Origin of the sequence: Chitinophaga sp. YR573, from assembly GCF_900110995.1 — a bacterium.
Classification (GTDB): Bacteria; Bacteroidota; Bacteroidia; order Chitinophagales; family Chitinophagaceae; genus Chitinophaga.
This window is the reverse complement of record NZ_FOJF01000001.1, coordinates 4,702,588-4,760,258: the sequence shown is the minus strand read 5'-3', so window position 1 is coordinate 4,760,258 and position 57,671 is coordinate 4,702,588. Positions and strand designations below refer to the sequence as shown.

At 41.4% G+C, this 57,671-nt stretch carries 55 protein-coding genes and 1 pseudogene (2 of these 56 only partly in view); 31 read left to right on the top strand and 25 right to left on the bottom strand.

Annotated features, from left to right (window positions below; all coding sequences use genetic code 11):
* Positions 1–3,716, bottom strand: partial view of a hypothetical protein gene (locus tag BMW86_RS19850; protein ID WP_089783448.1) — the 5' portion only. Its footprint begins 961 nt before the window's first position; only the first 3,716 of its 4,677 coding nucleotides appear in the window; it begins with the start codon at positions 3,714–3,716; the stop codon falls past the left edge of the window.
* Between the two features lie 280 nt (positions 3,717–3,996).
* Between BMW86_RS19850 and BMW86_RS19845 the strand changes: the two genes are divergently transcribed.
* The 6 genes from BMW86_RS19845 to BMW86_RS19820 all read left to right on the top strand — a co-directional run bounded on the left by BMW86_RS19845 (position 3,997) and on the right by BMW86_RS19820 (position 8,526).
* Positions 3,997–4,875 carry a helix-turn-helix domain-containing protein gene (locus BMW86_RS19845; RefSeq protein ID WP_089783447.1) on the top strand — a complete coding sequence of 293 codons (879 nt, stop codon included), beginning with the start codon at positions 3,997–3,999 and terminating at the stop codon, positions 4,873–4,875.
* Positions 4,876–4,973: 98 nt separating this feature from the next.
* Positions 4,974–5,681, top strand: coding sequence for a pirin family protein (locus BMW86_RS19840; RefSeq protein ID WP_089783446.1), 708 nt, complete (start codon positions 4,974–4,976; stop codon positions 5,679–5,681).
* Between the two features lie 7 nt (positions 5,682–5,688).
* Complete coding sequence (locus tag BMW86_RS19835) at positions 5,689–6,426, top strand: pirin family protein (protein ID WP_089783445.1); 738 nt, start codon at positions 5,689–5,691, stop codon at positions 6,424–6,426.
* Between the two features lie 11 nt (positions 6,427–6,437).
* A complete protein-coding gene (locus tag BMW86_RS19830; RefSeq protein ID WP_089783444.1) occupies positions 6,438–7,370 on the top strand; it encodes an alpha/beta fold hydrolase in 933 nt (310 codons plus the stop codon).
* A gap of 3 nt (positions 7,371–7,373) precedes the next feature.
* On the top strand, positions 7,374–7,826 hold the full coding sequence (locus BMW86_RS19825) for a cupin domain-containing protein (protein ID WP_089783443.1): 453 nt from the start codon (positions 7,374–7,376) through the stop codon (positions 7,824–7,826).
* Between the two features lie 106 nt (positions 7,827–7,932).
* Positions 7,933–8,526 (top strand): isochorismatase family protein, encoded by a 594-nt coding sequence (locus BMW86_RS19820; protein ID WP_089783442.1) that lies wholly within the window; start codon positions 7,933–7,935, stop codon positions 8,524–8,526.
* A 279-nt stretch (positions 8,527–8,805) separates the two neighbouring features.
* Here the strand turns inward: BMW86_RS19820 and BMW86_RS19815 are convergent, their stop codons facing one another.
* Together BMW86_RS19815 and BMW86_RS19810 are read right to left on the bottom strand one after the other, a co-directional pair.
* Positions 8,806–11,043 carry a toxin-antitoxin system YwqK family antitoxin gene (locus BMW86_RS19815; protein ID WP_089783441.1) on the bottom strand — a complete coding sequence of 746 codons (2,238 nt, stop codon included), beginning with the start codon at positions 11,041–11,043 and terminating at the stop codon, positions 8,806–8,808.
* A gap of 86 nt (positions 11,044–11,129) precedes the next feature.
* On the bottom strand, positions 11,130–12,014 hold the full coding sequence (locus tag BMW86_RS19810; protein ID WP_089783440.1) for a PhzF family phenazine biosynthesis protein: 885 nt from the start codon (positions 12,012–12,014) through the stop codon (positions 11,130–11,132).
* A gap of 112 nt (positions 12,015–12,126) precedes the next feature.
* Here BMW86_RS19810 and BMW86_RS19805 point away from each other — a divergent pair, with 112 nt between their 5' ends.
* Positions 12,127–12,489: a winged helix-turn-helix transcriptional regulator gene (locus BMW86_RS19805; RefSeq protein WP_089783439.1), complete on the top strand. Its 363-nt coding sequence runs from the start codon at positions 12,127–12,129 to the stop codon at positions 12,487–12,489.
* Positions 12,490–12,675: 186 nt separating this feature from the next.
* Complete coding sequence (locus BMW86_RS19800; RefSeq protein ID WP_089783438.1) at positions 12,676–13,494, top strand: helix-turn-helix transcriptional regulator; 819 nt, start codon at positions 12,676–12,678, stop codon at positions 13,492–13,494.
* 5 nt (positions 13,495–13,499) lie between these two features.
* Here the strand turns inward: BMW86_RS19800 and BMW86_RS19795 are convergent, their stop codons facing one another.
* Positions 13,500–13,952: a YybH family protein gene (locus tag BMW86_RS19795; protein WP_218149169.1), complete on the bottom strand. Its 453-nt coding sequence runs from the start codon at positions 13,950–13,952 to the stop codon at positions 13,500–13,502.
* A gap of 84 nt (positions 13,953–14,036) precedes the next feature.
* Between BMW86_RS19795 and mug the strand changes: the two genes are divergently transcribed.
* The 4 genes from mug (at position 14,037) to BMW86_RS19775 (ending at position 20,195) form a co-directional block, all read left to right on the top strand.
* Entirely contained in the window at positions 14,037–14,579 is a 543-nt protein-coding gene (gene mug, locus BMW86_RS19790; RefSeq protein WP_255372958.1) for a G/U mismatch-specific DNA glycosylase, read from the top strand.
* 140 nt (positions 14,580–14,719) lie between these two features.
* Positions 14,720–18,133, top strand: a complete 3,414-nt coding sequence (locus tag BMW86_RS19785) for a HEAT repeat domain-containing protein (protein ID WP_089783436.1) — start codon at positions 14,720–14,722, stop codon at positions 18,131–18,133.
* Between the two features lie 145 nt (positions 18,134–18,278).
* The gene (locus tag BMW86_RS19780; RefSeq protein ID WP_089783435.1) at positions 18,279–19,139 is read left to right on the top strand and encodes an AraC family transcriptional regulator; all 861 of its coding nucleotides are present in this window, start codon (positions 18,279–18,281) and stop codon (positions 19,137–19,139) included.
* A 66-nt stretch (positions 19,140–19,205) separates the two neighbouring features.
* Positions 19,206–20,195 carry an aldo/keto reductase gene (locus tag BMW86_RS19775; RefSeq protein ID WP_255372957.1) on the top strand — a complete coding sequence of 330 codons (990 nt, stop codon included), beginning with the start codon at positions 19,206–19,208 and terminating at the stop codon, positions 20,193–20,195.
* Positions 20,196–20,295: 100 nt separating this feature from the next.
* Here BMW86_RS19775 and BMW86_RS19770 read toward each other — a convergent pair whose 3' ends face one another.
* Positions 20,296–21,837 (bottom strand): S41 family peptidase, encoded by a 1,542-nt coding sequence (locus BMW86_RS19770; RefSeq protein WP_089783433.1) that lies wholly within the window; start codon positions 21,835–21,837, stop codon positions 20,296–20,298.
* A 126-nt stretch (positions 21,838–21,963) separates the two neighbouring features.
* Here BMW86_RS19770 and BMW86_RS19765 point away from each other — a divergent pair, with 126 nt between their 5' ends.
* Positions 21,964–22,497: a VOC family protein gene (locus BMW86_RS19765; RefSeq protein ID WP_089783432.1), complete on the top strand. Its 534-nt coding sequence runs from the start codon at positions 21,964–21,966 to the stop codon at positions 22,495–22,497.
* Between the two features lie 70 nt (positions 22,498–22,567).
* Here the strand turns inward: BMW86_RS19765 and BMW86_RS19760 are convergent, their stop codons facing one another.
* Genes BMW86_RS19760 through BMW86_RS32865 form a run of 3 tightly spaced genes read right to left on the bottom strand, consistent with a single transcriptional unit; the run spans position 22,568 to position 23,571 of the window.
* Positions 22,568–22,966: a cupin domain-containing protein gene (locus tag BMW86_RS19760; RefSeq protein WP_089783431.1), complete on the bottom strand. Its 399-nt coding sequence runs from the start codon at positions 22,964–22,966 to the stop codon at positions 22,568–22,570.
* Positions 22,967–22,981: 15 nt separating this feature from the next.
* A complete protein-coding gene (locus tag BMW86_RS19755; protein ID WP_089783430.1) occupies positions 22,982–23,386 on the bottom strand; it encodes a putative quinol monooxygenase in 405 nt (134 codons plus the stop codon).
* A gap of 29 nt (positions 23,387–23,415) precedes the next feature.
* Positions 23,416–23,571, bottom strand: coding sequence for a hypothetical protein (locus tag BMW86_RS32865; protein WP_177189314.1), 156 nt, complete (start codon positions 23,569–23,571; stop codon positions 23,416–23,418).
* Between the two features lie 127 nt (positions 23,572–23,698).
* Between BMW86_RS32865 and BMW86_RS19750 the strand changes: the two genes are divergently transcribed.
* From BMW86_RS19750 to BMW86_RS19740, 3 genes are all read left to right on the top strand, one after another.
* Positions 23,699–24,841 (top strand): hypothetical protein, encoded by a 1,143-nt coding sequence (locus tag BMW86_RS19750; protein ID WP_089783429.1) that lies wholly within the window; start codon positions 23,699–23,701, stop codon positions 24,839–24,841.
* Between the two features lie 493 nt (positions 24,842–25,334).
* Positions 25,335–25,763, top strand: coding sequence for a MarR family winged helix-turn-helix transcriptional regulator (locus tag BMW86_RS19745; RefSeq protein ID WP_089783428.1), 429 nt, complete (start codon positions 25,335–25,337; stop codon positions 25,761–25,763).
* A 48-nt stretch (positions 25,764–25,811) separates the two neighbouring features.
* Positions 25,812–26,699 (top strand): SDR family oxidoreductase, encoded by an 888-nt coding sequence (locus BMW86_RS19740; protein WP_089783427.1) that lies wholly within the window; start codon positions 25,812–25,814, stop codon positions 26,697–26,699.
* Here BMW86_RS19740 and BMW86_RS19735 read toward each other — a convergent pair.
* Both BMW86_RS19735 and BMW86_RS19730 read right to left on the bottom strand, forming a co-directional pair.
* Positions 26,677–27,741, bottom strand: a complete 1,065-nt coding sequence (locus BMW86_RS19735) for a metallophosphoesterase family protein (RefSeq protein ID WP_089783426.1) — start codon at positions 27,739–27,741, stop codon at positions 26,677–26,679. The two genes, BMW86_RS19740 and BMW86_RS19735, sit on opposite strands and share 23 nt — an antisense overlap.
* A 160-nt stretch (positions 27,742–27,901) precedes the next feature.
* Positions 27,902–28,834 carry a hypothetical protein gene (locus BMW86_RS19730; protein ID WP_089783425.1) on the bottom strand — a complete coding sequence of 311 codons (933 nt, stop codon included), beginning with the start codon at positions 28,832–28,834 and terminating at the stop codon, positions 27,902–27,904.
* Positions 28,835–29,155: 321 nt separating this feature from the next.
* On the opposite strand from BMW86_RS19730, the gene BMW86_RS19725 reads away from it, so the two are divergent.
* The 4 genes from BMW86_RS19725 to BMW86_RS19710 all read left to right on the top strand — a co-directional run bounded on the left by BMW86_RS19725 (position 29,156) and on the right by BMW86_RS19710 (position 32,497).
* Complete coding sequence (locus BMW86_RS19725) at positions 29,156–29,893, top strand: glucose 1-dehydrogenase (RefSeq protein ID WP_089783424.1); 738 nt, start codon at positions 29,156–29,158, stop codon at positions 29,891–29,893.
* Between the two features lie 32 nt (positions 29,894–29,925).
* A complete protein-coding gene (locus BMW86_RS19720; protein WP_255372956.1) occupies positions 29,926–30,351 on the top strand; it encodes a helix-turn-helix domain-containing protein in 426 nt (141 codons plus the stop codon).
* A gap of 121 nt (positions 30,352–30,472) precedes the next feature.
* The gene (locus BMW86_RS19715; RefSeq protein ID WP_089783739.1) at positions 30,473–30,868 is read left to right on the top strand and encodes a DoxX family protein; all 396 of its coding nucleotides are present in this window, start codon (positions 30,473–30,475) and stop codon (positions 30,866–30,868) included.
* 147 nt (positions 30,869–31,015) lie between these two features.
* A complete protein-coding gene (locus tag BMW86_RS19710) occupies positions 31,016–32,497 on the top strand; it encodes a nitrilase-related carbon-nitrogen hydrolase (protein WP_089783423.1) in 1,482 nt (493 codons plus the stop codon).
* On the opposite strand, the gene BMW86_RS19705 is transcribed toward BMW86_RS19710, so the two are convergent.
* The 4 genes from BMW86_RS19705 to BMW86_RS19690 form a co-directional block, all read right to left on the bottom strand.
* On the bottom strand, positions 32,446–33,015 hold the full coding sequence (locus BMW86_RS19705; RefSeq protein WP_089783422.1) for a Crp/Fnr family transcriptional regulator: 570 nt from the start codon (positions 33,013–33,015) through the stop codon (positions 32,446–32,448). The two genes, BMW86_RS19710 and BMW86_RS19705, sit on opposite strands and share 52 nt — an antisense overlap.
* Positions 33,016–33,034: 19 nt before the next feature.
* Positions 33,035–33,445, bottom strand: coding sequence for a DUF1801 domain-containing protein (locus BMW86_RS19700; RefSeq protein ID WP_089783421.1), 411 nt, complete (start codon positions 33,443–33,445; stop codon positions 33,035–33,037).
* 46 nt (positions 33,446–33,491) lie between these two features.
* On the bottom strand, positions 33,492–36,110 hold the full coding sequence (gene ppsA / locus BMW86_RS19695; RefSeq protein WP_089783420.1) for a phosphoenolpyruvate synthase: 2,619 nt from the start codon (positions 36,108–36,110) through the stop codon (positions 33,492–33,494).
* Between the two features lie 250 nt (positions 36,111–36,360).
* A complete protein-coding gene (locus BMW86_RS19690) occupies positions 36,361–37,242 on the bottom strand; it encodes an MBL fold metallo-hydrolase (RefSeq protein WP_143056625.1) in 882 nt (293 codons plus the stop codon).
* Between the two features lie 196 nt (positions 37,243–37,438).
* On the opposite strand from BMW86_RS19690, the gene BMW86_RS19685 reads away from it, so the two are divergent.
* Both BMW86_RS19685 and BMW86_RS19680 read left to right on the top strand, forming a co-directional pair.
* Positions 37,439–38,308, top strand: coding sequence for a helix-turn-helix domain-containing protein (locus tag BMW86_RS19685; RefSeq protein WP_089783418.1), 870 nt, complete (start codon positions 37,439–37,441; stop codon positions 38,306–38,308).
* Between the two features lie 101 nt (positions 38,309–38,409).
* A complete protein-coding gene (locus BMW86_RS19680) occupies positions 38,410–39,306 on the top strand; it encodes an NAD(P)-dependent oxidoreductase (protein WP_089783417.1) in 897 nt (298 codons plus the stop codon).
* Between the two features lie 85 nt (positions 39,307–39,391).
* On the opposite strand, the gene BMW86_RS19675 is transcribed toward BMW86_RS19680, so the two are convergent.
* The gene (locus tag BMW86_RS19675; protein ID WP_089783416.1) at positions 39,392–39,739 is read right to left on the bottom strand and encodes a winged helix-turn-helix transcriptional regulator; all 348 of its coding nucleotides are present in this window, start codon (positions 39,737–39,739) and stop codon (positions 39,392–39,394) included.
* A 159-nt stretch (positions 39,740–39,898) separates the two neighbouring features.
* On the opposite strand from BMW86_RS19675, the pseudogene BMW86_RS33365 reads away from it, so the two are divergent.
* Positions 39,899–40,102: pseudogene (locus BMW86_RS33365) on the top strand (alpha-L-fucosidase C-terminal domain-containing protein); the annotation flags it as partial.
* Positions 40,103–40,134: 32 nt separating this feature from the next.
* On the opposite strand, the gene BMW86_RS19665 reads toward BMW86_RS33365, so the two are convergent.
* A complete protein-coding gene (locus BMW86_RS19665) occupies positions 40,135–41,523 on the bottom strand; it encodes a glycine-rich domain-containing protein (RefSeq protein ID WP_089783414.1) in 1,389 nt (462 codons plus the stop codon).
* A 94-nt stretch (positions 41,524–41,617) separates the two neighbouring features.
* On the opposite strand from BMW86_RS19665, the gene BMW86_RS19660 reads away from it, so the two are divergent.
* The 4 genes from BMW86_RS19660 (at position 41,618) to BMW86_RS19645 (ending at position 45,666) form a co-directional block, all read left to right on the top strand.
* Positions 41,618–42,520, top strand: a complete 903-nt coding sequence (locus BMW86_RS19660; protein ID WP_089783413.1) for a hypothetical protein — start codon at positions 41,618–41,620, stop codon at positions 42,518–42,520.
* Positions 42,521–42,627: 107 nt separating this feature from the next.
* Positions 42,628–43,638 (top strand): SDR family NAD(P)-dependent oxidoreductase, encoded by a 1,011-nt coding sequence (locus BMW86_RS19655; protein WP_089783412.1) that lies wholly within the window; start codon positions 42,628–42,630, stop codon positions 43,636–43,638.
* A 53-nt stretch (positions 43,639–43,691) separates the two neighbouring features.
* Positions 43,692–44,498, top strand: coding sequence for a helix-turn-helix domain-containing protein (locus BMW86_RS19650; protein ID WP_089783411.1), 807 nt, complete (start codon positions 43,692–43,694; stop codon positions 44,496–44,498).
* Between the two features lie 40 nt (positions 44,499–44,538).
* Positions 44,539–45,666 (top strand): acyltransferase family protein, encoded by a 1,128-nt coding sequence (locus BMW86_RS19645; RefSeq protein WP_089783410.1) that lies wholly within the window; start codon positions 44,539–44,541, stop codon positions 45,664–45,666.
* Positions 45,667–45,729: 63 nt separating this feature from the next.
* Here BMW86_RS19645 and BMW86_RS19640 read toward each other — a convergent pair whose 3' ends face one another.
* The 4 genes from BMW86_RS19640 to BMW86_RS19625 form a co-directional block, all read right to left on the bottom strand.
* Positions 45,730–46,044 (bottom strand): hypothetical protein, encoded by a 315-nt coding sequence (locus BMW86_RS19640; RefSeq protein WP_177189313.1) that lies wholly within the window; start codon positions 46,042–46,044, stop codon positions 45,730–45,732.
* Positions 46,044–46,607, bottom strand: a complete 564-nt coding sequence (locus BMW86_RS19635) for an NAD(P)H-binding protein (protein WP_089783409.1) — start codon at positions 46,605–46,607, stop codon at positions 46,044–46,046. Before BMW86_RS19635 ends, BMW86_RS19640 begins: the two co-directional genes overlap by 1 nt.
* Before the next feature lie 87 nt (positions 46,608–46,694).
* The gene (locus BMW86_RS19630) at positions 46,695–47,594 is read right to left on the bottom strand and encodes a helix-turn-helix domain-containing protein (protein ID WP_089783408.1); all 900 of its coding nucleotides are present in this window, start codon (positions 47,592–47,594) and stop codon (positions 46,695–46,697) included.
* Positions 47,595–47,696: 102 nt separating this feature from the next.
* Positions 47,697–48,491, bottom strand: coding sequence for a hypothetical protein (locus BMW86_RS19625; RefSeq protein WP_089783407.1), 795 nt, complete (start codon positions 48,489–48,491; stop codon positions 47,697–47,699).
* A gap of 379 nt (positions 48,492–48,870) precedes the next feature.
* Between BMW86_RS19625 and BMW86_RS19620 the strand changes: the two genes are divergently transcribed.
* A complete protein-coding gene (locus BMW86_RS19620) occupies positions 48,871–50,532 on the top strand; it encodes a flavin monoamine oxidase family protein (RefSeq protein WP_089783406.1) in 1,662 nt (553 codons plus the stop codon).
* A gap of 61 nt (positions 50,533–50,593) precedes the next feature.
* Here BMW86_RS19620 and BMW86_RS19615 read toward each other — a convergent pair whose 3' ends face one another.
* The gene (locus BMW86_RS19615) at positions 50,594–51,121 is read right to left on the bottom strand and encodes a hypothetical protein (protein WP_089783405.1); all 528 of its coding nucleotides are present in this window, start codon (positions 51,119–51,121) and stop codon (positions 50,594–50,596) included.
* 89 nt (positions 51,122–51,210) lie between these two features.
* Between BMW86_RS19615 and BMW86_RS19610 the strand changes: the two genes are divergently transcribed.
* From BMW86_RS19610 to BMW86_RS19600, 3 genes are read left to right on the top strand one after another with little or no spacing between them, the layout of a single operon-like run.
* Positions 51,211–51,900, top strand: a complete 690-nt coding sequence (locus tag BMW86_RS19610) for a response regulator transcription factor (RefSeq protein WP_089783404.1) — start codon at positions 51,211–51,213, stop codon at positions 51,898–51,900.
* The gene (locus tag BMW86_RS19605; RefSeq protein ID WP_089783403.1) at positions 51,897–53,138 is read left to right on the top strand and encodes a sensor histidine kinase; all 1,242 of its coding nucleotides are present in this window, start codon (positions 51,897–51,899) and stop codon (positions 53,136–53,138) included. Before BMW86_RS19610 ends, BMW86_RS19605 begins: the two co-directional genes overlap by 4 nt.
* 22 nt (positions 53,139–53,160) lie before the next feature.
* Positions 53,161–53,799 (top strand): START domain-containing protein, encoded by a 639-nt coding sequence (locus BMW86_RS19600; RefSeq protein WP_089783402.1) that lies wholly within the window; start codon positions 53,161–53,163, stop codon positions 53,797–53,799.
* Here BMW86_RS19600 and BMW86_RS19595 read toward each other — a convergent pair.
* From BMW86_RS19595 to BMW86_RS19580, 4 genes are all read right to left on the bottom strand, one after another.
* On the bottom strand, positions 53,796–54,554 hold the full coding sequence (locus BMW86_RS19595) for a phosphatase PAP2 family protein (RefSeq protein ID WP_255372968.1): 759 nt from the start codon (positions 54,552–54,554) through the stop codon (positions 53,796–53,798). The genes BMW86_RS19600 and BMW86_RS19595 overlap by 4 nt on opposite strands.
* A gap of 78 nt (positions 54,555–54,632) precedes the next feature.
* Positions 54,633–55,229 (bottom strand): HD domain-containing protein, encoded by a 597-nt coding sequence (locus BMW86_RS19590; protein WP_089783400.1) that lies wholly within the window; start codon positions 55,227–55,229, stop codon positions 54,633–54,635.
* A 116-nt stretch (positions 55,230–55,345) separates the two neighbouring features.
* A complete protein-coding gene (locus BMW86_RS19585; RefSeq protein ID WP_089783399.1) occupies positions 55,346–56,953 on the bottom strand; it encodes a SusD/RagB family nutrient-binding outer membrane lipoprotein in 1,608 nt (535 codons plus the stop codon).
* 26 nt (positions 56,954–56,979) lie between these two features.
* Positions 56,980–57,671, bottom strand: partial view of a SusC/RagA family TonB-linked outer membrane protein gene (locus BMW86_RS19580; protein ID WP_089783398.1) — the 3' end only. 2,758 nt of this gene lie beyond the right edge of the window; the window shows 692 of its 3,450 coding nt (coding positions 2,759–3,450); its start codon lies off the right edge, out of view — the gene reads right to left on this strand; the stop codon is at positions 56,980–56,982.

Below are 57,671 nucleotides of genomic sequence, written 5' to 3'. Positions count from 1 at the left end.
ATAACGCCTTTATCAGATTCATCCTTATAGAAGTACTGCTGGTTCACTACCGGGTACGCATATGCGATATTCTGCAGTGGTATATAATCCGGCGCGGTACCGGTAGTAAAGTTCACTGTATCGACTTCCTCACCCGGTTTACCATCTACATAGGCCGTTTGCCAGTTACCGTTGTCCAGCTGCTCTTCAAAGGCCACTTTCACAATGGCGGTCAGCGGTTTTTGAGAAGGCAGTATCTCTTTGGAGAAGAAGGAAACACCGTCATTATTGCTGTTCCATTCCAGGCGGCCGGCTATTGGCTGACCGGCATCTGTAACTGTAAAGGATGTTAGTCTGGCGCGGTAGTTCTTTGTGCCATTGTCATCCTCTACCTCAAAAGGCTGACCTATACGCATATTAAAGGCGGCCTGTGGTGCGGTGAATACGTCTACCCCGGTGGAGTTGGCAGATGGCTTGATGTCGGATATGATCTTCACATCTACCGGACTGTTGTTGCCCGTAACGATCTCGCACTCATGGCCAATGACCACCTTCATCCGCATATTACCTTTTACCAGGCCGTTCAGCACGCTGAATTTAACAGCCATGTATCCTCTTAACCAGGTGGGGTTGGGTAGTTTAGCCTGCATTAGCATGGCTGCTGCCCCGGATATCAGTGGTACCCTGGCCTTGATGAATTTCAGGTTTACTTTCACACCTAACTCACCCTGCAGGTACACATAGGCCTGACCGTTAGCATACCAGCCGTCTATGCCTATCTTATCGGTGCTGCCCACGCAATGCGCATCCCCATAATCTTTCAGCATGATATCAAAGCCTACGCCCGCTTTAAAGTTGGCGTACAGTATCAGGAAATTGATATCGCCCGTTTCTACGCTAAGGCTGGCGCCAAATGCAAAACCCCGGCCTTCGCCCAGCGCATTGGCATCGCGCATATAATCCAGTTCCTCCATGTCTACGCCCAGGATATCCGCTACTTCCTGCGGTGGCGGCGGAGAGGCGGGTATCTTGTCTCCTACCATCAGGTAATTACCTGATTTAATGACGAGACCACCTATGGACAACTTAGTACCTAAACGATTGGTGGGTGTCCCCATATGCAGGTACCACTCGCTGGGCGAAATATGGATCACGGCCCAGCCTGCGCGGTTGTCGCTGGAGTTACCCGTCATCATACCATTGGCTACGTTCATGAACATATCAAAGTTGCCGTGCAGTGTAGAAGTAGTGAAATCATATTGTATGCCTACATAGGCAGTGATGCCAACTTCGGCGGACAGATTGGCGTCGCCCGCCATAGCGGCGGCGGCCCCTGAAGGATTAGATACTTTTAATTCCTCCAGCTTTTTGCCAGCGGACCCTAGTTGGGCAATAGCATTCTGCTCCTGTTCCTGCAGTTTGGCAAACTGTTTAGTCACTTTACTTGTGATGTTGCCCATCGGTAATGTGGCAAGTATTTTAGCATAACCATACAGCCCCATGAAGTTGATACCACCACTACGGTTAAACGCCACTTCAAATGATACTTCCCCATGTACTACCTGGTCCTTCACCATATCAAACAGCACGGCGGCTTTAATGCCCAATCCTGCAGTGGAATCCGGCACATACTTTACACCTGTGGGTGAAGCAATGGTATCAATACCTTCTTTTTTCATCCGGTAATAGGCGCCGCCACCAAAGCCTGATATTTCCAGGGGCGGGGCTACTGCGATGCCGGGCTTAAATTCAGCCTTGCCATCTACATACCAGTAACGGAAACCCTTGGAACCAAACATGGCGCGGGTCTTTACCTTTATTTTCCCCTGCATAAAATCCGCATTTACCTCCCCGCTGATCGCATCGCCATACACGGCGTCGTCGTCATATACTCTCAGTAAACCGGATATCTTCAGTGCACTGCTCAAATCAGCATGCAGCGAAATAGAATCCAACTTTATTTTCTCAAATTTCCAGGTCTGCAGCCCTTTACTGTTGTCAAACTTTCCCACCAGGGCCAACCGGGTATCACCCCCAAATTTCCCTTCCATCAGGTTAAAGCGTACCTCAATATTGAGGTTGGCTGTAGTACTGTCCTTGGTTTCCAGGGAGATTTCCTTAATGGCCACCGGAAAATTGGAAATTGTATTCTCATCCTTGTACCCAAAATACTTGGCGGTGAGATAGGGTGCTTTGGCCTGCAAATGCAATTCCTGGAACACTATGCCTTTAAATTTGGCAACAGGTTTGCCGTTGTCATCTACCTTCAGGGACGATGCCAGAATCAGGTAGCCATTCAACATAGCTTCCGGCTCAAAATGTCCGTCAGATAATTTTAACTGTACCCAGGAGTTAGGGTTTAACTGAGCTTTTGCCCGCCACACCATAAAATCCAGCGTATCAATGGTGGTCAGCTTCAGTATATATTCATTATCAGCAGTAATAACAGCAGAATAAGCCAGCGGGGCTTTGGCCATTGGCAGGCCCAGCATACCGTTGAACGCCGCGCCCGTGAGGTGGTTGGCCACCAGGTCTATGTCCAGATGGTCCACAGAGAACCTCCAGCCGGCAGCGCTGCCATCCGGCAATATGTTATTGGCAAAGAAGTTACCGGAGATACCATTGTTATCGATAATCATGTTCTTGCCGCCAAACGAAACACGTTTGCCGGGCTGGTTACTCCACATAAATTGTTTGGGCAACGTTACTTCCAGGTCCGACACATATACTCCCCGCCATAAATTAGGGTCATCGGCAGGCATGTATCGCTCCTGGTATTTTGCGGGGTATACAACGTCCGGAGAGTTACGCAGGTCGCTACCGTCATATACAGCTTTGCCTATACGGAACCCTACGCCCTTGAGGGGAGTTATTTCAAATGCAGGCAGTTCTACGCTCACGAGTATATCATTCCAGTCGCGCACTACAGTATTGAATGAGGCCTTTACCTGTGCAGTAGTGTCTGCATTCCGTTCTCCATCTGCTTTTAAAGGCACCAGCATGCTACGCGGGAACATCAGGTCCCCGCTAACCCCCAGTTCCTTAAAGCCGTTACAATCTATTGTTACATAGGTAAGATCAAGGCCCTGGCCGGTATTCATATCCATGCCGCCTTTCAGTATCAGGGCTGCCGTACCACCGCCCAGCTTTATAGGTACATCACCCAGCAGCACCAGTTTGGCATCACCCAGTATGCCACCTTTGTACGACAGTTTAAGGCCTTTTATACCAAAAAAGATCTCATGTGGCTCCTGCGGTATCTGCACTTTGGCATAAACCGTAAGTTCCGCATAGGTGGAATAGAACATAGCATTGCTCACCCCAATCGTCACGGTGGTATTACCAACGTTCCTAAAAAGCCCTATAGGCAGCTCATTCAGGTCGTCTGGCGAGAGGGAGGAGACATAGCGGTTATTCTTGTCTATTTTCTCGAATTCTGCCTTAGCTATGTCGCGGTATACGTGAGCATTACTGTCGGTGTCGTATATACTTTGCAGGTTGGCATCGGAGAACAAACCGCTTTCGGGTGCTATCAGCGTTTCCTGCACCAGCTGTTTATCTATATCCGGAAAGCTGCGGCTTTCCATCGTACTGGTGGTCATGACATTGGTGGCCGGTAAACGGGTCTTAACGTAATCACTGTCCGCCGCATGCACGGCAACAGCCTGACCAATAATTAATAACGTTAACAGGTTAATGTAACGGCAAAAGAGTGTTCGCAGGTAAAGTTTTACCATAGGTTGAATAATATAGGTATAGGGTTGGGTTGCCGGGAACAGCTCAGTTAACAACGATCAATTACTACAGAGAACAACAGTTATTTCCCCCCTCACAAACTTTCCCGGATACAAATCCAGCTCAATATTAATATTTTTTTATATTTTCAAAAAGATTTATTTGTTACTGCAATGAGATTGCGACTGAGGCATTGATACAGAAGAACATTCCAAAGAAACACTCACTATTAACCAGCAAGCTGAAACATATATACAATTCCCGAAAATAGTATATTTGAGAATGCAGGGGATTTCATTATATGACCATAATTCACTTTCAAAAGAGCTAAGACTTCAATTAGCAACCCTCGACTATTTTTTATACGAATTCTCCCAATATGAACGCATAAATTTTGAACCACATCGTACCAGGGCTTACGCTATATGCCTTCTAAGCAAGGGTGAACTGAAAGTCGAAACAGATCTTTTTTACAATCATATTGTAGCTCCTGCCATCTTTATCATCGCCCCCAGCGTTATCAGACATTTTTTACATACAACAGGGGAGTTTGAAGCACAAACTATTTTCTTTGATAAAAACTTCTTCCTGGAAAATCAAGCCAATATTGCTTATCTGGATCAATATGAGTTTCTTTATTCCAAAGACAAACATGTGGTTGGTCTGAACAACACAGAACATCAAAAATTAAGCACTTATTTTCAACTTTTCAAGCAAACAACCCAGGAATCATTTGCGAAAACACCAGCTATTGCCCGTAGTCTTATTTATATTATTTTAGACGTAATAGCATCTGTACAGGAAGCACAGGATTTACAGCCTTCTATATCACTTACCCGAAATCAACAGCTTCTTTTTGAATTTAAGAAACAATTGGCCAGCGACTTTATGAGACACCGTAATGTCAGCTATTATGCACAAAAACTATTTGTTTCGCCAAAATATCTTAGCACTGTAATAAAAGAAGAGAGTGGAAAAACTGCCGGTGAGTGGCTTGATGAAATGGTACTATTGGAAGCAAAGATACTATTGCAAAATAAAGACTTAACTATTGCCCAGGTGGCCGATCAACTGAACTTTAATGACCAGTCTACTTTTGGGAAGTTCTTTAAGAACTTAACCAGCCACTCCCCTCTTGATTATCGAAAACAACTATCCTGATTGATCTACAGGACATTTTGGCCAATTCCACCTACTTTTTGCCCTTTCCTGCCCTTTATTCCTGAGCGACCTTTGTCTCATAAAAATTACATTATGATATGCATCTCATTTATCACCCGGAGACGACCAGAAGTTTCAGGGACTTAGGTGGCGTAAAATTATATCAGAGCTTCCATTCCTATTATCCACCTGCGCCGAACCGGAGACCGTTAGGCGCTATGATAGCGCTGGATAATCTTAGCTATATGCCTGGCAATTCAGAAACATGCACTTTCCCTCTCCAGCATATCGAAGTGTTCAGTCTTGTACTTGCAGGAACAGTTATCTCAAAAGATAATACCGGCTCCAGACACGTTTTAACACAGGATACTGTACAGCTGCTAAGTTCAGGTTCGGGGACAGAAATAACCAAATTCAATGGTTCACTTACAGAGGAAGCTGATCTGCTACAAATATGGTTTACACCTGAGACGCAAGATGGAGAAACTAACTATCAGGAAATAAAAAGTTGTGCAGAAAATCAATTCCAGCTATTGGTTTCTCCTGATGGTGAAAGAAACAGTATGAAGATTAAACAACAGGTATGGATCAGCAGAGGAACATTTGAGGCAGAAGCACAACATACTTATCATAAAAACAATGAAGAGAATGATGTATATCTTTTTGTGTTGCAGGGACAGGCAACAGCAGGCGGTCAGATTCTCAACTACCGCGATGGCTTAGCTATATCAGGAAAAGAGCCGGTTGTTGTTTTATTCAAACAATCGACTGATTTATTAGTTATTGAGTTATCACACTATAAATGAATTAATAATGTTACAGAAAATAAGTAAAACAAATTTTGTTGGTCACGGTCCGATTTCTATCCTCTATCCAGGTACCGTTGTTTCAAAAGCAGATACAGGAATAGGTAGCATTGGACGGATCGACCATGCTTTTATCAAGGGGAATACTCTTATTGCCATGCATCCACATGTCAATGATGAAATACTTTCTTATTTCCGTACAGGAAAAGCTGAGCACAAGGATTCAGAAGGGTTTGTAAAAATTATTGGTGGAAACACGATCATGTTGATGAAGGCCGGTCGTTCATTCTATCATGAAGAAAAAATAATAGGCGAAGGTGAGCCTTTGGAAGGATTACAGATCTTTATCCGTCCGCAAAAGAAAGACTTACAACCAGAAGTAATATTTCTTGAGCTGGAAAACCTGCACAGCGAGAACAAGTGGCGGCTTCTCGCTTCTCCAACCAACGCTACAACATTTCAGTTTAGCAGCCAGACATGGTTGTTCGATATGAAAATCTCAAAAAAATCACAGGCTATTTTGCCCGAACTACCAAAGAGTAACCTAACAGCTTTGTTGTATGTATTCAATGGAAAAGTAAAGGTAAATGGAAATATCAGCTTAGAAAAAAGAGAAGGGCTTATCATTAAAAACGAACCTGTAACTATTCATGCAGGTGAAGAAGATGCTGAATTGGTTTTGTTTGTTACGGATGAAGAAGCTGAAATATACAAGGAAGGAATGTACAGTGGCAATAAAATATAAATACATACAATATGAATTCCAGAAATAAGAATATAACAAGTAATGATCCATCCTATCTCCGTAGTTTACCAAATCTTAGTGATGAGTTTTGCGCAATGTTCGAAAGCATTTTTGTACAAACCGATGATGTAAAGTTACACGCGGTCATCGGAGGCAGTGGCCCGGTAGTACTGCTTATTGGGGGCTGGCCACAAACCTGGTATCAATGGCGGTTTATAATGCCTGAACTGGCTAAACAATACACTGTTGTAGCAGTTGACGCAAGAGGTTTTAACTTATCTGATACAACACCATCGGGGTATGATTCTGCCACAATTGCCAATGATCTGGCAAAGTTTATGACCATTCTGGGATATGAAAAATTTAGTGTGGTAGGTCATGACTTAGGTATGTGGGCCGGGTATGCCCTGGCTGCGGACCATCCGGACAGATTGACTCGTTTAGCGGTTGTAGATGCCGTTATACCGGGTGTTGAGGATTGGTTTACTATGCTATCCGTTAAACCACTAAATGATTTCTTATGGCATTTTGCTTTCAATAGAGTAGATGATATTAATGAACAATTAGTGAGAGGGCGGGAAGATATTTATTTTAAGTACCAGTTCGCCACAAAAGCAGCTAGTCCTGATGCAATTCCTGCCTATGCTGTATCCTATTATGTTGATATCCTGAAATCCAGTCCGGAAAGGCTTCGTTCCAGTTTTGAATACTACCGGGTTATTGATACGGATATGGCTCAGAACAGGCAGCGGAAAACAAAGAAAATAGCCATTCCCGTTTTAGCTGTAGCAGGAGAAGTAGCGTGCAATAGCTTTACTGCAAATGACATGAGATTGCTTGCAGATGATGTTTCCGAAGTAATCATTCCGGCCTGCGGTCATTTCGTTCCGGAAGAAGCACCTGATGCATTATTTACTGCATTACAACCTTTTTTAAACTCATAAAGAATGAAAAACTCTAATGCTATTACCACCGTTGGTAACAATGAGGAAAATTTCCTTTTGGTAGCAGGTAGTAAATACCGGATACTTATTAGCGGGGAGCAAACAAATGGTAATTATGCTGTAATTGAAATGCGGGTACCTTCTGGTAGCGGCCCCATCCCTCATGCGCATAAAGATGTTCAGGAAACTTTTTATGTGGCAGAAGGTGAAATGGAATTTCGTACTGAAGATGGTAAGTACTATGCAAAAAAGGGAGCTTTTATAAACATTCCACTCGGAGGTGCAATTCATGCATTCAAAAACACTTCTGAGATAGAAGCAACACTGATATGTACAGTTATTCCTGCGGGATTTGACAGTATGTTCAAGGAATTAAGTGTCGCCAGTCCTGAGGAAGTAGAAGCTATCGGAGAAACGTATGGGAACCAATTTTATCCTCTTAATTATTTCGAATAATCAGTTATTCTGATCTACAGGATATTTTAACCAATTTCACCTACTTTTTACCCTTTGTATCCTTTCATTCCTGAGCGAACTTTGTTCTATCATAAAAACAAAAACAATGAGCAACACAAAATTTACAGCAGAAAATACAGCATTATTACTCATCGATCACCAGGTGGGTACAATGAAGCTGATTAAAAACATTCCTTTAGAAGAAGTCAAAAAGAAAACATTGGCTTTGGCTAAAATGGCAAAAGTTCTGAATATCCCTGTTGTATTTACAAGCAGTCAGGAATATGCAGCACAAGGTCCATTGATGCCTGAACTCGCAGAAATTTTACCTGATGCTTTTGAAAAGAGAGTCAAAAGAGAAGGCATTGTTAATTGCTGGGAACACAAAGGCTTTTATGATGCCGTAATTGCCACCGGAAAGAAAAACTTAATTATGGCAGGAGTAACCACTGATGTGTGCCTGGTTTTCCCATCCATCAGTGCAGCTGAAGAAGGCTTTAATGTACAGGCAGTAATGGATGCATCAGGCTCACCGTTTAATTTGAGTGAGGATTTAAGTCAACAAAGAATGGCAAAGGCTGGTGTAGTTTTAACGGCTACCAATACTTTAATGGCGGAAATCGCACAGGATTGGGCAAGACCTGAAGGTGGTGAATTATTAGGTATTTTATTTACAGATGTTTTACCATCAATGGCGTAAAATTTAATTCTTCAAATTTCCGTATAAAGGACAGTAACATTTTTAAAAATGATTACTGTCCTTTATAATTTAAACCTCCCGGGTTATCCTGAATCTTTGAACTTTTTACGAAACGTAAGTGCAGTCATCCCTGTTTCTTTGGAAAAGAACCGGGAAAAATTGCAGCAGCTGATGGCTGTTTTTTGACCAACATATCGGCAGAAAGAACAGTAAACATGGATAATCAATGATCAACCAATGGTGATTATAGCACAATTCGTGGTAAATTATATCCCTGTATTAGCAATCGCTGTTTGCCAGTTGCCTGAGTTGTTCTGCATCATCAGGCAGACCATATTGCAATAACATATTGCTGTGATGTTTCAGGAAATCAGGATCTTTTTCACCCAGATCAGCCAACGTCAGCAATGCATTTTTTCTTAACGGCGTTATCTTTTTTTGTGCAGTAGCATATTCGTCTCCGAACAATACACAACAAATGGCAAGGAGCAGTGTATTCTGATAGTACAGTTCAAATGAAGGCAGTGCCATTATTATTGATCCAATATTCTTTGTCAGTGCAGCCGGATTGGTATAATCAAGCATCTTTAACAGGTATTCCGGTGTATCATCTTCTCCTGTGAAAGGCTGCATGCTATCAAAACGACCATCCATTACTACATCCGGGTTCACCAGTGTGTTTATTATTTCAGCCACCCAGTTGTCCTGGGCATCATCATCGGAAGCTTTTACCAGGAATATGGCCAGTATTATGCGGAGGAAAGGATCTGTTTCTGTAAGGAATGCAGGTGAAAAATGAGCTTCCATTTTTTCATTCTCATCGGCAAGTTCATAAAACCTGCCCAAACAAAACAATGTGTACCCTCTTCTTATCTGTGAATACTCTGTATGCTGCCATTCCTGTTGCAGGAATACTTCGGTTTCCGGAGAATCTTTACCGACATGTATCAGTATATGTTGTGCCTGACGGGCAGTTACCGGGTCTGCATCCCTGGCCCATAGCAATAGTTCTGGAATTAAAAATTCAAGAGAAGAAAGCATTTCATAATACCCGGGTCTGCGAAGGCTCGGCAATGTCATCACCTTGTATAAAAAAGCCAATAAACGTTGTTCTACAACCGGCTCCTGTTTATAAAAGGGCAGCATGCGCCCTATAATGGTGGCCGTTGCATAGGTAGCTGCATACACCTCTCCCTGGCATTCTATTGACCACCAGATGTGCTCCGTAGATGCAGCGATAACATCCTCATCAGCCGATAACAATCCATTGATACCTGCCGGCAATTCTTTGTTCTTTCCCCATGCCTTTTCTATGTTTTCCCAATCTACTTTGTTCAGCTCCTCCTGCAGAAAATCTGGTACTGGCAGCGCATTTTTTTTCTCCTCTATAAAGTACCTTCTATGTTCTTCCCTGAAGTTTTGGGCTATGGCATCCCAGCAAGTTGCGACGGTTGTTTGTTCCGATTTGGGCAGATAATAACCCCATCTGTTTAGCTCATTAACGAGTGCTTCATCGGCTCTCGGCATATTCAACAATTCCCTTCCGGCTTCATCGTACAATCGCCAGGTACCGGAGCCGTCACCGTTGGAGATATAATCTATCAGTGTAGCCCCACCGGGATAAAAATACCTTACACTGACCGGGGGCTTTGTACGATCAGCGGTTTGAATAGCTTCATACACCAGTATATCATTGTAATACCATCGCTTGTGATGGGATGTTATACTTTCATTACGTATGGAACAAAGCAGCTTGCCACTCTCGTCAAAAAAGATTTCTTTACGGACATTGCCATTATAACTATAATGTCTGCTGCAACGGATCACCGGAGGCTCAATGTGTGGATAGTAGTAGTTTATTACCTGTTCAGGAACAACATCCGCAATATCTTCTTCTACAAGTATGCCGGTATTTCTGTTGAATACCCTTTTCAAAAGCAGGTTGCCATTCAGGTCCCACTCCGCATAGTCGCCTACGCATATATCCTTCCAGGGGTCTATCTCGCTCATTGCCCAATGCGCAAGTATGTGCAGCGAATCATGCTTATCTACAAAATACGCCCGTTCAGGAACAGATGCAGGGCGTTCGGGTAATGGAGTTCCTCTTACGCTTACCGGGTTGTTTTGCCTGTCGAAGTAACGCCGGGCATTGTATGTTATTCCTTCTTCCGTGTAATCAAATTCTGCGATCCATACGTTGGGGCTTTCTTTAGCATAACCGCCCGGGAATAGCTCAGTCGTAGGGTTTTCACTTTTTATCCAGCGATAAGTACCCTCCCATTTCTGCCCGCCGCACCATTTACCTTCCTGTGCCAGGGAACCATCAGGATGAAATCGTTTGTTTGGAAAAGGCGGTTGACCATTACCATAATCAACCATACCGCAAAGGTGTCCATCTATATGCCACTCTTCCCATATGCCTGTCTTTTCCCCTGCTTCATTCTGTTCACCCAGCATCCATTCCTTATATTCCGGATACCATATAGCCCCTGCGGGAATATTTTTATGTTTTTCCATTGTTCACGCTTATCATTCAAAAATAGGTGCTGAAAACCACTTTTTTGAATAATTGCCTACTACAAATGCACTACAAATGAGCATACTTATAAATAAATCTGTCCTTCCATTACAATTGTAGAGGAACCGCTCACCCAGATCCCATCTTCGACTACCTGAACACGAATGGTGGATGGGTGTTCCACATATTTCCCCTGCAGGATCAGATAATTCTGATTTTTTTTGATATAACCAAGCATTTCAAGATATCCGGCCAATGGCCCCGCAGCAGTTCCTGTAGCCGGATCTTCATCAATACCCATTCCGGGATTAAAGAATCTTGTTTCGGCCAGGTATTTTTCACCTGAACTATTTGTCGTAAATAAATAGCAGCCTTCAAAACCAAATTTTTCTGATATTCCTTTCAATAATGATTTATGTGAAATGGCTTTTTCAAGAGATACTACATCTTTTACAGGGACCATTAAATGTGGAACTTCTGTTTGTACAATATTGATCGACCAATCATTTAGAGCAAGATCATCGATGCTTAACCCAACTGCCTCAGCAATCAGATCGATCGGAACAGTGCTGATTACTTCAGCCGGTCTTTGCTTCATGGCAACGTAAGGCAATCCATTCTCTTCGGTAATGTTCAGTGGTATCTTTGTGTCCTTTATGAATACCCAGGGCTGTTCCCCCTGATTTTTGAAAATATCCCATTTTTTTAATAACGCAAGACAAACCGCACCAAGCAGGTTATGCCCGGCACCGGCAACTTCAAATTTTGCAGGAGTGAATGATCTCACTTTGAAAGCGTTTTGTTCCGTTGAATAATTCACGAAAGAAGTTTCCGAGTAGCCAAATTCACGGGAAATATTATGGTATTGTTCTATAGTAAGCTCATTTTCAATATACACTACAGAGAGCTGATTACCCTTATATCGCTGGTCTGTAAATACGTCTAACACGTAGTAATCAAGTTTTATCATTTGTTTTTTGATTTACTGATTAGTAATTGCTCAAAATTAGATCCAAATAGTTTATTTTAGTTACCGGTTACCATTGGTTTACCGGTAACCTTTTGTTAACTAGCCAGTAAAAATGAAAGATCACAAAAGACAAGAAGTAACCTGCGAACAAGAGTTAAATGCCATTCGCGACAGCCTGGAGGTATTGGGTGGAAAATGGAAATTAAGGATTATGCGTCATCTGAATAATCACATTAATGAAACCAATACATTCAAAAAGATCCAGCGTGGTGTTGAGGGCATATCTGCAAAAATGCTATCGAAGGAATTACAGGACCTGGAAATCAACCTGCTTGTTTCCCGTACAATGATGGATACAAAACCAATTACCGTACAGTATGCTATAACAGAATACGGGCAGAGCGTTTTCCCGGTTACGGAAAGCCTGGTTAGCTGGGGATTAAATCATCTTCAAAAGATAAAGCAAAAGGTATAGACTTCTAATGGAAAAGGAATACAACAGCTGGTCATTAATGAATGACCAGCTGTTGTCTTTTTAGAACTTACCGCCCATCCCTGAACCTTTCCGGCAAAGCTGGAAAGACTTTTTTAGAATAAAAGGATGTTGTAATTTCCAACCTGTATAATTGAATACTGTTTTTGCCTTTTAAAAATCATTGCGTTGCAATATCTTCCCTGCGACATATTGAGCCCTTTTATAAAAAATTATGTTGTAGTTACCATTGATAAGGATATCAATAATGAAATATTTTATCCCAGTGGATACATAGATTTTGTTGTTAACTTTTCGAATGGCAATGCTGCTACTATTATCAGCGGTAAACATCAGGATACTCCTGAATTTGAGCTATTAGGCCATCTTACGGTACCGGCAAGATTGAATGCAACTAAAGGTACTACTGTATTGATTGCCCGTATGTATCCTTATGCCTGTTCTATATTTTTCCCAAATCCCATTTCTGATTTTACCAATTCAGCAACAAATGTCTCTGATGTATATTCGAAAGAGATGCGGGATCTCTATGAACTAACAATGTATGCAGACTCAATTGATCAAAAAATAAATTTGCTTGAATCATTTTTTATTCAAAAATTGAAAAAACAGGAAAAGCAGTATAGGAAAATTCAACAGCTATCACTAATCTGTCAGCATATTTTAACCACAGGTGAAGGCTTTAACCTTAAGCAATTATCATCCTCCACCGGCCTTTCAAAAAGGTATATTCAAAAACAGTTTTTTGAAATGGTGGGCTTAACACCGGGTACATTTTATGCCTCTTACCGTTTCAATAAAAGTTTACAGCAGGTGCTCTCTACAAACTCATCACTTACCTCAATCGCTTATGAATGCGGGTACTATGATCAGGCCCACTTTATAAAAGAGTTTAATAAATTTACCGGTATTTCACCATCTCAGGCCAGGGGCACACTAATCAAAAACGGAGATGACTTTCAAAAGGCTGTAAATATTGGCTTGTAGCAATTTTATTTTGATACAGGTCTGTTACTGCTGAACATATCCCTGTACATTTTCCAACCCTCACTGGTTTTTTTCCAAATAACAACAACCTTGCCTTCATCCAATTTATTGCCGTTAATATCTGTCATTTCATAATGGCTTTCTTCAGTTACAAACTCTTTTGCATCACCATAAAGATGTTGTACGATAAATCTGCTATGAACTTTGGGTCCATCTTTAAAAAAAACGGCTATATTTTCTTTGCCACAAACAGGAGCTGCATTGGGTGGCAAAAGACAGGCATCTTCTGTATATCTTGTCAAAATTGAACCATCGTTTTTATTTGCCAAATCAGAATAAATAGCATTACTGGCTTCAATTGCTGCCCGGGCTTCTTCCAATAAAGGATTCTTTTTTATTTGTCCGTTAGAGATGAGCGTTATAGCCATAAGCATAGCAAAAGCGATCATTGTTTTCATAATCTGTTTTTTAACAAAATAAGGGCGTTAACAGGAAGAGAAATTGTAAAATAGCGCACAAATTGAAATTGAAGTATTATTTTCGTGAGTGCAGTGAAAAGCCGCCGCCCTCTTTCTTATATGCTTACTGATATTATTAACAAAGATCTGACTGTCATTTTTTGCGGGATTAATCCTGGCTTAAAATCTGCGTCGGACGGTCATCACTTTTCCGGACGAAGCAATCGTTTTTGGAAGGTTTTGCATCAGGCTGGTTTTACACCCTACGAAATTCAACCTGTAAATGACACAACTATACTTGATTTCGGCTACGGTCTGACCACCGCTGTGGAAAGGGCAACAGCGCGTGCGGACGAGCTTTCCAGGGAGGAGTTTGACAATTCCATCGAAGCCTTCAAAACGAAAATGACGCATTTCCAACCGAAATATATCGCATTCCTGGGTAAACCGGCCTTTATGGCCTTTTCCGGGGAAAAGCAAATTTCATGGGGACATCAACCTAAAGATTTCTGTGGAGCGAAGGTTTGGGTACTACCTAACCCGAGTGGTTTAAATCGGGGATTTACACTTAATGACCTTGTCGTTTATTACCGGCAACTGTTTTGTGCAATAGAAATTAATAATTAAAAAAACGGGTCAGTCTTTTTTTGAACAGCAAGTTTGTAAAGACACTATCCCCGTTCAAAAAAAATATTCTCCTCTAAATTTTCTTTGCCCTATCTTAAGCAATCGCACCTGTAAGAGTGTGTTTATAATTGCTTCCTCATATGAAAAAACTGTTTGCTTTAAAAAATCCTATTCTGGTATCGTTGCTCTTTTCCGCCACCTGCCTTCCTGCCTGTAAACAGGATACCGGACCCGCGGATAAGCGCATCAAACGGATGGACACCATCCTTACAGCCCATCTGTCAGATTCCATTGGCACAATAGTGAAACCAGAACTGGCGGATAACCTTTCCCTCACTCTCTGGGGCATCGATTCACTGGTGACCTCTCCTATCGCTATTGATGTAGACGACCAGGGAAGAGTGTATTACACCACCACAGACCGGCAGAAACATTCTGAATTTGACATACGCGGGCACCGGGACTGGGAGATACCATCCATTAGTCTGCAAACGGTAGAAGATCGCCGTGCCTTCCTTCATAAGGAACTATCCCCGGAGAACAGCAAAAAGAACATGTGGCTGGACGACCTGAACGGCGACAGCTCTCACGACTGGCGCGACCTGACCGTAGAAAAGGAGCACGTATATCGTGTGGATGATATATCCGGAGATGGCGTAGCAGACCAGACACAATTGGTAGTGGATGACTTTCACGATGAAGTGACGGATGTTGCCGGCGGAGTACTGAGTGATGGCGATGACCTGTACCTGGCCGTAGCGCCGGACCTCTGGCGTATAAAGGATAAAAACCATGACGGTATTGCAGATGAAAAAACGTCTATCTCCCACGGATACGGTATCCATATAGGCTTTGGCGGCCATGGCATGTCTGGCGTGGAGATGGGCCCCGATGGGCGTATCTACTGGCAGATAGGTGATATCGGCTTTAACGGTAAAGGGCAGGACGGGCAGCAATGGTCTTTCCCCAACTGCGGGGTACTGGCCCGCTCCAACCCGGATGGCAGTGACTTTGAGATATATTCCTATGGCATCCGTAATACGCATGAGTTTGCGTTTGATCAATATGGTAACATCATTAGCGAAGACAATGATGGGGACCATCCCGGCGAAAAGGAACGCCTGGTATATCTTGTAAACGGCGGTGACCAGGGCTGGCGCAGCAACTGGCAATACGGTAAATACCGCGACCCGGACAATAACAGCTACAAGGTATGGATGGACGAAAAAATGTACCTGCCCCGTTTTGAAGGACAGGCGGCTTATATCACCCCATGTATCAGCAACTTTGTAAACGGTCCTGCAGGTTTTGTATACAACCCTGGTACGGCTTTAGGTCCTGCTTATAAGAATACTTTCTTTGTGGCAGAGTTTGTTGGCAATCCTTCCAACTCCGGCATACATGCATTTAAACTGAATCCTAAAGGGGCCACCTTTGAGCTGGGAGAGCATAAGAAAGTACTGGGCGGTATACTGGCCACCGGCATCGATTTTGGACCAGATGGAGCGCTATATATAGCCGACTGGATAGATGGCTGGGAAACACATAACTATGGCCGCATCTGGAAGCTGGATGATAAAAGGGAAGCCGCTACACCGGAACGCAAAGTTACCAAAGCTTTACTGGCGGAGGACTTTAGCAAACGCAGTGAAGTGGAACTGGCCGGTCTGCTGAAGAACCCGGATATGCGCGTACGCATGAAAGCCCAGTTTGAGCTGGTGAAACGTAAAGAAAAAGGCGCTCCTCTGTTTGAGCAGGCATTAAAACAAACAGACAATCAACTGGCAAGGGTACACGCTATATGGGGACTCAGCCAGTTGGCCCGTAAGGATAAACAGTATGCCAAAGTATTGCTGCCCCTGTTAAAGGACAATGATCCCGAGATACGGGCCCAGGCTGCCAAATGGCTGGGCGATATCCGCTATAAGGAAGCCGGGCCGGCACTGGTGCCAGTGTTAAAGGATACGGCCAGCCGCGCACGTTTCTTTGCAGCAGAAGCCCTGGGCAGGATACAGTACGCCCCGGCAGTACAACCGCTGATCGCCTTCCTGGAAGCGAATAACGATGAAGATGCTTATCAACGGCATGCAGGTACCCTGGCGCTGTCCCGCATAGGCCAGGCGGAGCCGCTGATCGCTTTGGCGAACAGCCCTTCCCGCGCATTGCGTATAGCCGCTGTAGTAGCACTGAGAAGGATGAGCCATCCAGGTATCGCAGTATTCCTTAATGATAAAGATGAGTTTGTGGTAACAGAAACAGCCCGTGCGATCAATGATGATCTGTCTGTTAAAGAGGCGTTACCCGCCCTGGCTAACCTGCTTGGTACTACAACGTTTAAAAATGAAGCCCTGATCCGCCGCGCGATCAATGCAAACCTGCGGGTAGGTACAGACGGCTCCATGCATAACCTGGTGGCATATGCACAAAAAGCAGGCAACCCTGCCCCTATGCGGGCGGAAGCTATAGATGCTTTAAGTGTATGGGCTAAACCATCTGTACTGGACCGTGTGGACGGCAGATTACGCGGTGAAGTAAAAAGGAACCCTGCGCCCGTAGTGAACCTTTCCACTGCACCACTCACTGCCCTGTTAAAGGATAAGGAGCTACCGGTACGCATCAGCGCGGCCAAAGCCATTGCCAGGTTGCAGATCAAACAGGCAGGTCCTCAGCTGCTGGCCGCCGTAAAAGCGGACCGGGATGCGGATATGCGGGTAGCCGCGTTGGAAGCGCTGGTAGACCTGCAGGATGCCGGCGTGGAGCAGGGGATTACCGCTGCATTGGCTGACCGGGAAAAGACAGTGCGCGTAGCCGGACTGGACCTGCTGGGGAAAATGCATATATCAGAAAGCGTGATGGTGAACCTGCTCACGGGGGTAATTGCCAGCAAGACCATGGAGGAAAAACAAGCGGCCCTTCTGACACTGGGCAAACTGCCGCTGCAGTATACAGAAAAACCGCTGAATGACCTGCTGAACAAGATGACTGCCGGTCAGCTAGACCCGGACATATCCCTTGAACTGGCCGAGGCGATCGATAGCAGCCACTCTACTCAACTGGCTGCCCGTTACAAAGCGGTGAACAGTAAGCTGTCGCCCGATGAACTGATAGCCTCTTACAGCAGCTGCCTGCAGGGTGGTGATCCCAGGAGAGGCAGGCAGATATTTTTCCAGAACCAGAACTCCCAGTGCATGCGCTGCCATTCTTATGATGACCGTGGAGGTAACGCAGGCCCGCGGCTAAACGGTGTTGCCGGCCGCATTTCAAGGGAACAGATATTGCAGGCGCTTATCTCCCCCAGCGCCCGGCTGGCACCAGGGTTTGGTATGGTGATACTGGAACTGAAGGATGGTAAGAAACTGAGTGGCATTCTGCAGGGAGAAACCCCAACCGGATTAACGATCAAAGAAGGAAAGACTGAGCGCACCATTGCAGCAAACCAAATATCGCACAAAGAGTACGCTCAATCCAGCATGCCGGATATGAAACTATTACTGTCCAAGAAAGAAATAAGAGATGTAGTAAGCTTTTTGGCTGAGCAGAAAACGGATAATTAATGCTCCTGCTGACTTCTGATTTGCACAGTCAGATCCTTCTGCTGCCATGCTGTTATCTGTTTACCAGGCGCATGGCAGCAGTAAATGGAGCACCTAAACAAAGATTAATAGGGGCAATTCAAAGTATCCTGTCAATAAATAATCAATGTCAAACATCGAATCATTCTTCCATCTCTTCAAACAAAACTACAAACTCCCCATCCGTCTCATCTCCCCCACCTTCGGCCACCTTCCCTCCGAAATCGCCGATGTATATAGCCTTACCCAGCGCAAAACTTACTACTTTTTCTTCTTTATGCTAGATGGCATCACCCACCATGGCGTCGATCTCCAGCAATTCGATATAAAAAACAACGAATTACTCTTCATCCTTCCACATCAGATCCACAGGCTACCATCCACCAAACAAGGTTCTGACTATTATAAACTCGGTTTTGATGACGACTGCCTTTCTCTCTTGCCAAAACAATATCCCTTCCTCATCAACCCTTTCAACAGGCAAAAAATTCAGTTCACTTCATCTGCAGCTACAAGACTAAAATCCATCTTCGAAACACTACTCGGATTATTAAGCGAAATGGACACCGATCCCGAGCTTATCCTCGCGCACCTCAATAGCCTGTTAACAGAAATCAATGCAGCTTATTTCTCCACTGACAAAAACCCTGCAGATGAGAAACTCTCCCAATACATTCGTTTCAAACTCTTTGTAGAAAACAATCTCGCCGATCACCCAACAATCATAGATATCGCTGAAAAACTAGCCCTCAACACCAATAGCTTATACAACATCGTTAAACACTACTCCGGGCTTTCTCCAAAAGAATTCATCACCAACCGTCTGATATTGGAAGCAAAACGTCGTCTGTGCTATTCTGAAAGTTCTTCGATCAAGGAACTGGCCTACGAGCTCGGTTTCAACGATCCTGAATATTTCTCCCGTTTATTTAAAAAAGTAACCGGCAAAACTATAACCATGTTCATTCAGGATTTGTCAGGGAACTAATGCGTTTTGTCCGGCTTCTTGTTTGATGTTCTCTTGATCTTTGTTCAAATAATAAAAACCTGAATGATGAACAGAAAACTAGGAACAAACGGCCCTCTTGTATCAGCAATAGGTTTAGGATGTATGGGAATGTCCGGCGCCTACGGACAAAGCGACGATGCAGCATCCATTGCTACCATCGAAAGGGCCCTAGATCTCGGGCATAACTTTTTAGACACTGCTGATTACTACCGCACAGGCCACAACGAAGAGCTGATCTCCCAGGCCATCAAAGGCAAACGTGATAAAGCTTTCCTCTCCGTAAAAACTGGTCTGTTCCTTGCTCCCGGCCCTAACAAATCCATGGCTGTCGGCCCTGTAAATACCCATCCTGATTACATTCGCAACGCAGTTCTCTATAGTCTCCAGCGCCTCAAAACGGATTACATTGATCTCTATACTCCTGCACGGGTAGATCCCAATGTCCCTATCGAAGACACTGTCGGCGCATTATCCGACCTCGTCCAGAAAGGCGTCATTCGTTACATTGGTCTTTCTGAAGCTGCTGCTGCAACTATCCGGAAAGCTGCTGCTGTTCATCCCATCACCTCTCTGCAGATAGAATACTCTCTCTGGAGCCGGGATATCGAAGCAGAAGTGCTCCCAACAATTCGCGAACTCGGCATCGGACTTGTAGCCTATTCTCCTCTGAGCCGGGGCCTTCTAAGCGGTGAAATCAGAACACCTGAAGATCTCAAAGATAACCGTATCCACATGCCGCGCTTCCAGGGCGAGAACTTTCTCAAAAATCTTGAGCTGGTAGAAAAGATCAAAACGCTGGCTACTGAAAAAGGTTGTACCCCATCTCAGTTAGCAATTGCATGGGTGCTCGCCCAGGGTGAAGATATTATTACTATCCCGGGTACCAAACGCATAAAATATCTCGAAGAAAACATTGCATCTGAAAATGTGCAACTCAGCAGGGAAGACTTACAAAGTATCGAAGCTATCATGCCAGCCGGAATAGTCTCAGGTACCCGCTACCCTGAAATGTTCATGAATCACTTAAACCGGTAAATGATTATTTTCTGGTGCAGGGCGTAGTATTAATTTGGGGGGCTGATCCAAAAAAAACTTTTAGATCAGTCCCTATCACTAATATAAAATCTTTTACACCTCAGTGTTTCTCAGCGATCAGCTTGAGCACATATTCCATCTGCGTATCACGATTCTGCATAAAATCGCTAAAGGAAGGCCACACCGTATAATCCGGAATAATACCCCTGCCTTCCGGTTGATCCGGCTTTACAGGAGCATCCTGCACCACATAAACAATAGAGAATTTCGTTTTTATTTTTGAATGAGGCAATTCATATATCGATGTCATATGACCGTTGTGGCCATAATATCCTCCAACAGTTTCTACTCCAACAATGGTAACATTGCGGGCATAGGCTTTTACAAGAGAAGCCAGATGCGACCCTGCCGAAGCCACTTCTTCATCAATAAGTAAATACAATTTCCCTTTGAAACCGGGGCTTTTAGGGTGATAGACAGGGTTATACTTAACATTCTGCATATTCCTGCCATTGTGCAACTCAGGGAAATAATCTTTCAACATTCTCTTTCCGTAAACTTTGGCTGTAGAATCCATCTTTACTGCGGTAGATATACCCCAAAAATATTCTTCATATGGAACACCATTATCAAAGATCGTGTAAGCCAGTGTATTTTCTTTGAAGCTTGAATCCGTCAGGTACATCATCGGTTGTTCAAAATTAGGATCACTGCCACCGGGATTACCGCGGATGTCCAGTATCAGGTTGGGTGTATTGTTATTGGCAAGCGCCTGGAATACACTGTCGATAAACGCTACATATATAGGAAAGGTCGGATCGTCTGATCCGGTGGCCATGGTAAATATCCGCAGGTTCAATAAACCTGTGGAGGGATTCACCATCTTAAAACTATATGTGGGTTGCACTCTGTAATCGGTCACACTGTCTACCGGCGCACTGTGACGCAATAATAAGTTGGCATTCCGTTCCTCCAGCGATACAGCCGGCACTGTTACTGTTTGCGATTGGGTACTGCCCGGGCTTGAAAACCGGATCACAAAACGGTCTTTGATGCCATACTCATACAGGTAACGCAATCCATAACTCCTGTTCACGCTGCCCGAGAGCTTTTCTGTTTCGGTAAAACCATCTGCGGTCAGGTATTTGTAAAAGGATTGCATCAGTTTTTTGTCTGAAACACCATTGATGCTCAACACCCGTGATCCTACAGGAATCAGGTCTGTTTTGCTATTGAAAATCATCTTACCCTCAATATATTTAAGGGCAAAAGGAAAGAAGCCACGCTGTCGGTTGAGATAACTTACAAGGTCGGCATTTGGTTCTGTATAGTTATGGCAGCTTCCTTCAAAATCAGTCAACTGTAAAATGATCTTGTAAAAGGCCAATGTAGACATGGACTGCCCCACCTGCTTAAAGGCCCATTTGTAGATGCTGTCGATCTGACTTTGGGTGCGGTAGCGATACAGGCCAGAGTTGGCCTTTTTACGGATGTCGAGGAACAACTGCAGGTCCTGCTTCATCTCGCCGGGATCAAGCTGCCGGTTGTATATAGACAGGCTGTCTACATGTTGGGATGAATTCTCTGCCGACTGTGCCCATCCCTGATGCACCAATAGTAGAAAAAACAGTATTTTTCTCATATGATTTGAGGATATCAGACTCTAATCTACAAAAACCTGTTAGAATATATGTCAGACAAAGAAATTTCAATACTACTGACATAGGGTTGTCATAGTACCCGTAGTAGTTTCGTGTAATAAAAAAACATGGAACACAAGATTAAGATTGTACCTGATAATTACACATCGGTAACGCCCTGGATAATTTCGCCGTCATCAGCAAAACTGATCGAATTTTTGAAGGTAGTATTTGAAGCGGAAGAAATTCCAAATAGCAGAATAAAAAATGAAGAAGGAGTAATTATCCATGTAGTGGTAAAAATAGGAAATGCTATGGTAATGCTTTTCGATTCCAGAGAAGGCTGGGCTCCTACTCCGTCTTTTCTGAATTTGTATGTGGAAGATATTGAAAAGACTTACCAAAAATCACTGGAACTCGGGGCTACATCAGTAACTAATATTACCGAACTGTACTTCGGAGAAAAGGTTTGCAGAATTCTGGACCCATTCGGCAACCTTTGGTGGATAAATCAACGCATTGAAGAGGTTGACTTTACGAAACCTGAAGAAATAGGACGAAGAGCATCTACTCCAGAGGCGATCAAGGGTATCCAGTATATTCAAAAATCATTGGATGAAGCCCTGAAAGCTCAGAAAATTTTTTTTGAAACTATAGGTTGATAGTGAACAAAAAGGTATATCAGAAATGATATGCCTTTTTGCCCGGCGAACTGCCTTATTCTTTAGATTTTTATTTAAAGCTGTTGTATTGTTCATCCGTAACAGGTTCAAGCCAATCTACCACACCCTTTTCCGTGTTAATGCCAATTGCATAGTGCCCAAACTTACTATCAGGTGAAGCGCCATGCCAGTGTTTGATCCTGGGTAACACATTAACGACATCACCAACCCTGATTTCGCGAATTGGAGAGCCTTCTTCCTGGTAGTATCCCAGGCCCTGTGTAACAATCAGGATTTGATTACTTGGGTGTGTATGCCAGTTATTTCTTGCACCGGGTTCAAATATAACCTCGCCGATGCCGCAATTAGTATTTTCGTCAGGGACAACTAACATTTTCAACCAGGCGGTACCGGTAAAGTATTGTGCTAATACGGGTCCGAATCCTTCTGGTGCTGTATTTTTTTCCATATTTATTTTTTTACATTAATTACGTGCTTCTTTATTTTGTATAAGTTCCGGTTTGATCTCTATGGCAATAGGCATCACATCAACCAATTCCAGCGACTTTACCATTTTAAATGTCCCACTTTTATATTTAAGAAAGTGCGGTGTCTTCAAATGCGCCTGATAAGCATCTTCGCTGGCATACACTTCAAAAACCGTAATCTGTGTGGGATGGGCTTTATCATAGACTGCCTGCAAAGCCAGTACTCCCGGTTCTTCCCGCATCGCTGCCTTTGCGTGTTCGGCAAGTGCCGCTTTGTACTCATCGAGAAAAGCAGGGTATATTTCGATCCTGGCTATCCGGACCTTCTTGTTGTCTTGCTGTGCTGAAGCAGTAGCATAAAGCATAATGCTTAAAATAAATGATGCGATAATTGCTTTCATCTGATAACTGGTATTATCATGATCTGTTTTTATGATGCAAAGGTCAGGCTATTGGCATCAATAAGACTTATACAGAATACTGGTTCTCCTACCATTTTTACAGGTTTGATCTCAGCAATTGAATAAATACTAATTTTTATAGCCCCTGTAAGGTATGAAAATATATCTGTCCAATGTTTTGCCATGTATTCCTGTTTTAATCATTTGTTAGAAGCCTCAAAATAGAAATTTAAGGCTATTAATATGAATAGGCAACTACTACAAATGTTCTACATGCATCATTATTATACTATATTTAAATAAATTGCATCAATGAATACAGGCATCACCCATCATTTATTCTACGAGCAAACAGATAAGATTTTTACTATTACGCTTTCTGATAAAAAAGTGATCATTGAAAATGGGAAAGTCGGAAAAACAAAAGTGACAGAGAAAGAATTTTCAACGGCAGAAGAGGCCAAAACCAATTTTGAAAAGAAAGAATGGGAAATGCTTAAAAAAGGCTTTACCCTAAGAAATGAAAATCCTTTAACAGGCGAGCCCTCCTTACATTATTATGTTGGAGCAGGCTACACTGGAAGTCTGGCTTTTGAAAATACACCCAATGGCATTTATATCTACAAACATGGTTGGTTTAAAACAGCAAGCGACCAGAAAGATTTTTTAGTCCTGATCGATGCCAGGGGAAATCTCAAAGAAACCATTGAATTGCCCAAAATCCTGGCATGGGACATTCAATTCAATGCTGCTACCAACTCCATGCTTCTGGATCTCGACCATTATATTTTTGAATACGAACCGGAACATAATATTTTCAGGCTATTGGCAGATAGAGGGATGGGAACCGTGGCAAGCTTCGTTGCGGTCTCCAAAGAGAAAATCGCCTTTGCGACCAACCACAATTTCCAGGTAAGGGACAACGGGAAAAACATATTGTTACAACAAAATTTCGATACTGAGATCGTTAAAGGCTCAATACCTTTTTGCGCTACCTTATCAAAGAATGGAAAGGTTTTAGCGCTTCATAACAAGATCGGGGAAATAAAGGTATTAAGCACGCTGGATGGAAGTTTATTATATACCATCGAAAGCGATTTTTTAATGATAGGGCAAATGGAGTTTACAGATGAGGATAAACATCTGGCTATAAATGAAGCAAACAGCGGTCGGAGAATGCGCTACTTTGAAGTAGTAACAGGTACAGAGCTGACTTATCCAGGCCTGAACATTCCAGCCTATTCCAATGAGGTCCATCATTTTTCTTTTAATGCGGACCAGTCAAAACTAGCATTACTGCAAAGAACCAATGCCTACATTTTTGACTTTAAAAACAAAGTACTGCAACATCATTTTAAAATTAACCACTGTGTCAAAACAGCAAGACCTAAATTCATCGGGGACCTACTGGGGTTTAGAACAGATTATGGTTGCTTTAGCTTATATAATGTGTAAAGTTCAGTTTACGCTTAGTTTTCCATATTTAATTTTTGCTTTTTATCCTTAAATCGTCGCTACATTAATTACATAGCGGTAACATGCTTCCAATAACACCAAATGGTCGTTATCCGGTAATGCATCAGCATAAAAACACATTCTACTGATAATCAATTTATTGTATCCATAAAAATTCCCTATCCGTCCAAACAACACCGGGATTTTCCGCCTGATTTACTAGCGCTCACAACGTATTGATATCCAACTCTCCCAGGGGTATAAGCCCTATATAAGCCCTATACAGGTCCTCTATAACTGGTATACAAGCCCACCTTATTTAGGGTGGGCTTATATACCGGTTATAGAGGTAATAATAACCGGTTTCAGGTAAATTGCAGGAGACACTCCACACTATATAACCCGACTTAGAGGAGGTAAAGATTTTAGCCCCACTCACTCCGGAATTAGAAATTTAGTTAGGCGACTAAGTAATTTTACTTACCTTTCCATTATGAAGGCAAAAAAACAGGAAAATTACATTAGTAATTTATTGGTGCAGATTGGCAAACTAAGGAGAAATAAAAGTAATGTACTGCTGTCGGAAACAAACATACATGGCGGACAGGACATCCTTTTATATTACCTGAGCCTGGAAGACGGGCAAACCGTTTCCTCCCTCGTAGAGAAAATGTGCATTCAACATGCCACTATCTCCGCTATGATAGACAGAATGGAAACACAGGGAATGATAAAAAAAGAGAAAGATGTAACTGATAAGCGAACATCAAGAGTATATATGACCAACAAAGGCATGGACGCTTACAAAGAAGTTGCGAAAATCTGGAAAACCATGGAAGCAATGATCACAAAAGATTTAACAGAAGATCAGGAACGTTTGTTAAGAGAACTCTTACAATTAGTATTAAAAAATCTAAGTTAAAAAAATTTACCCAATTACTTAGTCGACTAAGTAATAAATTATCAAAAAATGAACAATCAAAAAAACATCTCCGTATTCGGTGCAACAGGAAAAGTAGGTAGCGAATTATTACATTTTCTGTCAGCAGCAGGCATACCCACCATTGCTGTAACAAGAAATAAAAGTAAGGTTAAATCCCTGCCATTTGTTGATTGGTTGGAAGCTGATCTGGCGGATAAGGTTACACTTGGTAAAACAATGGAAAACAGCAAGGCCGTTTTTCTGGCTTCAAGCGTAAGCAGAAACTTTTCAACAGAACAAAACAATGTTATTGAAACCGCCAAAGAATATGGTGTGCAGCATCTGGTAAAACTGTCCTCACCAGGAGCAGATAAAAATTCACCAAATTTCATTTCAAGACCCAATGGCGAAGTGGAAGAATTGCTGAAGGCATCGGGCCTGGAATGGACCATATTACAACCCAATTCATTCATGCAAAACTGGCTGGGAGAGTTTTCACAAACCATTCAAAAAGAACGTAAAATTTATGAGGCTACCGGTGAGGGCAGGAAACCTTATATCGACACCCGGGATATTGCAGAAGTGGCATTCACAATCCTGACGAACCCTGCAAATCACCGCAACAAAACCTATCTGCTAACCGGGGGTGAAGCAGTAAACTATTATCAGGTAGCAGAAGCCATCAGCAAGGTCATTGGAGAAAAAGTAGATTACATTTCTCTTACTGCTGATGAATTCAAACAAAGAATGGAGTCAAAAGGAATGCCTTGGGGGATGATAAATACCTTTCTTACCATTGCTGAATTTCAACGCAGTGGCAATGCCACATTTGTAAACGATACCGTGAGTAAACTGCTGAATAAAGCACCAAGGACCATTGAAAATTTTGCCAGAGATTATGCGCCATCATTTATCATGGATACAAACGGCCAATGAGATCACTACTGAATATTTCTTTAGTCTCGGTATTGATCATAGACAATACCCCTTCTTTCATTCCTGCTCCGGTATCCATCATCCAGACTCCTGCAGCTTGAAGAGGTTTAAAAAATGGACTTACTGTATGACCGATATATACTTCTTCGAAAGTTGTTAATGTTGACTGGCCAGCATTGCCATTATAGAAGTATTTTGTAACCGCTGTAGCTAAAGAGCGATCCGTCAGAAATACTTTTGTATCCTGGAGATGGAGTTTTTTATTTAATTCGATCCCGGCATGTACAAACAGTTTGTTTTTCTCTATATAATACGGAAGTGCATTTCTCAGTAAGCTGATGTGAGTCTGAGGCACTTCCGTTCCATAAGAATTTATCGTAGCACCTCCACCCTTCTTCAACCAGGTTTCGTCCGGAGTACCGGACTCCATCCAGTTCAATGCCATAAAATCATGATTACCCAATACCATGGTCAGGTTTTTAATTTTCAGCAACTCATCAATACAATCTTTTGTATCCGGACCACGATCACAAATGTCTCCCAGACTTATCAGATGATCCTTTTCATAATTGAAACCGGAACGTTCCAGACATTGCAATAATGCCAGGTATGCTCCGTGTATATCACCGATAACAAACGTCTTGCTTTTGTTCGCCTTCCTGTTAAACTTCCAGGTATAATATTTACGAAATGCCTCCGGATGTTCTTTACTTAAAAGGTGATACTCATCTCTTAATCTTTCAGCATATTCATGTCCATAGATAATATTTGCCAGTGCATACCATGACTCACCATAATGGATCCTTGCAAATACATCACACTTTAAAATATAGTTAGTCCTGACAGCACTCCAGTATTCCTCACTCCCCTCCTTTTGATGCTGTAAATAATTTAACAGGATCTCATTCACTCTTTTTATATGCCAGAGCTCAAGTGCTGATTCCTCCCTGTTTACCACTGGTTGGGCATTATACCATGTTAATAATTCTGTACCAGCCTGTATGATGCGTGCATAACAGGCGGTTAATGATGGATCAAACATATTGTATTCAAAAGTAGATTATGAAAGCCAATAATGTCAATAATCCCCTACTACAAATGATCTACACAAATAAAAAGGCATCTCAAAATGAATTGAAATGCCTTTTTAAACCCTACTATCTTTTTATTACCCTTTTAGTACTCAACTTTTCGTTAAAGAATTATTGAACCTTCACAAGGTAAGCCCTTACCTGCATAGCCTCTATTCGCTTTGACTGCCCGGTAATACCAGCTTCATTATTTTCAGCTTTCCAATCCTCCCAACCATAGGCTTCCTGATGAACTCTATAGTAAATATAAGGTCTTGCCTGTGTAGAAGGTGCCGGATCATTGAATGTTAATGTATAACTGTTGTTGTTATAACGGGGGCCAAAAATCTTTACAGACTCCATACGCCTTGATTGACCAACGGTGCCGGCATACTGGTATGGAGAATTTACATATACCTGCCATCCTATAGCTTGTACATGGGCCGCATAAGTAAAATCAAATGAGGGGGTAAAGTAGGTCGTGCCGAGGTTATCTGCCGCACCGAATTGTACCGAAGGAAGCCTGAAAGCCTCCAGCCTTCTCTGCTGATTTACAGTTCCCATATACTGAGAGGTACTGCTAGGAGCCGCATTATTAAAAGCGTCAGTAGCGGACGTATTCATAGCACTGAAACTCATATCCACCCATCCAATAGCCTGCTGATTGGAGGATGTTACACCATTGGTGGTATACCAGGTGCCATCAAGCACTACTCCTACACCTGAAACGCTGTGAAAGGGCAGATTGGCGGCCATAATACCGGCTTGCTTTGCAGCTGCCAGAAGGTCGGTATGAGTGGCTTTCAGGACATCAATTTTACTATCTTTTCTGATTGATAAAGTATTATAATAAGACACTCTCAGGTTTTCTGCCTGTTCGAATAACTTATCCTTTATCAGGTCATTGTACAATAAAGGAATGATTCCACTGGGGATTTGATCAGCACTTTTAAACGCTAACTGAGCACTTTTCTGGGAAACTGGTGATGCTAATTTTGAATTATCTTTTTTACAGGCAGTAAAAAAGATGAGAGATACACAAATGCATACATGAATTTTTCTCATATACAAAGGATTTGAGGGGTGAATAAATTTGGATTGGAATAGCGATGTGATGGGCTCTCTAAATGTTTGCTTAAAGGGTTATTTAAGTAACAGAATCGGTGAGTTGAGGCTTTAATTTCTTTTGGGAAGTCGGGTCTTATTCGTGGCAATAATAAGATGAGGGGTCATGTCTTCATAAATAGGGGTTTAGAATACTAATATAACGTAATTCTCAATAATTAAGAAAATTTTCCGCCCTGATTCGAATGTTATATAAAGACCTTAAAGACTCACCACAACCAACCGGTAGATTGTCTATAGTTTTGCTTAAACAAAAAAACTATGAGCAATTTAAAAGAGAAAGTAATTCTGATAACAGGTGCATCAAGAGGTATAGGGGCGCATATGGCCAGGGCCTTCGCTACGCATGGTGCTAAAGTTGTGATTAATTATGCTAATAACCACACCAGGGCTGAAGAGGTGTTATCTGATATCAGACAAAGGGGTGAAACCGCCATTTTAGTGAAAGCAGATGTCAGCAAAGAAGATGAGGTAAACCAGTTATTTGAAACAACCATTAAAGAGTTCGGCAGGATCGATGTCTTGATTAATAATGCAGGGATGATGAACACGAAACTGCTTAAGGAAAACACCGAAGCAGATTTCAACGATCACTTCAATATCAATGTAAAAAGCATCTTTTTCACAATGAAACAAGCGGCAATCAGGCTGGCGGATAATGGTATTATAATCAATATATCATCCACCGCGACCCGGGTAATGTTTCCCGGTTATTCCATCTATTCTGCTACCAAAGCAGCGGTAGATCAAATGACCCGTGTGTTCGCCAGGGAAATCGGGAGAGGGATTTCTGTCAATGCGATTGCACCCGGACCAACAACTACCGAGCTTTTTCTAAATGGAAAGTCCGAAGAACTTTTGACACAAATAGCCTCCTTAAACGCTTTTGGACGCATAGCAGCACCTGAAGACATTACGAAAATCGTTTTATTCATGGCTTCTGATGATTCAAAATGGATTTCCGGACAGATCATAGCCGCAAACGGCGCAATGGCGTAGTACAAAAAACTTAAATAAACACCACTATAGTTTTGGAAAAAAGTAAGAATTTTGCTGAAGCAAGCATATACCTTGCCGTTAAGATCATGAAAGTTCCGGAACAATACCTAAGCAGACAGGCAGAGATTACGGCTTTGTTTTTAAAGTTGATGAATAAACATCTCGACGACTTCATGGCAGGTGATGTGGAAGAGATGTTTCATTTAAAGGATATCGCCCGACTAATGTATCTGCATCCCGTGCATGTTACCAATGTCATTAAGTTATATACCGGATATCATCCCTGCCACTTTTATGAGCTCCGCATTCTGGAAGAGGCCAAGAAGCTTTTGGCCGATCCCCGGCTTACCATCAGTGGGGTAGCCAGCCGGTTAACATATGACAAATCCAATTTTACAAAGTTCTTCAAACAATACGCGGGAAAAACACCAACGGCTTACCGGCAGGAGTTAAACTAATATTACCATCCGTATTGTCTATCCGGCATTTCAATTTGCCTACTTCAACCCGAATTCACTGGATTACGTTATGCCCTTACCGCATTTTTGTGTCATCAATCACATAAAAACAACTATGATCATGACACAGAAAGCTGCAAAAACAATCTATTGGATCGGAACCGCACTTACCTCCCTCTGGTTTGGCGCAAGTGGCTTCTTTGAAATTACAGGCAATCCCATTGTATGGAACATCACCCGCCAACTGGGTTACCCGCCACACTTCATCTATATACTCGGCGTGGCCAAGTTATCAGGAGTAGCTGTCCTTTTAACGCCAGGCAAATTGCTCCGGTTAAAGGAATGGGTATTCGCAGGCGTATACTTCGATATCATCTTTGCTTTTGGTTCTAAGGTGGCAGTACTTGGTTTTCCGGCTACTATTGACGCCATCGTTGCCTTTGTTATGGTGAGTGTTACCTACCTGATGTTCCGTAAAATATATCCTGCTCCGGTTACCCACAGCGGTTTGAGTTGATTCAGATATATGCTCAAAAAAGAAAAGCCAGAGAGAAAAGCACATGTTTTTTTCCCTGGCTTTTTTCTGCTTCAGGAATTTATTGACATTTGTCAAGCCTGAGACAGCCCATGGGCTTTATCTTTGTAACAGATAAAAACCTGAGCTATGAAAACGGCCGCCACCATCTTTACATCTAAATACTCAATTGCATTAAGTGTACTCTTATCAGGACTATGCTATTATTTCGGCAATGGATTAAATGGGGATTTTTGGTATCTGGTATGGCTTGCTCCGATTCCAATTATTTGCCTGGCTATTGCAAATTCAGGTAAGGTCGCTTTTCTCGCTTCATTTATAACATATTTGATTGGAAGATTAAGTTGGTTCTGGTATTTGGTTAAGGTAGCTACCATGTTACCAGCGATAATTTTCACGTTAGCCCCGGCATTAATTTTTGCCGGTATCATCCTCCTCACCAGATCAACTGCATTAAAATTAAATTCATGGTATTCCCTTTTCGCTTTCCCTTTATTTTTTTCAGCGTTTGAATACTTACTTATAAAATTCGCACCTGATGGTACAGCAGCAAGTATTGCATATTCCCAGATGAATTGCTTACCCTTAATACAAATTGCGTCTGTAGCAGGCATTCTTGGCATCACTTTTATCGTTACGTTAATACCTTCTTCCATTGCATTTGCATTGCTTTTCAGAAAGAATCTTACTTATTTGTCAATATGTTCGGGGTCTATTATTGCCGGAGTATTATTATTTGGGTTTTTGCGTCTGAATAATACCTTCACTAATGATAAAATAAAAGTTGGACTGGCGGTTATGGATGAAAATAAACATAACACTTCCGATAAGCCCAATGATATTAAAGATAAAGCTGCTGCTGATTTTTATTTAAAACAGATAGATTCTCTTGCCAGTCATGGAGTGAGTGTTATACTCTTACCGGAACGTGCATTAAGTATAGATAAATTATCAGAAAACGAGATGATAAAATCATTGATCAATGCCGCGGTCAAAAACAATGTTTACATAATAACCGGTTACACAAATCTCAGGGGAGAAAAAGAATACAATTCAGCAATTGTAATAAATAACAGGGGGAATATTGTTACTGACTACAACAAGGTCCATTTGGTAACAGGGCTGGAAAGTCAGTTCATTCCGGGTAATAATATTGGTTTATTTAAGCTAAATAATCTTCAATCAGGTATCGCGATTTGTAAAGATTTAGATTTTCAGGATTATATCCGCCGATATGGTAAAAACAGCCCTAACATCTTGTTTATACCGGCATGGGATTTTGTAGTAGATGACTGGCTTCATTCCCGTATGTCGATATTAAGGGGAGTTGAAAACGGATTTTCGGAAGTCAGAGCAGCAAGAGTAGGGAAATTGACAATCAGTGATTATTATGGAAGAGTTACTGATGAGTCCAGCAGTTCAAATCTACAGTCGGCCTCTTTAATTGGATATGTTCCTACACAACGGGTTGATACGTTTTATACAAGATCAGGAGATTGGGTGGGAGCTCTCAGTCTTTTATTATCAGCCTTTCTGATATTTGTCACATATATGGGGAATTATCTTTTTGCTTTCAAACGGCTCAATGTTTCGGGAGATATACCCAGGTAGTCTGCTATTATTCTGGCAGGAAGGCGTTTGATCATTTCCGGGTTATCTTTCAGCAGTAAATGATAGCGTTCTCTGGAATCTGCAGTTATTAAATTCTCTATGCGTCGTATCGCTTTAATATACTCTTGTTCCAGTTCCAGGCGGTCCAGAGTTTCCCAGCCAGGAATTTTTTTATACAGTGATTCACGGTCTTCAAAACTAAGCATCAGTAGTTCTGAAGGCTCCGGGCTTTGTATAGCTGCTACTGAAGGTTCCTTTAGGATAAAACTCGGGAATGCAGTACCCATTCTTCCTTCAAATACCAGGAAACGGGTTGACTCTATCCCTTCCTCATTCGTTAGAAAGATCCGCAGACAACCTTTAATCACAAAATACAGATGTCTGGCAATTGATCCTGCCGGAACCAATATTTCATTTCTTTCTGTAGACTTTTTGATGAAACATTTATCGACAAACTCTTCCTGGTCTGGAGACAACGCTATTTTTCCTGTTAAATATTTTTTTAACGCCGGGTGCATGACTAAATATTTTAATTATTCATAGCTTCTTATATTGCGTCAGCACCGCAGTGACCATTTTACGCAGTATGACGGTATCAATATCTGCCAGTTTGTTTATGTAAATACACCCCTTGCCCGTTCTATGTTTGCCTAGTTGTGACAACAACTCATCCCTTCCCTCAAACATCCCCAGATAAAGCGAAATGGCGGTTTTACGAGGCGAAAAGGCAACTATCGGAGCATCACCTTCATGTCCGCTGGCATACTTGTAATGGTAACTGCCAAAGCCAATAATCGCCGGTCCCCACATTTTGGGGGGATACCCAGACTCCTCTCGCATCAGCTGAACAATGGCCTGACAGTCGGGTTGCCTGTCATTGTCAACAGACAAGATAAAATCATCTACGCTGTTTTCGGTTTTCAATGTTTTAGCCTGATACTTTGTCATAGCTATTAGTTTATTAAAAGTATTATAAGATAGCTCTTTTGCTTCACTAACAAAGTATTTCTACATATCCGTCTGTTCCATTCACCCGGATTCTTTGTCCGTCTTTGATTAGCTGTGTAGCATTCTCCACTCCGACAACTGCCGGTAAACCATATTCACGTGCGATAACTGCTCCATGGGTCATTAGTCCACCAACTTCGGTGACCAGGCCTTTTATGGATACAAACAATGGTGTCCAGCTGGGGTCTGTAAAGGAGGTGACTAATATATCTCCATCTTCCAGATCAGCATCTTCCATGTCTAAGATGACACGTGCCCGTCCTTCTATAACTCCGGAAGAAACAGCCAGACCTACAATAGCTTCGGCCGGGATATTCTCCCGATTATACTCACCTGTAATGATTTCACCATCAGACGTGATAACACGTGGCGGAGTTAGTTTTTCATATAATTTATGCTCATCTTTTCGTTTGCTGATGATCTGGTAATCAAGTTTATTTGTGCGTACAACTTCGCGAAGTTCTTCAAAAGTGAGATAGTAGATATCTTCTTTTTCATGAATAACGTTGGCTCGTACGAGTTGTTCTGCTTCTTTCAGTAAAGCCTGTTTATAAACAAAGTAGCGGCTAATTATTCCGTATTTTGGATATTCACGATAACCTGCAAAATTCCGGAGTAGGCTGATCATTTCTTTTGTTTCCAGGGCTTTTTGCTCACCATCCGGTAATTGCTTTAACCGATCTGATAATTCCTGTTCTTTTTTCAAAGCTTCCTGTTTCCCCTGCTCAAATTTTAGCTTGCCTGCATTAGGTCCAAAGTTTTTGATATTATTGAGAATGATCGAGACAAGCAGTTTTGGCTTCTCACTCCAACGTGTTTTAGTAATATCGATCTCACCGGCACATCGCATACCATATTTACTGAGATAAGCACAGATAGCATCCCGGGTTTCTTTTCCACCATCAAGCTTAACCAGTTCATCCAAAAAGTTATCCTCTTTTACATGTTGCAAATACTCAATTACTTCCGGATAAGGACGAATCACATCTGCTACATCCAATAACTCCAGACCCATCTCAGAAGTAATATTGTTGGGTGCAGATTGAGCAAGTGTATCAGCTGCGTTTTTTTCATCTAACCATTCCTTCATGTTTTCATTGATCCATGTTGTTGCATCTATAGAAGCCATAATTGCACTCCTGTTTTGCGCATTAAATAGGCTCTTCTTTGATTGCTGACCATCTTCCAGAATAAAATCAAATAAGCCCGGGCCTGAGCTCGTTTGGATGTTATGTTTTAACTCTTTTATCGATGTCTGATTACTCCTGATCAAATCAGAAACGATCATCGGATCATTCTTGATTTGTGCATGAATATCTGCGGACGATTTACCTGTACTGCTTCTGATTGAACTCAATTCTTCTTTATCATCTGGTAACGATTTTATAAAATCTCCCCGCTCTACGATGGTTATCAGTGCGCCTTTTATGAGCGGATCGTGTTGGCCCATGACATCTATCATCGTTTTTCTGCCAGCTGGCGAAGCCAGGTTAGATGCTATATCAACAAATAACCGCCCACCAGCCTCAAACATCGGTCGAAAAGCTGTTAACTGCCATAAAGATAATCCCAATGGTTTCATGGGGTCCGTCATCATTTGTTGATGACCGACAGATACATACACATGATTTTCTTCATCATTCGCTTCAGGGACCGGATATAAAGTAGTGATTGGCCGACTCTGGACAATATAAAATGTATCATCAGCCAAACACCATTCGATGTCCTGGGGACGGCCAAAATGTTCTTCAATCTTTCTGCCTATGCGCTCAAGCTGTAAAATCTGCTCATCCGTCAGCGCTTGTTTATTCTGCTTCTCAGGTTCAATCTCCTGTTCTTTCGTACCGCCATCTTTTAAGGCATAAATAGCCAGTTTCTTGGTGGATATCTTTTTATCGATAATGCCGCCGTTACGCACTTTATAGAGATCAGTATTCACCAAGCCGGAGACCATGGCCTCCCCAAGTCCGAAGCTGGCATCAATGGATAACACTTTTCTGTTAGAGGTGACGGGATCGGCAGTAAACAAAATTCCTGCCGCCTGTGGGAAGACCATCTTCTGCACAACCACAGACAAGAGAACTTTACGGTGGTCGAAGCCGTTTTGAAGGCGGTAAATTATGGCCCTCTCAGTAAACAGCGATGCCCAGCACTTGCTGATATGCTGTAGGATGGCTGTTCTTCCGATAATATTCAGATATGTATCCTGCTGGCCGGCAAAAGATGCCGTTGGCAAGTCTTCCGCTGTAGCACTGGAGCGCACAGCAAAGGCCTCTTTTTCACCAAACTTTGTGAGATGACCTGTAATCTCTTCTGCGATATCCTTAGGAATGGGTATTCTTTCGATGGCCATACGGATTTTCGCACTGATCCTGCTGATATTCTCCCTCTCTTCTGCCTTAAGATGCGTTAATTCATCCAGCAAGCTGTTAAACTCCTGATTATTCCCGGTTATTCTTTTATATGCTTCGGTGGTAACACAAAAACCCTCCGGCACCTGTATTCCCTTAATTCCGGACAATTCGCCCAGATTAGCGCCCTTGCCTCCTACAGCTATAAAATTTGATCTGTCGGTTTCCTGAAAACTAAGTACATATGGTATCATACTAATGGCTTTTTTTGAGATGTGCAAAGCCAAAAATACAAGGTATGACGTATCAAAACACCGTTTCTCAACTATATTTTTTTCGCACAATAACGATGGAAGTTGAGGCGTTTTCTTACAAATAGGGGGTGATTTCTACCCGGACCTTTCACTTTGTATTTTTCATTCAACACTATTATTTAAAGTAAAAAAGAATGGTTGCATCTATTTCCAGATACAACCATCTATCGTTTAAAATAGAATTAAACTACTACTTTCCCCAGTCTTTTTTCAGATAATAAGCCAGGTAAATATCGATCAGATGTGCTCCACCATATTGGGGATAAGCAGCAAGTAATTTTGCTTTATACTCTTCTTTTGTTTTAGAGGACGCCAATGCCTGGTCTACAAAGTCAAGATATTTAAGGTCGTCTGATAATACGGAACGGGTAGCTGGCACTCCATGACCTGGAAGAATAAGCGTATATTTCTTTTCGTTTTCTATCTTTCTCAGAGCACTGCGCCAGCCATCTGAATTACCAGAAATAAACAAATGCGTTTTATTATAAACTACATCTTGTGCTATATAAGCTTTAACTTCCGGAAGTTTGATAATTAATGACACCGCCGCCTCGTTATTGAGTGACTTTTCAAATATAAATTTCACTCCATCTATTATTTCCTCACCTGTCTGTTGTACATGGGATGGCATGTTAAGTGATTTGGCAATGATTGGCCCAAATTGCTTTTGTCTTTGCTCTAATGTCTGTTGTCCTTCTTTCTCTATTCCATCTTTGGTTTCTTGCAAAGCGTAAACTGGCACATCAGGAAAAGCATCACCAAACCCTATATAGTGGTCCGGGTGATCGTGTGAGATATAAAACCGCGTTATGGGCTTTTTTAAACTGTCAGTCAAAGCCTTAACCTGCTGTGCATAAGGAGCGAAAAATTGTCCATCAACCAATACCAATTCATGGGGGAGCTCGATAACATGAGTAGTATTAGAGAACATTTCAGGTGGTGCTACTACTGTGTAGATTTTAACATTTTTGGTATTTGCGGCTAATATCACACCCGCCTTAGGTAATTCCTGTGCCATGATCTTGTTTAGTGTTATCAATCCGATTGTAAAAGCTAGTATTATCTTTTTCATCTTAAAGTTATTATATGTGTTTTATTTCGACACAAAGCTATCCTATAAGCTCTCTACACTTGTTATCATTTTGCATTAATTGTTATCAATTTGCACCTTTTTGTAAAAATCCGGCATTTATATATTTTAAATACTTTCCAATGCCTGTAATACAATTCAGTACATTTATTTCCTTAAAGGCTTATTATCTTTATGCATGCTTCGACTTGAATTCCATAAATACAAATATGGCAAAGAACTGCTGATTGATTGCTTTAATCTATCTGAGATAGCAGGCAAAACTATGTCTTCAAATGAAGTTCATGCAACAACCTTCTATGAGATTTTTCTTTTTCCGGAAGGGAGTGGCTCAATCACGTTGGAAAAACAAAAAATTGACTTCAAAAGTCCATCAGTTTTATTGTTACGTCCATCACAGCCCAGAAAATGGGATCTGCAAGTGCTACCCGATTGCATGATGTTAATATTTGAAGGAGAATTTATCGAAATGTTTTTGAAAGATAGTATGTTCCTAAGCCGGCTTTATTATTTTGGCAACTATGATTGTTCTCCGCTTTTACCAATTGATAAAGCGGGCATTGAAAGATTTAAGATGTTATTTAATTGGATAAAACTTGAGATACAAAATTTAGCAGAAGATAGCCAACATTTGTTAAGGGCCTACCTGTATGAAACATTGATACTCTTAAACAGGGATTTTACTGCACATAACCAGCTTAAGGGTAATCTATACCGTAATACTGATATGATAAAATTCAAAAGCCTTTTGAAAGACTGTATACGGGAAAAGCAAACAGTAAAAGAATATGCAGAACTGTTGCAAATGAATCGAAACCGGCTTAATCAACTTTGCCAGGATGCCTTTGGGAAAGATGCCCATACTTTAATTCGTAACGAACTGGCGCAATCCTGTAAGCATGAATTATTATCCACTATTAAAACTATTGCAGAGATTAGTTACGAATATAACTTCTCGGCTCCCTCCAATTTTGTACGTTTTTTTAAATCCATAACAGGTGTATCACCAGCAGTCTATAGGAATCAATACAGCAATTTAAATACATAGGGATAAATTTATCACTTACCTGAATCTTTTATCCTGTATTGTTCCCGAATGCCATGGGAGCTAATTTGCATCATCGTTCAAAACAAGAAAAAAGAATTACGATGACAGGAACAACAAATAATCTTAGCCCAAAAGTAACTGTGATAGGCTTGGGATCCATGGGTGCTGCGTTAGCACGCTCATTCCTTACCAAGGGATTCCAGGTAACGGTATGGAACAGGGATCAATCAAAAGCCATTCATTTTACAGAGAAAGGAGCGCTGCTTGCGTCCAGTATAACTGCTGCCATTGAGGCCAGTCCGCTGCTGGTAATATGCGTATCGGACTACAAAGCAACAAAAAAGATATTCGGGACCGGAGGAACAGTAGCTGCACTACGGGGTCGCATCCTCGTACAACTGAGTACCGGCACACCAAAAGAAGCGCGCGATTTTGACACATGGGCGCACCAACAAGGAGCAAACTGCCTCAACGGCGATATACTGGCCTGGCCTAAACAGATTGGCAGCGACGAAGCTACTATTACCATATCTGGTGCCACCGATATATTCAAACAACAAGAGTCAACGCTGCGCGCCCTGGCAGGTACCTTTACCTATCTGGGCGAAGAACCTGGAGCTTCCGCTGCGCTCTTTTCTGCAGTGCTGGCATACCTGGCCGGTAACTGGATAGGCTTCTGCCATGGTGCGCTAATCTGTGAGAATGAAGGATTGCGGGCAGATGAACTTGGTCTGCTGATACAGAGTATTTCTCCGATCCTCGGGGCAGAATCAAAGCATATGGGCGAAGTGATCCAACACAATCGTTTCAACGATCCCGAAAGCACAGTAAAAACAACAGGGGACGATCTTCAGCTGCTGTTACAGCATGCAGAAGAAGCAGGCATCAGCAACGAGTTGCCGAAATTTGCGGCCAATTTGTTTAAAAGAGCAATAGACGCTGGTTATGGCAAAGAAGAACATGCCGCAATTATAAAAATCCTGCGAAAAGCTGGTTAAGCAGATAATCAGCCCTTGTCTATGATAGGGGCTGATCATCGTATTCAGGCATGCTTCCACAATTCCGGGAGGAACTGGCAGGCATCTATTCAGCATTATTTCGATAAATATATTCTTTGTGCTCATTCCCCCACTCCTCCAGTATGTTGATCACCGGTAGTATGCTTTTGCCAACTTCAGTGAACCAGTATTCCACCCTGGCGGGGACCTCGGCATACACTTTCTTCTCAATAATCCTGTACTCCTCCAGCTCTTTAAGATGCAGGTTGATGATCCTTGAATCCACCTCATGCATTTCCCGGTGAATGGCACTTGGACGCCTGATATCACGCTTTATACAGTCAATGATCCATGCTTTCCATTTGCCACCCACCACTTTGATAGCTACGGCCAGACCACAATCCAACATTTCAGGTATTTTCCTTTCATACATAAGGGAAAGATTTTAATCAAAAATAACACATAAGCGTTAACCAGGGTAAGGGGAAAAATTTATCCCTATGTATTGACAGGAAAATCACCTTTCATCAGTGGTCTAAGAATTTCAAAAATTAATACCCTATACGTTTAAGCTGAAGACTTTCTCTTTACGACCAAGGGCAAAACGCTTTATGCTATTATGTTGGGATGGCCCTCCAATAATAATACGCTAATCAAAAAATTAGCCTCCAGTGATCTGACTGGTAAAGTAAGTGAGGTGAAACTCCCTGGAAACGATAAATTGAGTTTTCAGCAATCGGCAGAAGGCTTAAAAATACAATTGCCTGAACAGATGTCTGGAAAAATGCTTTTGTAATAAAAATTGAAGGAGTTATTGTATAATATCTGTCAGCAACCACAGCCACAGCTTGGACGGGTGGCTCCACAACCACCTCCGTCCTTGAAAAAGTTGCCTGTCTTTTTGAAAAAAGGAATATTAAAAACACCGTTGAAACGCTCCAGAATGATCGCCTGCTGGTGTAAAGTACTGATGTCCTTAAGAGTACCCATCTGTTTCTTAAGCGCTCTTCCCATAATAGTATGATCGCTGTCCGGAGTCTGCCAGGAAACGATTGAAATGAAGCACAGCAAGAAAAGTATACCATATAAAAACCCGGTAATCAAATTAACTTCTTCAGCAGGAAAACAACAAATGATCATTGCAGATAACACCAGCCAAACAGGATAAAGTATGGCATCTCTTTCCGGAGGTGCTGTTTGTACGGTAGCAATGGGATGCAGGTATTCACTTAGCGCAGACTCTAACTGGGGAAGACTGAATTTTGATTTATTGTACAGGTGATCCATTGATTGAAACAGCACTTCAGGCTGGATGAAATTCTGATCTTCGGAAGCACTTGTTGGATCTACTATAAGTGAAAAGTACTTTTTTGCAAACTCTTTTTTCGTATCGCGTATCTTAATCCAGTTATTTTCCACAAGATCATTTACCAATAATAAAAATGCATTGTTATAGCCACCTGATAAATAAGCCAGTTGATAGCGATTGTACAATGGCAAATTCCTGATGACAGGTTCCAGATGCCGTTTCTCATTCATTATAACAAGCCTCCTGATGATAAAAAGCAATGGTGTAAAAAGAACAAAGTATTGAAATACGGAAAGATCCAGAAGTGGTAATTCACCAAATAATAACCAGGTAAATATAAATGGGAGCAGTAATGTCAGATAATAAACCGCCGGAGATATTTTGGTACCCGAAATCATGAGTGGTTGTTTTGCAGCAGAAGTTTTATCAAGACACAAAAGAGGTGTTAATTCCGGAGGAATACGCCAGAATTTTGCAGGTGGGTTTTGCTTAAACACCTGTATGTATAAGGTTAGCGTTTCCAGGTACCAATCATGATGTTTTTTATAATCTATTATGCCACCTACGTTGGGGAAATGATGAAGCTCGCGTTGCAGGATATTAGGGCAAAAGTTTTTCCAGTATTCGGTAGTATACAATAAATGCATATGCCATACCTTATCTACTACAATAGATGGCGATGCTCCGTTTTCAGCTATGCAACAGAGGTAAACAAACCGCTTATATTCCTGAATGGCATCTCTGGTAAAATCATCAGTCCAGTTCTCTGTTTGTGCCATTTTTTTAGAAAACGGGATGACGGCATTGGCATCGTCAATAGCATAATTATCAATTCGTATCCAAAGTGCGTTTTCCTGGTAATTTATATGTTCCTCAGTTAACAGAATATTTGAATGTAGTGGTTTCATGGCTTTCTTTTCTATGGTAAACTTCTGAAAATGGTTAAATATAAAAGTCTTACATTAGTCTTATTCAATACTATATTTGTCTTATATTAGTCTTATGAAAAAAGGAGATTTATTACATCTTGAAAAACTGATGAATTTTCTGGCTGCTCATTTTGTCAGGAAGAATGCCTGGAAAGATGTCTCGAAATCGGAGTGGACGTATATTGCTGAGGAGTTAAACAGACTGTTGGAGGAACACAATAAGAGGCATAAAATAAGGAAGGACGCAGATTTATTGGGTACAAACTATCTTTACGAACATCTCATCATTAATAAGTTAAAAGCATACGAAGGGAAAAAAAACATAGTCGGGGCCAGTAAACCCAACCTTAGTAAATTAAGCAGGATTGTCCAGGTATTAGGGTATGATAACTACTTCGATTTTATTAATTCGCATAAAGAGGCTTTCAGTTTTAATGATTTAAAAATCGAAATTCCGAAGGCAACAGTGAATACTAAACTATTGGATGAATTAATTGGATTTTGGTATTCCTTTAACCGCAATCTGCCCGATAACCCGGACAAGATTAATGAAGAAAGAATCTGGCGCTCATCAGTCGAAATATACAAATCAGAAGCTTCTGGCGAATACCTGATAGAGAGAAGTGGAGGAGACAATCATAAGTATTATGGCAAAATAACAGCTTATGCAGATTATGTTTTCATTATTATGAATAGCAATACCTTTATCCGGCAACGACATTTTATTTCACGTCTGAAAGATATTAATGAAAAACTAAAACAATCGGATTATAAATTGAACGAGATGCATTTTATTAGCACCTGTATCAGTTTTAACCAGGAACCTATTGCTCTGTTTGAAATTTTTCAAAAAGTAAACAATACAAAAAACTTTGTTACCGATTCTGTAAGTTTTCTCATGGAAAGCAAGGAGCTTCCTCCAGGTGTGGTGGCCCATTTAAAAAATACAGAAGGGAATAGAATTAATTACAGATGATACCTTAAACCACGAATAAAATGATGTTTTAAACAAAGTAAATTGACGTTTTAAACAAAGCGACTCCTTGTAATACCAGCTACTTTTGTTTCATAAAATTTAAAACAATGAATACAAAAGACAATTTACAACAACCTGTTCATTCGGGGTTCGACGCAAAATCAACAGCTTACGATGTTATAAAAGGAATCGATCTTAATGGTAAAACGGCTATTGTTACAGGTGGTTATGCTGGTATTGGTCTGGAAACAGTGAAAGCTTTTGCCAGCGCCGGTGCAAAGATAATTGTACCCGCCAGGGATATAGAAAAGGCTGCCAACAATCTGAAAGGCATAGCAAATGTAACGATTGAAGTAATGGATTTAATGACGCCATCCTCCATTGATTCTTTTACGGAAAAATTTCTTGCTACAGGCAGTCCGCTTGATATTCTTGTGAATAATGCCGGTATTATGTGGGTGCCATTGCTACGTGATAAACGAGGTTACGAATCTCAGCTTTCCACCAATCATTTAGGGCATTTTCAGCTGACCGCCCGCCTTTGGCCTGCACTAAAAAGAGCGAACGGAGCCAGAGTGATTAATGTATCTTCATTTGGTCACCAGATGGCACCCTTTAATTTTGATGATCCCAATTTTTTAAACCGGGAGTATGAAACATTACAAGGCTATGGACAATCCAAAACAGCTAATAACCTGTTTACAGTAGAACTGGACCGTCGTGCTAAAGCCTTTGGTGTAAGGGCTTTTTCTTTGCACCCCGGCTCGGTAAACGGTACTGACCTCGGACGTGTAGCGCCTATGGCTTTATTTCAGCAGATGGGGACCCATGATGAAAACGGGAATATCTTTACGGAAGTAGCTGCAAAGTTAAAGACAGTCGAACAGGGCGCCGCTACTTCGGTATGGTGTGCTACAAGTCCGCAATTAAATGGCATTGGCGGAGTATACTGTGAGAACGCGGATGTGGCCCAGCTGGATGAAGGTAATATTGAACACAATTACAATGATCCATCCTCTCTGAGAGGAGTAAAGCCCTATTCTGTGGATACTGAAAATGCAGGGAAATTATGGACGTTAAGCGAAGAAATGACTCATATTTCATTCCCTGTGAACTAACATTCTGATAAAACAAGCCTATTCGGCTTGTTTTATTTTGTAAATTTAATTGAATGGAATTCGAAACCAAATATATTACTCCTGATATTAAGCTTTCACTCTTTGATGGCAAGCTCTTTAAAACGGAAGTGATGTTTGAACATCATATGCTGGTATGGTTTATTTCCGGTGAAACAAAAATCATTCTGTCTGATGCTACCTATATTTTCAATGCAGGTGATATCTTCCTTATTCCACGTAATCAACTGGCAACCGTTATCAATTACCCAAAGGATGGAAAGCCACACCAGGCCGTGGCCATGCATCTTACCAAAGAAAGGTTAAAGAATTTTTATACCAGACACAAAGCTATTATCAATATACAGCCTCTTCAAAAAGTGTATCTATTCCGAAAGCATCCATTACTTGAAAGCTGCCTGGCATCACTCATCCCCTATTTTGACTTAAAAGAAAATCTGCCTTCAGATATAGCTTCGATTAAAATTGAAGAAGCTATCAGTATATTACGGTCAACAGATAAAGATGTTGACGGCTTGCTGGCTAACTTCGAAGAACCTGGTAAAATAGATCTTACAGATTTTATGGAACGGCATTATATGTTCAACATGCCATTGGGTAAATTTAGTTACCTCACAGGTAGAAGTATAGCAACATTCAGAAGAGATTTCAAAAGAGCCTTTAATAAAACGCCTCAAAAATGGCTTACAGAAAGACGGCTGAATCTGGCGCATTATCTGATTGCTGAAAAACAGCTCAAACCTATTGATGCTTATTTAGAGGCCGGTTTTGAAAATCTTTCCCATTTTTCGTATGCCTTTAAAAATCAATTTGGATACCCACCGAATAAACTGACTGATTAAACCTTCTCTTTTATTAAAATTTTTACTTATTTTAACTTCAATGAGTAAAAATCCAGTATACCTTCCAACAAAGAACCATTACGAGATCCTTGACGGCTTACGCGGAGTAGCGGCTATAATGGTAGTTGCCTTTCATGTCTTTGAAACTTTTTCCGGCGATCGTTTCCACCAAATCATTAATCATGGCTATCTGGCGGTTGACTTCTTCTTTCTGCTGTCGGGCTTTGTAGTTGCTTATGCCTATGATGACCGCTGGGGAAAAATGACTCAATGGGATTTCTACAAACGCCGCCTTATTCGTTTACAGCCGATGGTGATCATGGGTACCTTAATCGGTGCAGCACTTTTTTATTTCCAGGCTTGTGGAATGTTCCCGCTTATAAGTGCAACGCCCCTATGGAAAATGCTGCTGGTGATGATTGTTGGTTTTACACTGATCCCTCTGCCTATCTCTATGGATATTCGCGGCTGGCAGGAAATGCATCCGCTGGACGGTCCTGCCTGGTCACTCTTCTTCGAGTACATTGCCAATATTCTATATGCACTGTTTGTGCGCAAATTCTCTAAAACACTGCTTACAGTACTGGTAGTCTTATCTGCCTGTTTCCTGGTACAGTATTTAATAATGGGCCCTAATGGCGATGTTATAGGTGGCTGGTCTATAGATAAAACCCAGCTTCATATTGGTTTTGCCCGTTTGCTATATCCTTTTTTTGCAGGCGTATTACTTATGCGTATAGGTAAACTGATCCATATAAAAAACGCTTTTACCATCTGCAGCCTGCTACTGGCTGCTATTTTCATGATTCCGAGAATTGGCGGTAGTGAACATCTCTGGATGAATGGCTTGTATGAATCAGTTTGTATCATTGTATTTTTCCCATTGATCGTATCTATCGGAGCAGGAGGCAGTGTTACCGGGAAATATGCCAATAAAATATGCAAGTTCCTTGGGGCAATATCATACCCTCTTTATATCACGCATTATCCATTGATCTATTTGCATCTGGCCTGGGTTAAAAACTATAAAGTTTCTACATCAACTGGTCTTTGGGCTGGTTTAGTGGTACTTATTGGCAGCATTATTATTGCCTACGCATCATTGAAACTCTACGACGAACCAGTTCGCAAATGGCTTACCAACAGGTTTCTAAAGAAGCAATCCTGATGTTCAACCACTCTGGGCTACTGCTGTGCCGAAGGCTTTTGCATGCTTAGTATTACTCATTGTTTAAAGATTTCGAAATTTAAGAGGGCTTAACTGTACGTTCTTTTTAAAGAAATTGTTGAAATGGGTGGGTTCATTAAAACCCAATGCCTGTCCTTTTAACTCAATGATCTTATCAGCATATTCAATTTTACTTTCGCCAATCAATAAAGTGATTTTAAAATAATCCCGTTTTGTATACGGAACAGGTTTCGCATTTTCACCCACGTATGGCTCTAACTTAAATACATTGAAATGCCCTATCTCCTTACGAATGTTGTCAGGCATCCAATCGTATCTTCGCTGATAAAAATCCTCCAGCGTTTCTATTTTGCTCATTATTCCGGTTTATTAACCCCTAAGTTCTGGTTCTTGAATTTCTCTGGCGATTTAATAATTTCAGTAATGAGTGTAGCCAGGCTTTTCCTTGAAATGACTGATCCTTTTTCGGGTGTTCCTTTTTGCGTAGTTTCGTAATCTACTTCATCGGTATTACTAAACCAGGTGGGCCTTAAAATGGTATATTCCAGACCTGATGCCTCTATGACATCGGCAGCTTTCCTGTATGGCTTTAACACGGACCTTAAAGGAACATTATAGATATCTATAGAACTGATGAAGATGATTTTTTTAACATCCGCCTCTCGCATAGCGCTCACAATGTTCTTAGCCATTTGTTCCAGCTCCCCGGCAAGATTGACATATACAATATCCTGCCCCTGCACCGCTGTTTTGAGTACACTCATATCAAAAACATCCCCTTCAATAATTCTGCATTGGGGATTTAATCTGCTTGTATTACGGGCAAATAAAGTAAGGTTGATATTCTTCTCCTTTAACAATAACGCTGTTACTATCTGTGCAATGCCACCGCCTGCACCTATTATTAATACGTTCTGCATAATAATCCGTCATGTTTAATTACGGATACAAAGTTAGAGGAGGTTTGTTCGGCAGGATAACGAAAAAGAAACAATAGTATACGAAAATCAAACATTCCGGAATTTAACCGGACTTAGCTGCATATGTTTCTTAAAGAAGTGGTTAAAGTGGGTTACTTCCTTAAAACCTAAAGCGTAAGCTATTTCTGATACCGTCCAGGCTGTTTGTTTCAACAGGATTTTTGCTTCCTGTAATACCCGTTCTATAATGATTTGTGAAGTGGTTTTACTGGTTGCGTCTTTGATAGCCCTGTTCAAATGATTGACGTGTACATTTAATTTTTCAGCATAATCGGAAGCTGAACGAAGGCTGAGGGTCTGGTGTATATCATCAATGGGGAACTGACGTTCCAGCAATTCTAAAAACAAAGTGGAAATGCGGTGGGAAGCGTTGAGTGGTTGTTTTGCCAACTGATCAGAAGGCTGGGTTTTCATTGCAAAATGCACCAGTTCGTATACAATGGTTCTTAACAGATCGTACTTATGAATGTAGTCTGAATTAAGTTCTTCAAACATACGCTCATACATACTGCTGAGGAATGTTACCTGTTCATCAGTTAATTCAAATACGTGGTTACCATCAGGGTGAAACAGTGAATACTGATTAAGAGAGCCGTACTGGTGAAAGAATGCCTGGTCAAATATGCAGAAATAGCCATGGTGAATACTATCGGTATGTTCCCAACGGTAAGGAATCTGGGGATTGGAGAATACTAATGCCTGCTTTTGCAGTTGAATAACCTTATCGGCGTATTCAATAGTGCTTTCGCCTACCAGTAAGGTTATTTTAAAGTAATCACGCTTTTTGTAAGGAACAGGCTTAGTGTTATTACCTTCAAAAGGCACTAACTTAAATACATTAAAATGCCCGATATCCTTGTGAAGGTTATCAGGAATGAAATCGTGTTTCCTCTGATAGAATTCCTGTAATGTCTCTACTTTGCCCATGGAGCGAAGTTACGAAATACAAAGAGAAGATGGATACGGGCAATGATGTCTTGTGTATCCCTATTAAAGGAAAAGTTATGACTACAATTCTTTTCATATTGTTTATACTTCTGTTGATGTTGCCTTTGTTAACGTTGCATGATAACCTAAAAAGAAAAACGTTATCAGCACAATACCAGGAACACTTTCTAATAAATAATAACTATCCGACTTATCAAACGGCATTAACACCAATGCAAAAACATGATAACGGCACCACATGAAAAGCTCATAAGCAAATTCATTAAATAACCAGAGGGAGATATAAAGGAATAAGATGTTTCTCACCTTCAGCTTTACTTTTTCTGATGTTCTTAACACATATACACCTAATGAAAATAATATTAATGGTATATAAATCCTGAGCTGAAAGATAGTCCCATGTATATATTTGTCAACAGATCTGTTACGGATATGACCTGCAGAATAAACCCCCATTTTAAAAAGTGTATAGTCTATGATAGCAGAGAGAATGAGTATACCAGCCAGCACCATAATATCCTTTACATTTATCTTACGCGTGAACTGACTGAAAGTAAGCTCTGCCGGTATTCCTTCTTTTTCCAAACGGGCAAATCCTATAGAGAATAATGCCACAAAAAATATAAATACATCTTTTGTAAGATCAATAATGCTATACACCTCTCCTGTATTATAAGACAGGAAAAAGTAATTAAGTAAACTGATCTGATTTTTTCCTGCCCTACCTGAAAATTCATTGAAATGGAGAAGAAGAGCAGCTATTACAAAACAGATGGCTGTAAATATGATAGTTGTACCGATAGTCCGCCGTAGATATTGCTGATAATAATCAACGATATCAGTAAGCTGGCTTCTGAGAAAATCTGCGAATTTCATAGTGCTTATATTTTACAGGGATTATCTCAGTAGAGAGACATCATAATATTGCAAGATATTACATTACTTTTTCATATTTAATATCTTTTTTTACAAAAATCTATTGTAGCAAAAACGCTTTTTCTGAAAAGATTTTAAACAATCAGGAATAACAACCTGTTTAGTTAGAACAACGAATACATTAAGAAGTACTTTTTCAACCTCAAAATAACATTCAAAGAAATATCCTTTAAAAACCAAAATTCCAATAGTTTATGAAAAATAAACGGCTTGCCAGCCCTACACGCTGGACGCGGGATCATCTATTTGATTACTCACCAGAAACGAATCAGCTCAATATAGTATCTAACACGCCTTCAATTTTCTAAAACCATTTTTTATGTCAAACGAACAAATCGACATCGCCATAGTTGGCGGCGGCATTTCAGGCGTATACAGCGCCTGGAAACTGCAAAAAGAATTCCCGGGAAAGAAGATCGTTGTATTTGAGGGCAGCGATCACATCGGTGGACGGTTACTTTCTGTTAAACCACCACATATTACTGATATGGTGGCTGAACTGGGAGGAATGCGTATACTGGAAAACAATCAGAAACTGATCGTAGACCTGATTGCCGAACTCAACACACTACTACCAGCTGATGAACAGATTACCCTGTATGATTTCCCGGTAGATGAGCCACAGAATATCGCTTTTCTGCGTGGTGTATTCCTCCGCCTGTCTGATTTTGCAACTCATCCGGACAAAGTACCTTATAACCTCTCTTTTCTTGAAAAAGGAGACGGGCCGGGTACTATCATTGTAAATGCCATAGAACAAATTGTTCCTGGTATCACAGATATCTCTCTGACAGATGAAGAGCGCCGGGAAATGACAAAAAATGCCACCTTTGATGGTCTCCCGTTGTACAAATGTGGTTTCTGGAATTTGCTCTATCGTGTGATCAGCAGTGAAGGATACCAATTCAGTATGGATGCTGGTGGATATGACTCTACAGTACTTAACTGGAACGCTGCAGATGCCATTCCCTGGTACTTATCTGATTTCGGCATCTCCCCCCACTATAAAGGTTTTACCAACGGATTTCAACAGGTGCCGATCACACTGGCCAATCTGTTCGAAACCGGTGGTGGAGATATACGCCTGAACCAGCAACTGCGGGGCTTTGAGTGGATGAATGATCATTTTGAGTTAGCCCTTAACGAAGGTGAAATCATCAGTACCGGGAAACTGATCCTGGCGATGCCACGCCGCGCATTGGACCTGTTATCACCACACAGTCCCAAATTACAGGAAATACAACCACTGATCAGCACTGTTACACCCCGCCCTTTATTTAAATTATTCACCACTTATGGCAGTCCATGGTGGAGAATATCAGGATATACTGATGCTGACGGCAATTTTGTTCCTGTTGAATCCGGCCGTTCAGTAACAGATCTTCCTGTACGCCAAACTTATTACTGGCCTAAAAGCGATGGCACTCCTTCCATAAGAGGACGGTCTATGCTGCTTGCCAGTTATGACGATGGGAACAACGTCGGTTTCTGGGATGGATTAAGACCTCAGCGTAAACTAGGCTGGCAGGAAGGACGTTCTCATGCTGTACTGAATGATCCGTTTATAGGAGAAGATGATAATGAAATCAAAGCAGTTGATGGTGGCCTTAACCAAACCTGGGACCAATATAAAGCACCAAGACGTATGGTGATTGAAATAGCCCGTCAGCTAAGACAAATGCATGACCTGGATTATACACCTATAGTAAGAAGCGCCGCATTCCGCGACTGGGGGGAAGATCCATACGGTGGTGGATGGAATAGCTGGAACATCGGTGTTAAAAGCTGGGAAGTAAGAGATCAGATCGTACATCCCATAGCTGATTGCCCGCTATATATTTGTGGTGAAGCCTATTCTGATGCGCAGGGATGGGTAGAAGGCACTTTGCAAACAGCAGATATCATGCTGGCCAGTTTCTTAAACAAACCGGTCAATGCAGGAAAGAAAACATTACCAGTAGCAGAAATGGAGCATAGTTGATCTGTCAAAGGAGAAGTTGTCTTTTATAAGGCAGCTTCTCCCATTTTTATCTTCTTTTAATCTAATGCCCCCAGGTGACATTAATATTATGTGCCTTTGCATAAACTTTACCCAGCGTTGTTAACTTCTCCTGCAACTCTTCAAATCGTTTACCATATTTGGTATCTATCTCCTGTACTTTTGCAGCTATTTCTTCTTCCGAAGCGCCGCTATCAAACAATTTTGCCAGGTCCTTATACTCATTCCTGTAAACCGGTAGTACATATTCATGTAAAGCAATGGAAGTCTGCAGCATATCTTTAGTCTCTTCCGTCTCTTTTAATGCTTTCACAGTCTGCAGCGCATTCTCAATAGACATCACCTTCATTTCAACCATTTTCGTAGCAGAAACATCCTGTTGCTTTACACCTTCGTATTTCTTACTATAGGCTGCCAGCATCCTGGTAAACTGCTCACTTGCGAAATCATTAAAAAGATTGGTGTTTAATACTGCTCTGTCAAAATAATTTTCTGGAGTGGCTGTATTACATGCTGCTAACAAAAGTGACCAGCATAATACTAACAAACTGGCAATTTTAATTCTTTTCATGTTTTTACGAACTTATTTTGCACAAGTTTACAAAAATCTTAATCAAACCTACAGAATTACTTCAGATTCTATTAATAGGTTTGCAAATCATGAAGGTACTTATCATAGAGGATGAACGGGAGTTATCAGATAGTATCTGCCAATACCTGGCAGATGAAAATTTCCTGTGTGAAGTGGCTGGTACATTTGATGCTGCTATCGAAAAGATATGTCTGTATGATTACACCTGCATTATCCTGGACATTAACCTGCCAGGCGGAAGTGGACTTGATATTCTAAAAGAATTAAAACATAATAATAAAACAGATGGTGTATTAATAGTGTCTGCTAAAAATTCCCTGGATGATAAAGTCTATGGATTGAAAGCCGGCGCTGATGATTACCTCTCCAAACCATTTTATCTACCAGAATTATCTGCCCGTGTAGCAGCTATTATCAGAAGAAAAACCTTTGATGGGAATAACATTGTTTCTTTTGATGAATTACAGTTAAACCTTCATGAGAAAACAGCTATCGTCAAAGAAAAAGTAATTGACCTTACACGTAAAGAATATGATCTGTTGCTTTATTTTATCAGCAATAAAAATAAAGTAATCAGCAAAAATGCTATTGCCGAACATCTGTGGGGAGATGATATGGATCTCGCCGGCAATTATGACTTTATCTACAGTCATATTAAAAACCTGCGTAAAAAGCTGATACAATCAGGCTGTCCCGATTATATTAAATCTGTATATGGCATGGGATATAAGCTGTCATGTCAAATTACCCCTAAATGAAATTACTGGATAAATATAACCGCTTTAACCTGTTATCCACCATTGCGGTTTTTATCTTAGCAGGTGTTGCCTTTTATTTTGCCCTGCATTTTACACTTTTAAGACAGATGGATGAAGATCTCATGATTGAACAACGTGAGATCAAAAAATTTGTTGATCAGAACGATGCAATGCCACATCCTGTAACCGTAAAAGATCAGCAGATCATTCTTGAACAAACCACTCAGCCTGTTGAAGGCAGGAAATTCAAGATCGTAAAAATACCTAAGGATGATGATGATTACAGACAACTTTCATTTAGTATCATGGCTGCCGGAAAATGGTATAATGTGCAGGTACGTAAATCACTGGAAGGCACAGATATCATCACTCACTCCGTGTTCCTGATCACCATCTGTACGATACTCTTAATGTTTATTGCCACATTTATTATCAACAGGACCATACTAAAAAGGTTATGGCAACCGTTCTATCATTCTCTGGATATCTTACAACATTTTAAAGTAGGCAATCAGCAACGGCTTCAATTTCCCACTACCGGTATTGATGAATTCAATTTCATGAATACCACCTTAGAACGTAGTACCGCAAAAGCCCTGCAGGATTATAATGCATTAAAGGTATTTACTGAAAATGCCTCACATGAATTACAAACCCCATTGGCTATTATCAGGTCTAAGATGGAAGTGATCATGCAGGGAGAAAACTTATCGGAATACCAGTTTGCAGCATTGCAGAGTGCTACAGAAGCACTTAATAAACTGGCTCGTATGAATCAGTCACTGCTACTGCTGACTAAAATCGAAAATGAACAATTCGCTTTAAAATCAATGGTTGAAATAGATCAGCTTCTAATTAAAAAAGCAGAACAGTTTAATGAACTGTGGGAGGACAGGTTATTGCAGCCACATCTGGATATTAAACCCGTTACGCTGCATGTAAATAAAGAACTGGTAGAACTATTATTGAATAACCTGTTCAGCAATGCTACCCGTCATAATTACGATAATGGTGAAATCTTTATCTCTTTGGATAAAGAGAAACTGGCTGTTGGGAATACGGGTAATAATACACCATTAAGCAAAACCCACCTCTTTCAAAGATTCTACAATCCATCCAACAGCAGTACCAGCAATGGCCTGGGGCTGGCTGTTATCCGTCAGATATGTGAAGCATCCGGACTTATAGTCGAATATGATTATACCGACAACAAACATCTGTTCACTATCCTCTTCTGATTCAATTTACCAGCAAATTATTATGCATAAGATATTAATTACAGTATTTCTTTTAGCTGTGAATACTGCATCTGCACAAATCAAGTGGCACCTGAACAGCGAGAAAGATGATATGAAAATATATACCGGTACAGTGCCTGATTCAAAGATAAAGGCAGTGAAAGTAGAATGCGTGTTTCATGCAACCTTATCACAGCTGGCCGCTGTATTACTGGATGTGAACACAGCAGCAGAATGGCTGTATCATACCAGATCAGCTTCATTGGTGAAACAGGTTTCACCTTCGGAAATATATTATTATTCTGAAATCAGTTTACCATGGCCGGCACAAAACAGGGATTTCGTTGCTCACCTGACAATTACCCAGAACCCGGTTACGAAAGTAATGACCATAGACGGCCCCTCAGTAAAAGGCTTTGTTCCGGTAAAATCAGGTATTGTGCGTGTGAATAATTCCAAAGGATACTGGGTCGTCACTCCTCTGGCAAACAGTCAGATAAGAGTAGAATACAGCTTGCACGTTGACCCCGGAGGGTCTTTACCTGCCTGGTTGGTAAATATGTTTGCAACAGAAGGACCATTTAAAATGTTTAAGAATCTACGATCGCAGTTAGAGAATCCAGCTTACAAAAATGCGCAGTTACCATTTATCGTTAATTAGAAAACATGTACCAAACTGGCTCCAACAGCCCCCTGTTGGTAAGTAGGCAGGACCATCGTTAATCCATCTGTTTTCTTCTTTGTAAATATCCTCTTCACGGAAGGATAAATATAATAAGCGAGATCAGTAGAGAGAATCCCTACACCGGCACCTGCTACCACATCACTGAACCAGTGTTTGTTATTATACATGCGAAGATATCCTGTAGTAGCAGCCACCGCATAACCTGCAACCCCATACCATACAGAAACGTCCTGGTACTCCCTTCTCATAAATTCAGCAGCTGCAAAGGCTGCAGCGGTATGACCTGAAGGAAATGAATAACGATCAGATCCATCCGGCCTCCATTCATGTGCAAGATTTTTAGTAGTATACACGACTCCTGTCATGATAACATTGGACATCACAAGGATAGCGCTGCGGTCAACGAGGTTATTCCTGCCTTTAATACCGGCAATATTCAACCCGTATACCAGCACCGTAGGAACATATAGCAGGTAGTTATCCAGGTGAACGGCTTTACGGCCTGTTTCCGGGTATATTTGCTTATTAAGATAAGTATTTACATTCTTCAGTCCTTCTATACCGAAAGTAGCCGCTCCATATCCGATTAATACCGCCGGAATTATCAACATCCTGCCAAAAGGTTTCCTTGCTACCGGCTCCTGGTGTAAGTTAAACACCTTCAGTGAATCTGTCTTAGTCGTAGATATTGAATCCTGTCCCAGCAAAAGCTGAGGCAGTAAAATTATCACAGGCAAAATAAAGGGTACTATTTTATTACGCATCTTTAAAAATGCATCTGAAATCTGAGTAAATTCTGTAGTAATAATTTAACGGGATTTGATCTTTTCTTCCAGGTAATGGATGTTTTGCTCTTTACCTGCAGCCAGTTGACTACGGCAATAAGAAGTGAAGAAACGATGCTCCTTCAGCAACTGTAAAGTATTCTCATACCAGTGAGGGAATTGTGTATGCATCCTCAGTTCCATTTCCTTTCTCACCTGATCATCTGTTGTTTCAAAATATTTTGTTCCGAAATGATAGGTATCCGCATCACATATAATTCCTTCCATCAGTTTTTTAGGATTTGTAGGATACTTAGTTGCCATGATACATTCAGCAATAAGCGCTATCAGTTCATCGTTAATATTCTCTCTTTCCAGAAATGATTCCATAATATGTACGCCAGCTTCTTCATGTATATTCATTTCGGCAACAAGATGACCAGTATCATGAAACCAGGCAGCTACATTTACGATGAACGCTGCCCGCTCACCTAACTGGTAATACCTTGTAATTTCTTTGGCGTGTATAACTACATTCTCTGTATGTGTAAGATTATGATAGATCAGATAAGGGGAGGTTAAGCGGGCAAAAAGATCCGTAACATATTCTTTGACAAGATTTTCTGTAAAGACAAGATCCATAACTCAAATGACGATGTGTTAACAAATATCCATGTCAAATCTGAGTAAATTCTGTAGCATTAAAAGGGGCTGCCTCATGGTATTGAGACAACCCCCTATCTTCCATTGCCCGTTTTTTACTTCATCCACCAAACTTTGTAATTGGTGTTATTTCCACCCATCTTACTGATCTGTGCATTATAGTTATCTGCATTGTTCACCGCTTCATCCTGTGCATAAGGAAGGCGATAAAAAGTAGTATACGTTGTTGATGGATTACTGCTCGCATCAACAGGTGTACTACCTGTTCTTCTCGATAAATTAAACGCCAGCCATGGTTGACGGAAATACGATAACCATTCCTGCGCATAAATCTTACTGATCGCATCCGCAGCTGTGCCGGTAAAGGCTACTTTAGAATTGGCTAAAAAAGTCTGCATTTCCAGCGTGGTCGGAGCAGAAGGTGCTACTGCCGCCCAGTCTTCCGATGTAGTGTTTGTACCCGCTGCTACCTTATACCAGAAATTAACAGAGGCAGTGATACCTGCGTTGTATTCTGTTTCAGCAGTCGCTATATTCTGACTTACACCTAATCCACGGGCATATGCTTCTGCTTTTAAGAAATGTACTTCTGCGGAAGTCATGATAAGCTCCGGAATATACCACTCATCGCGTATCAGGTACCAGTTGATCAAAGAAAATAAACATCCGTTTTTATTAGTAGGATCTGTACTGGCATATGTGTATGCATTGATGTTATCACCTGAACTTACACCTATCGTATAAGGCGCCCAGTTACCTGCTGCATTAGGCTCTACAAAAAGCTTCGCACGAGGGTCAAAGATGCCTGCATCAGTGTTATTATTTGATACCAGGTTCCACATAGTGCTGCTCATTCTTACCAACCCTGTACCACCCGTAGAAAAGCTATACCATCTTGATGCTAAATCATAGCCGCCTAATGAAGCCGGCCACAGACAGATATCTTCATTATCACCTAAAAATCCGACACTGCTATTCAATGCAGCCAGAATAATAGGAGTAGCAGTAGCTGCATCTTTTTCTACCATCTGCATGGCATAACGCAGACGCAGGGAATTGGCGAACTTTTGCCATTTTGCCATATCTCCACCCAACACGGTCTCATAGCTACCTAAGGTCTGATAAGCAACTCCCGCACTGGTAACCGGACTGGCAGCGGTGTTAATATTATTCACCGCCCAGCTAAGGTCACTTAATAAAGAATCGTAGATCAGTTGCTGCGAATCATAAGCCACCCTGAAGCTGGCTGCATCACCAGTGTAGGCTTTTCCCGCTTTAAAATAAGGGATATCCCCGAACTGGTCAGTCATCCTGAATGTTTTATAGGCGCGTAAAATGTATAACACCGCCTGTATATTCTTCATGGTTTCCTGATCTGACACTGCATTTATTTTATCCTGCACCAGGTTAATATCCTGCAGTGTGCTGTAATAACCGTTCCAGATCTCATTTACACCATTCGATAATACGAAGGCTGAAAAGGCTGTTGTAGCTGCTAATTGGGTAATAGGATAATAATAGTCGTTATGAATAGATCCCTGTTCTGTGCTACCCAGGAAAAGAGAACTGTCGATCCTGTTAATCAACGGACCAATCGTCGTTGAAGAGGGAGCATTATGTGTAGCATTCAGCTCTTCGAAGTTCTTTGTGCAGGAAGCGCAAAGAACCATTCCGAACAATAAATATATAGATATGCGAGGCATAATTGTCTGATTTTTTACGTGAATGACTAGAATGACGCTCTTAACTGTAAGCCAAATGAGCGAACACCCGGTAAGGATGCAAACTCAATACCCTGTGCATTACCAGCACCATTAGAACCCTCCGGATTAATGTGATCAGGTAATGAACTGTACAGATAGAACAAATCTCTTCCTACCAATGAAACAGAAAGTGCCTGGAATGCCTTTGTCTTTTTGACGATATTGGCAGGTATAACATAATTGACAGACAGTTCTCTCAATTTATACCAGGTATCATTCAAAACACCGGTACTGTGTATCCAGTTGTTTCCATTAGGTCCGCTGCTCCATACACCATATTGCATGTATTTGTAGTAATAATGCACTACGTTGGTATTCACTGTTCCATCGGAATAAACACCTGGTAAAACAACGCCCCATTTGGTAGATGTTCCATCCGGAGTAGTATACGCAAGTCCACCACCATCTCTTTCTTTCAATGTTTCAGGCGCAGTACCCTGTTGCATCATAGAAGCATAGGTTCCGCTCCATATTTGTCCACCGATTTTCCAGTCTATCAAAGTGCTTACTGAAATCCCTTTTCCAAAAGTGAAAGTATTGGTGATACCACCTCTGAATTTCGGTGTTGCATTACCGATAGGTACTATCGTGCTGCTCGACTGATACATGGTACCTTTCATTTGTGCGGCTGTTGCTGCGCTCACACCGAAGTTCTGCA

Excerpts from the sequence above, each read along its gene's own strand:
- BMW86_RS19845 (WP_089783447.1), top strand. The coding sequence starts at position 3,997 with ATGCAGGGGATTTCATTATATGACCATAATTCACTTTCAAAAGAGCTA.
- BMW86_RS19840 (WP_089783446.1), top strand. The coding sequence starts at position 4,974 with ATGCATCTCATTTATCACCCGGAGACGACCAGAAGTTTCAGGGACTTA.
- BMW86_RS19835 (WP_089783445.1), top strand. The coding sequence starts at position 5,689 with ATGTTACAGAAAATAAGTAAAACAAATTTTGTTGGTCACGGTCCGATT.
- BMW86_RS19830 (WP_089783444.1), top strand. The coding sequence starts at position 6,438 with ATGAATTCCAGAAATAAGAATATAACAAGTAATGATCCATCCTATCTC.
- BMW86_RS19825 (WP_089783443.1), top strand. The coding sequence starts at position 7,374 with ATGAAAAACTCTAATGCTATTACCACCGTTGGTAACAATGAGGAAAAT.
- BMW86_RS19820 (WP_089783442.1), top strand. The coding sequence starts at position 7,933 with ATGAGCAACACAAAATTTACAGCAGAAAATACAGCATTATTACTCATC.
- BMW86_RS19815 (WP_089783441.1), bottom strand. The coding sequence starts at position 11,043 with ATGGAAAAACATAAAAATATTCCCGCAGGGGCTATATGGTATCCGGAA.
- BMW86_RS19810 (WP_089783440.1), bottom strand. The coding sequence starts at position 12,014 with ATGATAAAACTTGATTACTACGTGTTAGACGTATTTACAGACCAGCGA.
- BMW86_RS19805 (WP_089783439.1), top strand. The coding sequence starts at position 12,127 with ATGAAAGATCACAAAAGACAAGAAGTAACCTGCGAACAAGAGTTAAAT.
- BMW86_RS19795 (WP_218149169.1), bottom strand. The coding sequence starts at position 13,952 with ATGAAAACAATGATCGCTTTTGCTATGCTTATGGCTATAACGCTCATC.
- BMW86_RS19785 (WP_089783436.1), top strand. The coding sequence starts at position 14,720 with ATGAAAAAACTGTTTGCTTTAAAAAATCCTATTCTGGTATCGTTGCTC.
- BMW86_RS19780 (WP_089783435.1), top strand. The coding sequence starts at position 18,279 with ATGTCAAACATCGAATCATTCTTCCATCTCTTCAAACAAAACTACAAA.
- BMW86_RS19775 (WP_255372957.1), top strand. The coding sequence starts at position 19,206 with ATGAACAGAAAACTAGGAACAAACGGCCCTCTTGTATCAGCAATAGGT.
- BMW86_RS19770 (WP_089783433.1), bottom strand. The coding sequence starts at position 21,837 with ATGAGAAAAATACTGTTTTTTCTACTATTGGTGCATCAGGGATGGGCA.
- BMW86_RS19765 (WP_089783432.1), top strand. The coding sequence starts at position 21,964 with ATGGAACACAAGATTAAGATTGTACCTGATAATTACACATCGGTAACG.
- BMW86_RS19760 (WP_089783431.1), bottom strand. The coding sequence starts at position 22,966 with ATGGAAAAAAATACAGCACCAGAAGGATTCGGACCCGTATTAGCACAA.
- BMW86_RS19755 (WP_089783430.1), bottom strand. The coding sequence starts at position 23,386 with ATGAAAGCAATTATCGCATCATTTATTTTAAGCATTATGCTTTATGCT.
- BMW86_RS32865 (WP_177189314.1), bottom strand. The coding sequence starts at position 23,571 with ATGGCAAAACATTGGACAGATATATTTTCATACCTTACAGGGGCTATA.
- BMW86_RS19750 (WP_089783429.1), top strand. The coding sequence starts at position 23,699 with ATGAATACAGGCATCACCCATCATTTATTCTACGAGCAAACAGATAAG.
- BMW86_RS19745 (WP_089783428.1), top strand. The coding sequence starts at position 25,335 with ATGAAGGCAAAAAAACAGGAAAATTACATTAGTAATTTATTGGTGCAG.
- BMW86_RS19740 (WP_089783427.1), top strand. The coding sequence starts at position 25,812 with ATGAACAATCAAAAAAACATCTCCGTATTCGGTGCAACAGGAAAAGTA.
- BMW86_RS19735 (WP_089783426.1), bottom strand. The coding sequence starts at position 27,741 with ATGTTTGATCCATCATTAACCGCCTGTTATGCACGCATCATACAGGCT.
- BMW86_RS19730 (WP_089783425.1), bottom strand. The coding sequence starts at position 28,834 with ATGAGAAAAATTCATGTATGCATTTGTGTATCTCTCATCTTTTTTACT.
- BMW86_RS19725 (WP_089783424.1), top strand. The coding sequence starts at position 29,156 with ATGAGCAATTTAAAAGAGAAAGTAATTCTGATAACAGGTGCATCAAGA.
- BMW86_RS19715 (WP_089783739.1), top strand. The coding sequence starts at position 30,473 with ATGACACAGAAAGCTGCAAAAACAATCTATTGGATCGGAACCGCACTT.
- BMW86_RS19710 (WP_089783423.1), top strand. The coding sequence starts at position 31,016 with ATGAAAACGGCCGCCACCATCTTTACATCTAAATACTCAATTGCATTA.
- BMW86_RS19705 (WP_089783422.1), bottom strand. The coding sequence starts at position 33,015 with ATGCACCCGGCGTTAAAAAAATATTTAACAGGAAAAATAGCGTTGTCT.
- BMW86_RS19700 (WP_089783421.1), bottom strand. The coding sequence starts at position 33,445 with ATGACAAAGTATCAGGCTAAAACATTGAAAACCGAAAACAGCGTAGAT.
- ppsA (WP_089783420.1), bottom strand. The coding sequence starts at position 36,110 with ATGATACCATATGTACTTAGTTTTCAGGAAACCGACAGATCAAATTTT.
- BMW86_RS19690 (WP_143056625.1), bottom strand. The coding sequence starts at position 37,242 with ATGAAAAAGATAATACTAGCTTTTACAATCGGATTGATAACACTAAAC.
- BMW86_RS19685 (WP_089783418.1), top strand. The coding sequence starts at position 37,439 with ATGCTTCGACTTGAATTCCATAAATACAAATATGGCAAAGAACTGCTG.
- BMW86_RS19680 (WP_089783417.1), top strand. The coding sequence starts at position 38,410 with ATGACAGGAACAACAAATAATCTTAGCCCAAAAGTAACTGTGATAGGC.
- BMW86_RS19675 (WP_089783416.1), bottom strand. The coding sequence starts at position 39,739 with ATGTATGAAAGGAAAATACCTGAAATGTTGGATTGTGGTCTGGCCGTA.
- BMW86_RS19665 (WP_089783414.1), bottom strand. The coding sequence starts at position 41,523 with ATGAAACCACTACATTCAAATATTCTGTTAACTGAGGAACATATAAAT.
- BMW86_RS19660 (WP_089783413.1), top strand. The coding sequence starts at position 41,618 with ATGAAAAAAGGAGATTTATTACATCTTGAAAAACTGATGAATTTTCTG.
- BMW86_RS19655 (WP_089783412.1), top strand. The coding sequence starts at position 42,628 with ATGAATACAAAAGACAATTTACAACAACCTGTTCATTCGGGGTTCGAC.
- BMW86_RS19650 (WP_089783411.1), top strand. The coding sequence starts at position 43,692 with ATGGAATTCGAAACCAAATATATTACTCCTGATATTAAGCTTTCACTC.
- BMW86_RS19645 (WP_089783410.1), top strand. The coding sequence starts at position 44,539 with ATGAGTAAAAATCCAGTATACCTTCCAACAAAGAACCATTACGAGATC.
- BMW86_RS19640 (WP_177189313.1), bottom strand. The coding sequence starts at position 46,044 with ATGAGCAAAATAGAAACGCTGGAGGATTTTTATCAGCGAAGATACGAT.
- BMW86_RS19635 (WP_089783409.1), bottom strand. The coding sequence starts at position 46,607 with ATGCAGAACGTATTAATAATAGGTGCAGGCGGTGGCATTGCACAGATA.
- BMW86_RS19630 (WP_089783408.1), bottom strand. The coding sequence starts at position 47,594 with ATGGGCAAAGTAGAGACATTACAGGAATTCTATCAGAGGAAACACGAT.
- BMW86_RS19625 (WP_089783407.1), bottom strand. The coding sequence starts at position 48,491 with ATGAAATTCGCAGATTTTCTCAGAAGCCAGCTTACTGATATCGTTGAT.
- BMW86_RS19620 (WP_089783406.1), top strand. The coding sequence starts at position 48,871 with ATGTCAAACGAACAAATCGACATCGCCATAGTTGGCGGCGGCATTTCA.
- BMW86_RS19615 (WP_089783405.1), bottom strand. The coding sequence starts at position 51,121 with ATGAAAAGAATTAAAATTGCCAGTTTGTTAGTATTATGCTGGTCACTT.
- BMW86_RS19610 (WP_089783404.1), top strand. The coding sequence starts at position 51,211 with ATGAAGGTACTTATCATAGAGGATGAACGGGAGTTATCAGATAGTATC.
- BMW86_RS19605 (WP_089783403.1), top strand. The coding sequence starts at position 51,897 with ATGAAATTACTGGATAAATATAACCGCTTTAACCTGTTATCCACCATT.
- BMW86_RS19600 (WP_089783402.1), top strand. The coding sequence starts at position 53,161 with ATGCATAAGATATTAATTACAGTATTTCTTTTAGCTGTGAATACTGCA.
- BMW86_RS19590 (WP_089783400.1), bottom strand. The coding sequence starts at position 55,229 with ATGGATCTTGTCTTTACAGAAAATCTTGTCAAAGAATATGTTACGGAT.
- BMW86_RS19585 (WP_089783399.1), bottom strand. The coding sequence starts at position 56,953 with ATGCCTCGCATATCTATATATTTATTGTTCGGAATGGTTCTTTGCGCT.